This is a genomic window from Rhizobium sp. BE258, assembly GCF_031457345.1.
Lineage (GTDB): Bacteria > Pseudomonadota > Alphaproteobacteria > Rhizobiales > Rhizobiaceae > Rhizobium.
The window spans coordinates 56405-112496 of sequence record NZ_JAVDWL010000012.1; the positions used below are offsets into that span (position 1 = coordinate 56405).

The window sequence follows — 56092 nt, forward strand, 5'->3', positions numbered from 1 at the left end:
CGGAGAAATTCGGCTCAGGCATCCAGCATCTGGCCTTCTCGACAGCCGATATCTTCGCCACCGCCAAAGCCCTGCGTGAAAAGGGCTTCAAAGCCTTGCACATCTCGCCCAACTACTACGATGACGTCGAGGCCCGCTTCGGGCTCGATCCCGATCTCAGCGAACGGCTGAAGGCAGAAAACATCCTTTATGATCGCGACGACGAGGGTGAGTATTTCCAGCTCTACAGCGGGACCTACGGGGAGGGGTTCTTCTTCGAGATCGTCGAGCGCCGTGGCTATCGCGGCTACGGCGCGCCGAACGCGATCTTCCGGATTGCGGCGCTGAAGAAGCAGATGCGGCCGGACGGCATCCCGAAGGACGCCTTCTGACTGCCATCGCTAGGCGATGCGGCCGCTTTTCACCACATGTTCAACGCCGCTCAATATGTGGCGGCGGATAACGGCGCGGGCGCCCTCGACGTCCCGCTTCAGCGCGAGTTCGAAGAGGAGCCTGTGATCGTCGACAACCGCTTTGCCGCGAAAACTCTGAGCCAGCATATGATAGCGCAGGAAACGGTCGAAGACGGAGGACAGCGTCTCCATCAGCGTCGCCGAATTACAGGCGGAGACGATCGCCTGATGAAACTCCCAATCGTAGCGGACCCAGTCGATCGTGCGCGAGGCGTCGCCGGCAAGCAGCCTCTTTTCGGCGGCCGCAAGCTTGTGGTGCGCGGCGACGATGCGCCCTTCCCATTCGAGATTCCCCGCGGCAAATGACAGGCCGATGGCATGGGTCTCCAGCACAGTGCGAAGATCGGCGAGTTCCTCCAACTCCTTGAGCGAAGCGGGGCTGACTTCGAAGCCGCGCTGGCCTTCGGCGAGCACCAGGTTTTCGGTGGTCAGGCGGCTCAGGATCTCGCGCAGCGACGACACACTGATCGAATAGTGCTCCTTGGCCTGCTCCAGCTTGATCTTCGCACCCGGCGCCAATGTCCCGGAGATGATATCCTGACGAATTTGCCGGGAGACGACGTCGCTGACAGTCTCGGAATGTTCACCGGTCACTTTGAGCATTGATTCCTCTACGTCCCGCACCATCGTGCGTGGAATACATTATCCTGCCGATAGGCGAATGGTCGCCAGTGAACCCTTGCTCAGCGCATGCTCGACGCCCTGCTGAATATGCCGCTGCAATATTCTCTTCGCCGTCGTGATGTCGCGCTGAAGAGCGGCCTCCAGCAGTTGCTTGTGCTCTTCTTCCGCAACGCCGCCGCGATAGGACAATGCCACCATCTGATATCGCAGATATTTGTCGAACACCGCCGAATGTGTTTCCATCAGCAGGCGCGATCCGCAGGCCGAGATCAGAGCCTGGTGAAACTCCCAGTCGTAGCGCTTCCAGTCTTCCGCCCTACTGGTATCGCCCGAGGCCATCACCTCTTCCATGCGCGCCAGCTTGTAATGGGCCGAGACCAGCCGCGCTTCCCATTCGACATCGCCCTGTTCGAAGGCCTGCTCCAGCGCGTGCTCCTCGAGAAGCAGACGCAGCGCTGCGGTCTCTCTCAGGTCGGCGACCGAAACACGCGCGACTTCGAAGCCGCGCTGCCCCTCGGCAACGACGAGGCCTTCCGATGTCAGGCGGTTGAGAATCTCTCTCAGTGTGCTGACGCTGGTTTGGTAGGCGATTCTCAGATTTTCAAGCTTGAGCTTCTGCCCCGGAGAAAGCCGCCCGAAAATGATATCCGCCCTTATTTGCCGATAGCCGCTCTCTGCGACGGTCTCGTTTGAGATTTCGTTCAACGGCCATTACCTCTGATATTCCCATTTTCTTCATATATAACGGAATAAGTATGCCGTATTCAACAAGCGAAAACGCGATTGGCGGCCGTTCTGCGGGTACTGAACCCTGATTGCCGAACCAGGGTGGCGCGCTGCGCGTCTTGACGGCCGGGATATTAGCGTCGTAACTGCATCCGACGGTTCCCGGAGGAAGTCTCCGACGGGATTAATAGGGAACACGGTGCGGACGACCCAAAAGGGACCAAGACCGTGGCTGCCCCCGCAACTGTAAGCGGATTGCCGATCATCACGGGAGACCAGCCTGCTGGATGTCTCCCTTGGGCCGCAAGGCCATGCCACTGCGATGTTATCGCGGGAAGGCAGATGAGAGGCGAATATTCGCGAGCCAGGAGACCTGCCGTCAAACACGATCCAATCAGCCGGGCGGGGATGCCTGGAAAGGAACAGACATGTTTGACCTGACCCTTCGCCGATACATGGCCTCCATCCGCCTCGATTGGGCTTTCCGCGTCCGCGCTGCGTGAGCAGTCACGCCGTGTTCCGCGGCGTCGTGCTGCCCGCTTCTCCTAAATCGAGGTCCCATGCGCCAGATTATCGCCACGCTCACATTTGCCCTCGGCCTGACCGGCTTCGCCGGTACAAGCCTTGCCGCCACGCAGTATCCTCTGACCCTCAACAACTGCGGGCAGCAGGTCACGTTCAAGAAGGCGCCTGAGAAGATCGTCTCGATCGGCCAGGGGATGACCGAAGTCCTGTTCTCGCTTGGTCTTGCCGGCAAGGTCGCCGGTACCGCCGTCTGGGTCGGGCCGGTCCTGCCGCAATATGCCGATGCAAATAGCAAGATCAAAAGGCTCGCCGACAACGATCCAAGCTTCGAGGCCGTCGTCGGTCAGGAACCCGATCTGGTCGCCGCCGAATTCGAATGGCATGTCGGTGCGCAAGGCTCTGTCGGCAAGCGCGAGCAATTCGCCGATCTCGGCATCAATACCTACATCGCGCCTGCCGACTGCGTCGCCAAGATCAATGCCGATGGCGGTGATGGCGTTCGCAAGGAGCTGTTCACGATGGACCTGATCTATCAGGAGATCGCGGAGCTCTCCGAAATTTTCGACGTCAAGGATCGCGGCGATGCCCTGATCGCCGATCTGAAGAAGCGTGAGGCTGCAGCCGTTGCCTCGATCTCGGGTGCCTCGGGCAAGAACCTGCCCGTTGTCTTCTGGTTCTCCAGCAAAGAGGTCAAGGGCGACGCCTTCATCGCCGGCAAGAACAGCGCTCCGGCCTATATTCTCAAGACGGTCGGCGCGAAGAATGTCGTCACGACCGAAGAGGAATGGCCGTTGGTCGGCTGGGAAACGATTGCCCAGGCAAATCCTGCCGTCATCGTCCTCGCGACCATGGACCGCCGCCGCTATGCCGCCGATGATCCGAAGGTAAAGATCGATTTCCTGGAGAGTGATCCGGTTACCAAGGAACTCGAGGCCGTCAAGAACAAGCATTTCGTGATGATGGACGCCCAGTCGATGAACCCGACGATCCGCACGATCGACGGCATCGAAACGCTGGCAAACGGCATCAAGACCTTCGGCCTTACGCAGTGAAAGTTGCCGCTTCCTGGCAACGCCGGTGGTGGGCGCTCGTTGCGCTCACCGCCGCCGCCGTTCTCCTCCTTGGCGTCATGATCAGCCTTGCCGTCTCGATCGGCGAGATTGCGATCCCAGTTGCGACAACCGCCAAGGCGGTTTCGAACCGGCTGTTTGGAACGGCGTTCGAACTCAGCCGCATCCACGAAGGCGTCATCTGGGACTACCGGCTCAGCCGCGCTTTGGCGGCGGCCAGTGCGGGCGCTTCTCTCGCCCTCTGCGGTGCCATCCTCCAGGCGCTTCTTCGCAACCCGCTCGCCGAACCTTACGTGCTCGGCATTTCCGCCGGCGCCTCGACCGGGGCCGTCTGTGTCATGATCCTCGGACTCGGCTATGGCGTTCTTTCGTTGTCGGGTGGTGCCTTTATCGGTGCGGTGGTGGCCTTCCTGCTTGTCGGCATTCTTGCGACAGGCACCGGGGGCTCCAGCGAACGGATCATTCTCTGCGGGGTTGCCGGCTCGCAGCTCTTCAATGCGCTCACCTCCTATATCGTCACGACATCCGCAAATGCGGAACAGGCGCGCGGCGTGCTGTTCTGGCTCCTGGGGTCGATGAGCGGCGTCCGCTGGCCCGATGTCTATCTGTCGGTGCCGATCGCGATCGCCGGCTTCGCCGCCTGCCAGTTCCACGCCCGCGCGCTCGATGCATTTGCCTTCGGTTCGGATGCCGCCGCATCGCTCGGCGTTGCCGTGCGGCGGGTGCAGATCGTTCTTTTCGGCATCACCGCGATCATGACTGCGGCCGTCGTCAGCATGGTCGGTTCTATCGGGTTTGTCGGCCTCGTCATCCCGCATGCCGCCCGCTTCATCGTTGGCCCGTCCCACAGCCGTCTCCTACCGGCCACGGCGCTCGGCGGTGCGATCTTCATGGTCGGGGCCGATATCGTTTCCCGGATCATCATCACGCAACAGATCTTGCCGATCGGTGTGGTCACCGCGCTTTTCGGCGCCCCAGCTTTCGCGATCATCCTCTATCGCGTCGGGAGAAGTGCATGAGCATCTCCATCGATACCGTGTCCTATTCGGCCGGCGACACCTTAATCATCGATGGCATCACGCTATCGGTGACCCCAGGTAAGGTGCTTGGTCTGCTGGGCCCGAACGGCTCGGGAAAGTCCAGCCTGCTGCGGCTAATCTGCCGCCTGCGCCGCGTCGATAGCGGCGTTATCCGTCTCGGCGAGGACGACGTCGCCATCCTCTCTAGAGCCAGTCTCGCCCGGCGCGTTGCTCTCGTCGAGCAGCAATCGGCAACCGATACGCCGCTGACCGTGCGTGACGTCGTCCAGCTCGGGCGCACGCCGCATCGCGGCCTGCTTTCTGCCTGGGATGCGGGAGATGATGCGGCCGTCGACATGGCCCTGGAGCGGGTCGACATGAAACACCGCGCCGGACAGATATGGCAGACACTTTCCGGCGGGGAGCGTCAGCGCGTCCATATCGCGAGAGCTCTGGCTCAGACGCCGACCGAGCTCCTGCTCGACGAACCGACAAACCACCTCGATATCCAGCACCAGCTCGAAATTCTATCCCTCGTGTCGAAACTCGGGACGACCTGCATCATTGCCATGCATGATCTCAATCTCGCAGCGATGTTCTGCGACAGCCTCGCCGTGCTGCAGAAGGGTAAAGTGGTTGCATTAGGAACCACATGGGAGGTTTTGAACGAAGATCTGATTGCCCGCGTCTTTGGCGTCCGGGCGTATGTCGAGCAATCGGCGGTGCACGGCCGCTACAACATTCAATATGCGATAGACTGAAGATGGCCTTGAGCCGCTGCCTGAGGTTCATGGAGAATTGCCGGCGCGCGCAATTGGGAGTGTTGCGCCAGTTTGCCGGGATGGCATTTCACTGGAAGTTCGCTACAGTAGATCCCGATGAACTGGAGCATGGTCATGACCGAACGTCGTCAGCTTCCTCTGCATCCCGTCTCAACGGGTGCCGCGGCAGCCTGGATTGCCATGACAGCGGGCTCCAGCGTCGTCCTTAGTCTCTATTTCGCATGCGTCACGCCCTTCGTTGCGCTGTCGGCGGTTTCCGCCATGGCGCTTCCGCGGCAAATGGCGATCTATGCGGTTCTGCTCGCATGGCTGGGCAACCAGGTGGTGGGTTATCTCATTCTCGGCTACCCGCAGGCCTGGGACAGCTAAGCCTGGGGTCTCGCCATCGGCGTGGCTGCTGCTACCTCTCTCCTGGCGGCATTTGTTGTTATCAGGCTTCAGACCGGCATCTTTGCTATGGCTGCCGGCACGTTTCTGGCTGCCTTCGTGGTGTATGAAGGCGTCCTCTTCGCAGCGACGTCCGTCCTGCCATCGGGCCAAGGCGCGTTTTCTATTGCCGTCATTTCGCAGGTGCTGGTGATCAACGCTGCCGCTGCTGCCGCTCTTGCGCTCGCCCATTTTCTCGCCGCGGCCTTGCGGCTGCTGTTTGTCACGGCAGACGCACCGATGCTGCGATAGAGCGCTTTCATCGGCAACGGGCATATGTGGTGTCGGCGTGTCTCTTCCGGTGATTTGTTCTTCCGTCCGGTCGTGGCGGGCAACGGTTTTTCAATCTGAACCGCGACCTTGAACGGATCTGTGTTTCAGTCCGTTCGATCGTCTCTATGCTGGGCTCTTCGACGCGCCCCAGAATACGAGGACTTTCATGACGGCCCTGAACGACGCCAACCCATCCGGCAGTGCGCTGCCTGTGCTTGATATCTCGCGGTTTCACGGCCGGGAACGCGAGGCTTTCGTCGCAGAGCTTCGCCATGTGCTTCATGATCACGGCTTCTTCTATCTCACCGGGCACGGGGTCGAGCAGGCTTTCATCGACGATGTCATTGCCGCGTCCAAAAGGTTCTTTGCGCTTCCGATGGACGAGAAGCTGAAGATCGAGATGATCAAGTCACCGCATTTTAGAGGATACAATCGCGCCGGGCAGGAACGCACGCGCGGCGAACAGGATTGGCGCGAGCAGCTCGACATCAACACCGAAGGTACGGCTGCGAAGATCGGTCCCGCCACGCCGCCATGGAAATGGCTTCAGGGCCCGAACCAGTGGCCGGAAGCCCTTCCTGAACTGAAACCGCTTCTTCTCGCCTATCAAGCGGAAGTGACAAGGATCGGCATCGATATTTTGAAGGCCATCGCTGTTGCGCTCGACCAGCCGGAAGATGTCTTCGCCGGTATCTACGATCCGCAGCCGTCGCAGCTTCTGAAGATCATCCGGTATCCGGGCCGGGATGTCGCCGAGACCGATCAGGGCGTCGGGGCACACAAGGATGGCGGCTTCGTCACCGTTCTTCTCCAGGACAAGACGCCCGGCCTGCGCGTCCGCACAGAGGCCGGTGATTGGATCAGCGCCCCGCCGGTTCCCGGCACCTTCGTCATCAACACGGGCGAACTCCTTGAACTGGCGACAAACGGTTTCGTCCGTGCAGACGTTCACGACGTCGTCGCACCACCCCGTGGCGTCGAGCGGTTCTCCGTGGCGTTCTTCCTGGGCTCGCGTCCCGATGCGACGATACCGGTGATCGAGCTTCCCGAAGCGCTTCGCAGCAATGAGCGTGGCGTGACCGCGGATCCGCTGAACCCGATCTTTCGCGAAGTCGGGATCAATCAGCTGAAGAGCCGCCTGCGATCTCATCCTGATGTCGCTCAGACCCACCATGCCGATCTGGCGAAATCAATTCTCGGATCGTAGCCCGCCCGAAGCCGGGCTGGCAACACTTCCAGTTTCCTAGATGCCGGAACCATCGAGGTTCTGATGGTCGTCGCCCGCCCAGGGCGCCGGCATCGAGCTGCGTCCGAGATTTGCGGAAGGCATCGGCATCCAGCACTTCAATTCCGGTTCGGCATATTCGATGATCTGCCCGGGCGAGGAATCCGACGCGCGCCAGCCTTCGCCGCCAAACTGATCGCCATTCGACCAATAGGCGAGATCGACTTCCGCCGATCCCTGTTCGGACGGACGGATCGTCACCAGAATCCGGCTGCCGTCTCTCGGCGCACTTGCCATCTGGCGCCAGCGGTCCAACTCTTCCACCGTTTTCTCCTCCTGCCTTGATACGCTTGTAAATGTCGTCCTGACATCGGGAACGGTCAACTTAAACTTTCAGCAAAACCGGCGAACCGATGCCAACTTCCAGGGATAGGCCGCGCGCCCCAGAAGATGCTGGCCTTTTCGTATTTCAGGCGCTAGCGCTGTGGCTCAGACGAGATCGAGCATGAAAGGGCATTTGAATGGTCGAGAGAATTGGCTTGGCGGCGCGCTGGAGCGACGCAGTGGTCGTCGGAAACCTGATCTTCCTCGCCGGCCATACGGCTGAAACCACCCGTGGCCAGCCGGTGCGGCTGCAGACCGAAGATGTTCTGGCCAGCCTCGACGATACGCTGGCGCAGGCGGGCGTCAGCAAGGAAAATCTCGTCAGCGTCACCATCTACCTCTCCGACATTTCGGGGTTTGACGAGATGAATGCGGCTTGGGATGCGTGGGTGCCGGTGGGACATGCGCCGGCTCGTGCAACGGTCGAGGCCAGGCTGGCTTCGCCTGACCTCTTCGTTGAAATGACGGCGATCGCGGCGAAGTAATCGCCCCGTCAGTCTTGCAAATCAGATGCGCGATCAGCGGGCACTGAAGGCGACCTTGGCGATCTCATTGGCCAGCTGGTCCTGTGTGTAGGGCTTTCCAAGCCTTGCGACGTCCAGATCGACCCCTGGGGGAAGTTCCGCGTAGCCGGACGCGATGAGGATCGGCAGGGCCGGCGCGATGGCGCGCACAGCTCTCGCCAGATCGCCGCCGGTCATGCCGGGCATGGAATAGTCGGTGATGACAAGATCGAAGGCCGATCCGTCACCGAAAAATTCCAGCGCCTCCGTTCCGGAATGGGCTTCGACGACGTCATGTCCGAGATCCATCAGCATGTCGGCAGAGCTCATCGCGATGAGAAGGTCGTCATCGACAAGCAATATCCGCTTCGGCCCTGACGCATTGCTGGCGGCCTGTGGCGGGATGACGATCAATTCGGGCTGTGCAGCGCTGGAGATCGATACAGGTATCCACAACTCGGCCGTCGTGCCCTTGCGAACTTCGCTGGTCAGTTTGAGGTCGCCCTTCAGCTGGGATGCAAGGCCATGGATCATCGACAGGCCGAGACCGGTTCCCTTGCCGAGCTCCTTGGTAGAGAAGAACGGCTCGATTGCCTTTTTCAGGGTCTCCTCGTCCATTCCGTGGCCCTGGTCGGCGACGGAAAGGATGACATAGCTGCCAGCCGCGAGCTCTGCCGTCCCGGATATCTGCTCGGATTGTCTAAGTTCGATACGAATGGTGCCGCCGTCCGGCATAGCGTCACGGGCATTGACGGCGAGATTGAGCAGCGCCAGTTCGACCTGGTTTGCGTCTGCGGAGACGAGGGGAAGATCATCCGGCACCACGGTTTCGACAACGATAGTCGAGCCGACGGAGCGCTTGAGAAGGTCTTCCATGCCAAACACCAGCGCCCGCATATCGACCGGGTCGATGCGAAGATCCTGCCGCCTGGAAAAGGCCAGCAGACGCTGAGTCAGCGACGCGCCTCTCCTGGCGCCCTGCTGGGCGCCATCGATCAGGCGCAGCGCCTTGGCGTCGTCTCCCGCATGTTTGCGCAGAAGTTCAAGATTGCCGAGAACTGCCATGAGAAGATTGTTGAAATCATGCGCGACCCCGCCGGTCAGCTGGCCGATCGCCTCCATCTTTTGAGCCTGCCGCAACTGTTCTTCGGCGCGCTCGCGCTGGCTCACCTCTGCCATGACGACCGCGTGCGCCTGTTCCAGCTCGCGGGTGCGCTCGGCGACACGCTCTTCTAGCAGCTCGTTCAGCTGCCGCTGGTGTTCCTCCGCCTTGAGGCGGTCGGTAATGTCAGCCGAAACGCCGACAAGTTTGATCGCCTTGCCCCACCGGTCCTTGTAGAGCTGCGCCCGGATTTCGGCCCAATGCACCGAGCCGTCTTTCCAGATTGTCCGGTACTCGATCGAATAATCCGCTCCGCTTTCGATCGTCGCCCGGACGGCGGTCTGCATCCGGCCGACATCCTCTGGGTGAATGATAGCGAGCAGATCGGTATACGAAAACGCATCGTCCGGGCTGCGTCCGAAAATCGCTTTGCAGGTCGCCGATGTGGTCAGCTCGTTGGTGGTGAGATCGAGCTCCCAGGCGCCGAGCCGGCCGGCGCCAAGAGCGGTCTGCAGTCGGCGTTCACCCTCATCAAGAGCCTCGATCCGCGATCGTGCCTCATATTGCCGCCGGCGCCCGCGCATGGCGGAACGCGCCACGCTGATGAAAGTGGTCGCATGGAACGGGCGCTCAACGAAGCTGACATTTCCGAGCACTTCCGAGAGCCGGGCGGCAGCCGGATTGCGTTCGGGGCCGCCACCGCGATTGGTGAGGATGATGAAGGGAAGGTCGGACCAGCTCGGCTGCACTTCGATCCAGGCGGAAACGGCGCGCAGATCGGCGGAACGAAATGCTTCCTCGGTGATAACGGCAAAGGCGACAGCGTCGCCAAGGTTGGCGGCAAAGGACGGCAGATCGAACACGATCCTTGCCTTGATGCCTGCCTCCTGCAGGAGCGACGCTGCAATTTTCGAATCCCGGCCGACTGGAGCGTAGATCAGGCCGATGGTATCGCTGTTAGGAATCGGTGCCGTCCTCATCTGACAATGGAAGGAGCGGCTGTCTTTCTCCAACAAAATTCGGGACGCCGCGTAGTACGCCCTGGAACCCCGAAAGTGGTTCGCCAAGCGACAGTCCGGCATTGGAAATTCGAAATTCGCGGATGGTATCCTCGTGCGGTCCGGTTCGCTTCTTGATCACGGAGACCGCGCGGCGCACCTTGCCCAAGGCCTCGAAATACCGGAGCAGGATGACGCTGTCGGCGAGATAGGTGACATCGACGGGCGACTTCATGTCGCCGACAAGACCATGCTGGGCGACGGTCAGGAACGTATTGGCGCCTTGCCGGTTCAGATATTGAAGCAGCTCATGCATGTGCAGAATGAGGGCGTTTTCCTCCGGCATCGCGGCCTGATAGCCGTTGATGCTGTCGATAATGACCGTTTTTGCGTCATAGCTCGCAACCCTGTCTCTGACACGCTGCGTAAACTCTCCCGGTGAAAGTTCGGCCGCATCCAGCTGCTCGATATGGATAGACCCATCGTCGCGCATCTTTTCAAGATCGATGCCCATCGACTTTGTTCGTGCGAAGAGGAGTCCCAGCTCTTCATCGAAAATGAAGATCGCGGCCCTCTCGCCCCGCTGCACCGCCGCATTGACGAATTGCAGGGTAAACAGGCTTTTGCCGGTACCAGCCGGGCCGATCAGCAAGGTGCTGGATCCTCGCTCGATGCCGCCGCCCAGAAGACGATCGAATTCGCGCAGCCCGCTGGAGAGAGTGGTCCGCTCGAACCCGGTCTTGTGCTCGACAGCGCGCAGGCGCGGGAAGACTGCGACCCCACCGGTTTTGATGACGAAGTCGTGGTAGCCGCCGCGGAACGACTGGCCGCGGTACTTGATGACCCTGAGGCGGCGGCGCTCCGACCCATAGTTGGGCGCCAGCTGCTCAAGATGGATGACGCCGTGGACGACGCTGTGCACGGTCTTGTCGAGGCTATCGGACGTCATGTCGTCGAGCAGCAGGACGGTCGCATCCGATCGCGAGAAAAAGTGCTTCAGCGCCAGAATCTGCCGGCGGTAGCGGAGCGAACTCTGCGCCAGCAGGCGGATTTCCGACAGGCTGTCGATGACGACACGCTGAGGCTTGATCCGCTCGAAGGCCTCGAAGATCAGCTTGGTCGTTTCTCCAAGTTCCAGGTCCGACGAATAGAGCAGGCTTTGCTGCTGGTCGGCGTCGAGCAGACTTTCCGGCGGCACGAGTTCGAAAATCTCGACCCGCGAGTCGATCTCCATACCGTGCGACCTGGCGCAATCACGAAGCTCCTCATCGGTTTCGGAGAGGCTGATGTAGAGACAACGCTCGCCGAGTGCGGCACCCTCGAGAAGGAACTGCAGCGCGATCGTCGTTTTCCCCGTGCCGGGAGATCCTTCGAGCAGAAATACATGTTTGCGGGTAAACCCGCCGGCAAGCACATCGTCGAGGCCCTGGACGCCAGTCTCTGCCTTGCTCATCAATACCTTATCCATGCTTCCTCCGAATTCGCTAAAATAGTTAGGGCGGATAGCACATGGAAACAAGGCGGTAGCCGCGCACGAAACCGGGTGTCATCGAGGCGCAGGCGCTACTGATTTCGGGCAGCACTAGCGGGTGCCGCGAGCGTCGAGACGTTTGGCCGGCCGCCGCATGCCCGTTTCAGGGCTGCGGCGGCTAGCGTCCGTTTACTTGGCGATCTTGTCCTGGGTCTTGGTCTCGAAGTCCGAGGCATCGTGCCGCTCGTGCAGCTGTTCGGACGGGTCGCCATGGACGCGGTTGACCATCCGGCCGCGCTTGACGGCGGGGCGTTCGGCGATCTCCTGCGTCCAGCGCTGCAGATGCTTGTAGCTTGCGACGTCGAGGAACTCGCCGGCCTCGCCATAGGCCTTGCCCTGCGCAAGATTGCCGTACCACGGCCAGATCGCGATGTCGGCGATCGAATATTCGTCGCCAGCCATGTATTTGTTTTCGGCGAGCTGGCGGTCGAGCACATCAAGCTGGCGTTTGACCTCCATCGAGAAGCGGTCGATGGCATATTTGATGTGGATCGGTGCATAGGCATAGAAGTGACCGAAGCCGCCGCCGAGATAGGGCGCGGAGGCCATCTGCCAGAAGAGCCAGTTCATGGTCTCCGTCTGGGCCTTGTGATCTGCCGGAAGGAAGGCGCCGAACTTCTTCGCCAGATAGAGCAGGATCGATCCGCTTTCGAATACCCGGGTCGGCTCGGGGGTCGAATGGTCGAAAAGAGCAGGGATTTTCGAGTTCGGATTGACGTCGACAAAGCCGGAGCCGAACTGGTCGCCGTCACCGATCCTGATCAGCCAGGCATCGTATTCCGCGCCTTGGTGGCCGAGCGCCAGCAATTCCTCAAGCATGATGGTGACTTTGACGCCGTTCGGCGTGGCGAGCGAATAGAGCTGCAGCGGATGCTTGCCGACCGGTAGAACCTTGTCATGGGTTGGCCCGGCAATCGGCCGGTTGATATTGGCGAACTGGCCTCCATTGCCCTTGTCCCAGGTCCACACCTTGGGGACTTCGTATCCTGCCGGAAAATTGTCGGCGGGGTTCTTCTCTGCCATTTTATCGGTCCTTTTCAATCGGCGCATTCTGGTTCGGCTTAAGAACCTAACGACAAATGTCACGCTTTCAACTGCTTAACGACGGATATTGCTGCAAAGCGGCAAATGGGCGCTGGCGAAGAGAACAGGAGAGGGAAGGGCGTCCGTGCAGCCCTGCCTGGGAGACCATGCAGCGGCACCATTCGCGCGACGGAAGATGTGCCCGCAGGGCGGGCACATCGGTTTTCATCTGAAACTCAGGCCTTGAAGAAAGCCAGGAGGTCGGCGTTGATAACGTCGGCATGGGTGGTTGCCATGCCGTGCGGCAATCCCTTGTAGACCTTCAGCTCGCCCTTCTTCAGAAGCTTCGCCGAAAGCAAGGCGGAATCGGCGATCGGTACGATCTGATCGTCGTCGCCATGCATGACAAGGACGGGTACGTCGATCGTCTTGAGGTCGTCGGTGAAGTCGGTCTCGGAGAATGCCTTAATGCAATCGTAATGGGCCTTGGCGCCGCCCATCATGCCCTGGCGCCACCAATTGTCGATGACCCCTTCGGAAACCTTCGCGCCCGGCCGGTTGAAGCCATAGAAGGGACCGGCAGGAATATCGTGGAAGAACTGCGCGCGGTTGGCGACCAGCGCGGCGCGGAAGCCGTCGAACACCTCGATCGGCAGGCCGCCCGGGTTCTTGTCCGATTTCAGCATGATCGGAGGAACGGCGCCGAGCAGCGCCGCCTTGGCAACGCGGCCGCCACCGCCATGCTTGGCGACATAGCGCGCAACCTCACCGCCACCCGTCGAATGGCCGACATGGATGGCATCCTTCAGATCGAGATGCTTGGCGAGTTCGGCGACGTCGGATGCATAGGTGTCCATATCGTTGCCGGTTGCCGTCTGGCTGGAGCGGCCGTGACCCCGGCGGTCATGGGCGATGACACGGTAGCCCTTGTCGAGGAAGAACAGCATCTGGGCATCCCAGTCGTCTGCACTCAGCGGCCATCCATGGTGGAAGACGACCGGCTGGCCCTTGCCCCAGTCCTTGTAGAAGATCTGCGTGCCGTCCTTGGTGATGAAGGTATTGCTGCTCATCGTACTGTTCTCCTTTGGCGATTGCTTGGTCTTGGCTTCTGCGTTTTGGGCAAGCGGAATGGCGGCCGCGGCGGCGAGGCCCAGTCCGGCGGCCATCACGCCGCGGCGGGTTGCTTGAATGTCAAACTGGCTCATCTCGGATCTCCGTATTATATGTTTCGCAATATTTATTATCGCGATAAACAAAAGCTAACGCCTCACTCCGCGCTTGTCCAGAGAAATAATTATCGCGATAATATTTTTTGCGGTATATGGAGCGAGGACGACTGGAGATTGCCTATGCCACTGCCTCTCGATAACCAGCTTTGCTTTTCGCTCTATGCCACCAGCATCGCCATCAACCGCACCTACAAGCCGATGCTCGACGCGATGGGCATCACCTATCCCCAGTACCTGGTGCTGAATGCACTGGGCGAGGATGACGGCATGACGATCGGCGCCATCGCCGAGCGGCTGTCGCTGGAATCGAGCACCGTCACGCCACCGGTCAAGCGGATGGAGCAGGCTGGCCTTGTCGCGCGGCGGCGCAGCAAGGAAGACGAACGGCAAGTCCATGTCTGGTTGACGGATGCCGGAAAGGCTCTGCTGCAGCAGAGCAATTGTCTCGGCGAGACGCTGCTGGCCCGTTCAGGCCTATCGATGGAAGGCATTGGAGCGCTGAACGAGGACGTCAAGCGGCTTCGCGCCGCGCTGACGAGCGAAGAATAGCGGCATCGAGAACAGCTGGGGCTTGAGCCGCCTACGCAATGCGAGGCAGCCCAAGCGAGTCTCGACAATTGTTTGTCGTCACGGTAGCCGGCGCTACTCCGCCGCCAGCCGCGCGCCGGTCCGCCGGTAGGTTGCGCCCGGATGCGGGGCCACGAGCGTCGGCCCCTGGCCCCCCAGCTTTTCGCGAAGCGTGCCCTTGCGGTAATCGGTCTTGTAGACGCCGCGCCGCTGAAGCTCGGGGACGAGAAGATCGACGGCATCCTCGAAGCTCTCGGGGGTCACCGCGTAGGCGAGGTTGAAACCGTCGACGTCGGTATCCTCGACCCATTCCTGCATCAGGTCGGCGACCGTCGATGGCGAGCCGACGAAGACCGGACCGAACCCGCCGATGCCGACCCAGTCGGCCATCTCGCGCACTGTCCACTCCTTGTTCGGATCGATGGTGGTGAAGGTCTCGACTGCTGACTGCACCGCGTTCGTATGGCGATGGCGCAGAACTTCGTCCGGGCCGAACTGGCCGAAATCGATGCCGGTCCATCCCGAGATCAGGGTAAGGGCGCCTTCGAGCGAGGCATACTTCCGGTATTCGTTGAACTTGCGTTGTGCCTCCGCGTCTGTCTCGCCGAGGATCACGGTCTGCAGGTTGAAGGCGAGAATCTCGCGCGGATTGCGTCCGGCGCGTTCGGCCGCCTCGCGGACATTCGCGACATAGCGCTTCAGGACAGGCTTGGAGGGGGCAGCAACGAAGATGCATTCCGCGTGTGCACCGGCAAAGTCCTTGCCGCGGCTGGAGGCACCCGCCTGGTAGAGAACCGGCGTGCGCTGCGGCGATGGTTCGCTAAGATGGATTCCGGGCACCGTGAAATGCTTGCCGGCATGATTGATCGGATGGACCTTTTCAGGATGGGTGAAAATGCCGGCATCCCGGTCGCGCACCACGGCGTCATCTTCCCAGCTCCCCTCCCAAAGCTTGTAGCAGACGTCGAGATATTCATCGGCGAGATCATAACGGTCGTCGTGGTTCGTCTGCGCCGGCTGGCCGATATTCAGCGCGCCGCTGTTAAGATAGGAGGTGACGATGTTCCATCCGACCCGGCCCTTCGTCAGGTGGTCCAGTGTCGAGATCCGGCGGGCGAACGTATAGGGGTGCTCGAACGACAGCGAGGCCGTCAGGCCGAAACCCAGATGCTCGGTGGCGTAGGCCATGGTTGGAATGATCTGCAGCGGATCGTTGACCGGAACCTGTGCGGAATGGCGAAGGGCTGCATCGACATTGCCGTTCAGCACGTCGTAGACGCCGAGCACATCAGCAATGAACAACCCGTCGAATTTGCCGCGCTCCAGGGTCTTTGCCAGATGCACCCAGTAATCGAGATCCTTGTAGTTGGCGGATTTGTCGCGTGGATGCCGCCAGAGACCTGGCGACTGATGTCCGACGCAATTCATATCGAAGGCGTTCAGCCTGATTTCACGTGTCATACGATTGTTCCTGAAGCGGCGGCCGATCGATGTCAGGCCGCGGCGGTTTTCCGGTTGATGAAGCTGAAGGCCAGCACCGCAAAGATCAGCGTTCCTGTCGCGACCTGCTGCCAGTAGAAATTGAGGCCGGTCAGGAGCAGGCCGTTGGCGACGACGCTGAGAAGCAAGACGCCAAGGACGGTGCCGGGAATGTTGGGGCGGCCGAGCGGCGAAAGTGTCGTGCCGATGAAGGTTGCGCCGATGGCATTCAGAAGAAAGGCATTGCCCGAGGAGGGGATGTAGACGGTGACCGTCGCCGTCAGCACAAGGCCGGCGATCGCGGCGATCACGCCTGCCAGGATGAAGGTCGCACCGACGGGTATGCCAAGGTTGATCCCGGAATAGCGAACCACGCTTGGCTGGATGCCGATCGACAGCACTACGCGTCCGAAACGCGTCCAGGCCAGGATCGCGGCCGATGCGGCGATGACAGCTGCGGCGATCACCAGCGGCACCGGTACGCTGGCGATCGTCCCGTGCCCGAGAAACCGGAACGCATCAGGGATCCCTGATGGCGGAAGATAGACCGGATTGCCGCCGTTGGTCAGCAGCTGCTGGATGCTGCGGCCGATGAACAGAGTGCCGAGTGTGGCGAGGAAAGGTGCCACGCCGATGACGGAAACCAGTACCGCATTCACAGCGCCGACGAGTGCGCCCGCGGCGAGCCCGGCAAGGGCGGCCAGCGACACAGGCTCGCCAGCGAGCACGAGGGAGACGAAGGCGAAGCTTGCGAAATCGACCGCCGTGCCGACCGAAAGATCTATACCTCCGGCCGTGACGGCGAATGTCATGGCGATCGAGACGATCGCCAGCAGCGTGAAGTTATTGACCAGGATGCTCTGCAAGTTGCCGACGGTCAGAAATGCCGGCGCGAGGATCGAGAACAGCGCGAAGACCCCAACCAGAGCCGCGATCAGTCCATAGCGGGCAAGGTTAGCGATCGACCCTTCGGCGAGTTTCAAGCCGGACATATCAAGCCTCCCGTTTGCGCAGCAGGGTTGTGGCCGAGACCACGATGAGGATGAGAAGACCCTGGACGCCGCTGACCAGTGTGCTCGGGAGGTTGAGAAGCTGGAAGCCGTTAGTCAGGAAGCCAACGAACAGCGCCGAGATCAATGTGCCCGGAATTGTTGGAACCAGACGGCGCGAGAACACCGAGCCGAGAAGTGCGATGACGACGACGGGGAGCAGCGCTTCGCCGGAACCGGTAGTGCTGCCGCTGAGATAGGAGACCGAGAGAATGCCTGCCACCCCGCCGCACAACCCGCTGGCAATGAAGGCGCCTGCGAGCAGGCGCTTGACCGGCAAGCCGGCGGCCCGCGCAGCATCCGGAAACTCGCCGACTGCATAGAGCCGCAGGCCAGCCGGCGTGTATTGGATGATCGCCCCGGCAAGGGCGGCAAACCCGAGCAAGATATAGGCAAGGAACGGGATGCCGAAGCTGTCTGACGAGGAGATCGCCGTCAGGAAATCGGTCGATGCCGGAACGACGGTATTTTGCGTCAGCACGAGCTCCAGACCGGCGGCTATATTCATCACGGCGAGTGTCGCGAGCAGCGGCACGATGCCTGCGAGCACCACCGCGGCTGCGTTGACCGCACCAATCGAAAGGCCGGTCAACAGTGCTGCGCCGGCAGCAGCCGGGTCGCTGAAACCCAGCTGGATCAATGTCGCGTAGACTGCGGCGCTGAGGCCCATATTGGCGGCAAGAGAAAGGTCGATGCCGCCGGTGACGACATTGGAGCCGCCGGCGATCAGCACCACCGTCAGGCCGATTGCCAATATCCCCGAAATTGCCGATTGGCCGAGCACATTGCCAATATTGCCGACAGAGAGGAAATAAGGTGCGGTGAGTGCAAATGCGGCCAGTATGACTGCGAAGACGAGCAGCGAGCCGAAACGGAGGATCGCCGCCGCCGAGGTGCCGCCGGTGCGCGGTACATCGGCGAGATAATCCGGGGAGGGAGCGAGCTGGATATCAGCCGACATGATGCAATCCTTCCGAAGCGCCCGTCGAGATCGCGAGCACTTCATCGGTTGTGGTTTCTGCTGAGGCGAGTTCACGGATCAGCCGTCCGCGGAAGAACACCAGAATGCGATCGGTGATGCCGACGAGCTCGGGCAGGTCGGAAGACAGCACGATGACGCCCGCGCCGCGCGCCGCAAGCTCGCCGATCAGCGTGTAGATCTCGACCTTCGAGCCGATGTCCACACCGACTGTCGGCTCGTCGAGCAGATAGACTTCGGAATGGCGGCTCAGCCATTTTGCGATCGCTACCTTCTGTTGGTTTCCGCCCGACAGGGTGCGTACCAGCGCATTCCCGCCGACCGTCTTGATCTGCAGGCGCCGGATCAGGTCATCCGTGTCGCGCCGCTCGCCGGCCAGCTTGAGGAAACCGAAGCGGCTGTAGCGCGACAGGCTCGGAAGCGTGATGTTTTCTGTGACGCTGAGGTCGAGGCTGACGCCGTTTCCGCGCCGGTCCTCGGGAACGAGCGCGATATGGCTCTCGACCGCTGCCGAAGGGCTCTTCGGGTCGATGGTCCGTCTGCCCGTCTTGATCGTGCCGTCTGCGGCGCGCTGGAGGCCGAAGAGCGACCGGATGAGATCCTTGGCGCCGGAGCCGAGAAGCCCGGTGATGCCGAGCACCTCGCCGCGGCGCAGGGTGAAGCTGACATTGTCGAAGCGGCCGGGCGCCGACAGGCCTCGAACGTCCAGAATTGCGTCTCCGACTTCGACCTTGCGCTTGGGGAACATCTCGCCGATATCGCGTTCGATCATCAAGCCTGCGATCGTCGTGGCAGGTGCCTCACTAATCGGTAGGGAGGCGACGCTGAGCCCGTTGCGCAGCACCGTCACATGATCGCAGAGGTCTTCGATCTCGTTCAGATAGTGGGAGATGTAGATGACGGTCACACCTTCGTCGCGAAGGCGGCGGATCAGCCGGAAGAGGATATCAGCTTCGCGCCGGATGAGGGCAGCAGTCGGCTCATCGAAGACGAGAACCTTCGGCTTGTGGAGCAGCGCCCGCGTGATCTGCACGATCTGCCGTTCGGCCGTCGATAACTGGCTGATCAGCGCATTTCTTGGCAGATTGATGCCGAAATAATTCGCAAGCAGTTCCTCGGCGCGCTTCTGCATCGCCCGGCGATTGAGAAACGGAGTTCGCGCGATGCGCCTCTCGTGACCGAGAAACAACGCCTCGCCGACCGTGAAGGTTGGAACCAGCAGCCGGTCCTGGTGGATGAAATGGATGCCGAGTTCGTCGCAGAGATGCGGCGTCAGCCTCTCGTATGGCTTGCCATCGACCTCGATCGAACCGCCGTCCGGCACGTGGAAGCCGGCAAGGAGCTTGATCAGCGTCGATTTTCCGGCCCCGTTCTGGCCGACAAGGCCGTGTACCGTGCCGCGCCGGACGGCGAGCGATGTTCCGGCCAGCGCCTGCGCACCGCCGAAGCGTTTCACGACCCGGTCGAAGCGAATGATGATATCGCCGGTTTCAGCTGTGGGCGCCACTGCGGATGCACTCATGTTGGATTGTTCCAGAATTCGGAGCGCGGACCCTCCCGCAATCGAAAGGGTCCGCCTCAAGATCAGCCGATGCCGAGCTTCTTGATGATGTCGGAGACATTCTCCTTGTTGGCGAGCAGCGCCGGGACATAGCTTTCGCGCGGCAGCGTCTGGCCCGACAACAGCTTGGCGACGTTGCGAATGGCGACGCGGCCGATCTCGGCCGGTTGCTGCGCCGCGTCGGCGCCGGCGGGCGACTTCGGATCGGCAACGAGCTGCAGAACCTCGGGGCTGCCATCGACACCGTAGGTGCGGATTTCATTGCGTCCGGCGGCTGCGATCGCCTGGGTGGCGCCAAGCTGCGGGATATCCCAGGCAGACCAGACGGCCTTGATCGAGCCCTTCTCCGGATACTTGTTCAGAATCGCGGTGATCTGCGTGAAGGCGTCCTGCACGGTGTTGGGGATGACGTCCCGCAGTTCGGGCTGGATGATCTTTACCTTCGGGAAATACTTGACGACGTTGACGAGCTGGTCGTAGCGGATGGCGCAGGGCGTCACGCCGTAGAAGCCGTTGAAGACGACGATATTGCCTTCGCCGCCGATATCAGAAACCAGCTGCAGCGCCAGGTCTTTGCCGATACCCCAGTTATCCGAAGTCGTGTTGTTCAGCGAATTCGTCGAGCCGACATCGACGGTCAGGACGGGGATCCCGGCATCGCGCGCCTTCTTAAGCCACGGATCGATGACGCTCAACGTCCCCAGGATCTGCACGAGCGCGTCTGGCTTCTGAGCAACAAGCGTCTGCAGCTGGGCGATCAGCTTGCCGTCGTTGCGGCCGGCGTCGACGGCGATCGGCTCGCCGCCGAGACGCTTCACCTTTTCGATCTGGGCATTGTAGACCTGCAGATCGAAGTAGTGGTCGGTGCCCGTCGCGCTGATGGCGACCCGCTTGCCCTTCAGCGAGAGCGCTGCATCATCGGCGCGCGCTACCGGCGCCGTCAGCAGGCTGGTACCTGCAAAGGTCGCTCCTGCGACCGCTGCAAACTTCAAGATTTCACGGCGTCCAAGGCCGTCCCCAATTTCCTTAGTCATGCTCATATCCCTCAATTTCAATAGTCTATAAAATATATGGAAAGAAACGACAAAGGAGGTACGTTATTCCAAAAGTTCAGAGTGTTGGCGAAAATTTGGCGGGCCGGGCAGGGCCGTTAGCGATCAGCATTGCGGCCCAAGCCGAAGGTCAAAGCCAGTGCGCCGACCAGCACGGCGCCCTTGACGAAGTCCTGCGTATAGTAGGGCGCATTGAGCATCGTCAGCCCGTTGAGCAGGACGCCGACGAAGACGGCACCCGCAATGGTTCCAAGCACATTCGGCCGGCGCAGGTTAAGAACGGCAAAGCCGATCAGCGACGCGGCAACGGCATCCATCAGCAATGAACCGCCTGATGAAACATCGCCGCGCCCGACACGTGCGGCAATGACGATGCCGCCCAATGCGGCGAGTGCTCCCGATATGACGTAGGCAAGCGTCTTCAGCCGTATCGTTGAAGCACCGGCAAGCCGCGTCGCCAGTTCATTGCCACCGGTGGCAAAAAGCAGGCGGCCTATGCGCGTGTGTTCGGTCAGCACGTATAATGTGACGGCTACGGCTGCCATCAGCACGACCGAGACAGGCAATGTGGCGAAAAGGCTGTATCGGCCGATCATCAGGAATGCCGGATCGAAGGCGCCCGATGCCTTCGATCCGTCGGGCAGGATGAGCCCGGGAGAAATCGAGCGGCCAGCAGTCGGAATAAGCTGCAGGCCAGACAGCAGAAACATCATGGCGAGCGTCGCCAGGAGATCAGGCACCCGCAATCTGACGATCAGCAAGGCGTTGATCAGCCCGACCGTTGCCCCAAATGCCAGCACCAGCGGCACGGTGATGAAGGCATCGAGCTGCCAGACGATCATCGCGTAGCTTGCCGCCATGACGCTGGAGGCGGCGATGGCGCCGATCGAGAGGTCGAAGCCGCCGACGGCCAGCGTCACCGTAACGCCCGCGCCGAGAATCGCGACGACCGAGACGGCTTGGAGGATGCTCATCAGATTGGCGACGTTCACAAAGGCCGGTTCGGCGATGCCGAAGCCGATCACCATCAGGCCAAGCAAGATGAAGACGGCACCGGCTCGCAGCGAGCGGCCAAGCGCCGTGGCACGGCCGGCAATACTTTGCCGCGCACGCTCCTTGCTCTGCGTTGCAAAGGCGTCATCGTCGATGCTGGTCATATCATTGGTCCATGCGTGGTGAGGGTTTCACTGACCGGAAGGAGTGTATGGCTGTCGATCGTCACAATGCGATCGGCCACCTCGAGAGCTTCTTCCGGATCCGATGTGGCAATCAAAGTGGCGCGGTCCCTGCGCGAGCGGATCGCCTTGATGATGTCGTGCCGTGCGCCGACATCGACGCCCTGGAAGGGCTCGTCGAGCAGCAGCAGCCGGCTCGGCTCGGCCTCCCAGCGGGCAAGAACCGCCTTTTGCTGGTTGCCGCCGGAAAGGGTCCAGACCGAGGCAAAGGGACCGGCAGCCTTGATGCCGATCCGGGAAATGGCGAGCGTCGCTTCCCGCGCTTCGCGCCCGCCCGCGATCAGGCCGAACGGATACCATTTCTTCAGATGGGGAAGACTGATGGTGGCGGCCAGCGAGTTTCCCGGCCAGGCGGCAGGCATGAGAGACGCGCGATGCCGGTCTTCACCCGCCATCGCAACGCCTGCCGCAATCCCATCCGCCGGTGACCTCGGGTGATAGGCTTTGCCATCGAGCTCCATTGTGCCGCCTGCAAAGGAGGCCGCGCCGAAGATCGCCGACAGAAGCCGGCTCTTGCCGGCGCCGAGCACGCCGGTAAGAGCCACGACCTCGCCTTCGGCGATCTCGAGATCGAACGGTACGCTCGACGGCAGCAGCCTGATATCGCGCATCGCCAGAACGGCTGGGCCAACAGCGTCTCGCGCCGCGGGCCGTGCCAGTTCGAGCTTGCGGCCGATCATGGTCTCAAGCGCACGGGAGAAGTCGATCGGCTGCGAGAAACCCTCGACGACCCGCCCGCCGCGCATGATGACGGCGCGGTCGGCAATCGCCCTCAGGTCGGCGGTTCTATGAGAGATATAGAGGATCGCCAGACCCTTTGCGCGCAAGCCGCGCAGGACATCGAACAGGCGCTGGCTTTCGTCTCCCGAAAGACTTGCGGTCGGCTCGTCGAGGATCAGCAGTTCGGCATTGTTTGCAAGCGCGCGTGCGATAGCGGCAAGCTGACGGTCGGCGGTGCTGAGATCGGCGAAGTCCCGGTCGAGCGGGAGGTCGAAGCCGGCAGTATCGAGAATGGCGCGCGCCTGCCTGCGCACGCTCCGCCGCGAGATGAAGAACGGCGCCGAGCCCTCGGCGAAACGGTTCAGAAGCAGGGTATCTGCGACCGTCAGCCCGGCCGCTCCGGCGAGATCGGTCGATTGATGCACGGTCACCACCCCGGCTCGCGCCGCTTCCGATGGCGTCTTCGGGGCGAACGGCCGGCCGTTCAGTTCAATCAGGCCGCTGTCTGCAGGAAATACGCCGGAGAGGATTTTCACCAGGGTCGATTTGCCCGCGCCATTGGCGCCCATCAGCGCAATGATCTCGCCGCGCTCGATCGACAGGCTCGCGTCGGCGAGCGCGACTGTGGATCCAAATCTGTGGGTGATGTTTTCGACGTGAAGAAGCGGCATCAATCATATCCGGGCTTTCGGGCCGGCATATTGGACCGCCGGGGGCGTCCCGTTCCAGGCAAGCGATTGCCCGTGCGGGCTGTGTTGCGAAACAAAGAATCTCCCGGGGCTCCGAAAATCGGATGATTTAATCTACTAAAAACATAGAGTTTATATCTAATAATTTCATGCGCCGCCGGGATCGTTCTGCCCGTCAGACGGTGCCTGCCATCGATCACAAGGACCGCGACGATGAAATCTCTTGCACGGCTTGCTTTTTCTGCAGCCGCCCTCTCCGCATCTCTCTCCTCCGCAGCCTTTGCCGGTGGCCTGAGCGGCGCCCCGGCTCCCTTCGACAAGGGCGGGGTCAAGGTGGCGCTGATCAGCTACATCTCCGCTGGCGATTTCTTCCAGGCCTATCAGGCCGGTGCCGAGGCGCAGGCGAAGGCACTCGATATCGATCTTCGCGTCTTCCCGGGGAGGCAGGACGCAGCCCAGCAGCGCGAGCAGATTCTGCAGGCGATCAATCTCGGCGTGGCCGGTATCGTCGTCGATCACGGCTTGCCGGAATCGCTGAGCGACGTCGTCCAGCAGGCAGTGGACAAGGGCATCAAGGTCGTTGCCTTCGACGTCAATCTCAACAACCCAAAGATCCCGCAGGTCGAACAAAGCGACCATGAGCTTGCCCAACTTGCCCTGAAACAGGCAGTCAAGGACAACGGCACCAGCTTCAAGGCGGGCTATGTCTACGTCGCGGGCTTCGCGCCGCTCGACCGCCGCAACGAGGTTTGGGACAAGTTCAAGGCCGAGAATTCAGGCGTCACCGAGAAGGCCCGGTTCGGCAATGTCAGCGACACAACGGCGACCTCGACGGCCGACCAGGCAAAGGCGGCGCTGACCGCCAATCCCGACATCAATGTCGTCTTCGCACCCTATGATGAGTTCGCCCGCGGCGTGAAGCTTGCGGCCGGTGACCTCGGCATCTCCGGCAAGCTGAAGATCTATTCGGCCGACGTTTCGACCGCCGACATCCAGGAAATCACCGAAGAGGGCAGCCCGTGGGTCGCAACGGTTGCGACCAATCCGGCCGTCGTCGGTGCCGTATCGGTTCGCGCTGCAGCCCTGCAGATCGCCGGGCAGGACGTTCCCCACCAGATCACCGTCAAGCCTGTGCTCCTGACGCAGGAGGGCCTGCGCGCCGCCGGTGTCAAGACGATCGAGGACCTCGCCCAGAAGATCCCGGAATTCAGCGCCAGCGATGCGGTGACCGCGAACTGGATCCCGGCCAAGCTTTTCTAGGCTGACATTCTCGATCTCCCGGCGGGGACTACGAGGCCCCGCCGGCTCCAATTTCATAGAACCGGAGTTTTCATCATGAGCCAGTCCAATGTCGTCTTTGCGGCCAACCGCAGCACGACGCGCGAGGACCTTTTTACCCGTGCGGAGGAGATCTCGGCCGATCTTTCCGCCCGCGCAGGCGAACTTGACCGCGACGGCCGTCCGCCGATCGGCGAGATCGTCAAGCTGAAGAACGCCGGCCTCCTGAACGCACTCCACGATGTCAAGACCGGCGGAGGCGGGCTCGATTGGGTGGACGGTTTGCGGCTGGTGCGTATTCTTGCACGCGGCGAAAGCTCCGTCGGCCAGCTGCTCGGCTATCACTACGTCAATAGCCAATATATCAACTGGGCATTCGATGAGGCCCGGGCGCAGGCACTGAGTTCCGAGACAGTGGCAAAGAGCCTCTATTGGGGTGCAGCGGTCAATCCGCGCGACCCAGGCCTCGTGCTGACGCGGCGCGGCAACGGCTATGTGCTGAACGGTCGCAAGTCCTTCTCCACGGCAGCGCACGTGTCCGACTATATCAATGCCAATGCCGCGCTTGACGACAAGATCGCCGGTTTTGCGGTGCCGACGAACCGGCCGGGATACAAGGCGAATGACGACTGGGACAATTTCGGCCAGCGTCTTTCCGACAGCGGCAGCGTCGAGTTTCATGATTTCCCCGTCTATGAAGACGATTTCGTCGCCGCACCCGCGCCGGCAGATGAGGCTCCGCCGGTGCTCTCGACCTTCAACACGCCGCTGATCCAGCTGGTCTTCGTCAATTTCTATCTGGGAACGGCAGAGGGCGCGCTGAACGCTGCCGTCGACTATGTCCGCACGACGACCCGCCCCTGGGTGACGTCGAATGCGGCCCGCGCTGCCGACGATCCCTATATTCTTGAAAGGGTCGGCGAGCTCACAGCGGCGGTCAAGGCATCGGCAGCACTTGCCGATGTCGCAGCCGCGGTGGTGCAGGAGGGGCTGGCGAAGGGGCATGCGGTGACGGCGCGCGAGCGCGGCGAGGCTGCCGCCGAAGCCTATGCCGCCAAGGTGCATGCGACCCATGTGTCGCTGGATGTCACCTCGCGGGTCTTCGAGCTGATGGGCGCCCGCGCGACGGCGGAAAAATACCGTTTCGACCGCTTCTGGCGCAATGTGCGAACGCACACGTTGCACGACCCGGTGTTCTATAAGGCCAAGGAAGTCGGAGAGTTCGTGCTGAACGGCCGAATACCCGACGTCAGCCTCTATAGCTGAGGTCATTGTTGTGAAAACAAGAAACCCCTTCGCGGCCGCGCGGAGGGGTTTCGTTTTATTCGTCAGAGCGCGCCGTTCTTCGGTGGAATGACGCCGTTCAGATGGTAATTGCCGACGACGTGATATTTCCAGCGGACGGGGTCATGAAGCGTGTGGGTGCGGGCGTTGCGCCAGTGCCGGTCGAGATTCAGCCCGGTCTTCACCGAACCCGTTCCTGCCAGTTCGAACAGCGTCGTGCTTGCTTCAAGCGCGATCTCCGTGGTCAGCACTTTTGCCGCTGCGACAGCGAGGCTCGCCTCGACGACCTTCTCTTCGCTTGTGTCGGCCTGCGCGGCATCGACCTTGCGCCCGGCACGTTCGAGAAGCGCGCTGGCGGCTTCCAGCCTGATAGCGATCTGGCCGGCCTTGGCGATCGTCAGCGGATCGTCGCTGGCGCGCTCGGCGCCGCTGTTCATCCAGGGCCGCGCCTTGTGCGTGACGAAATCGACCATCTCCCTGAACGCCGCCCGGGCGATGCCGAGATCGACGCCGGCGTGAATGATCTGCCCGACGGAGCCGATGGTCGAGGGCCGCTCGAAGCCCCGGTGATGCGATACGACCGCGCCGCGCTCGACGAAGACGTTGTTCAGGATTGTGGTGCCGCTGCCCGTGGTGCGCTGGCCGAACCCATCCCAGTCATCGACGATTTCGATACCCTCGGTTCCCTTGGGCAGAAAGGCCATCACCAGATGATCCTCCTCATCCAGTGCGAACACGGTGATCCAGTCCGCAAAGATCACGCCGGTCGAATAGTATTTCGTGCCATTGATCCGGTAGCCGCTGCCATCACCGGTTATGCGGGTCTCATAATGTCCAACCGTCTTGGTGCCGCGTTCGGACAGCGCGTTGCCGAACCGGCGCCCGGCCAGGGCTTCGGCGAAGAAGGTTTTCTTCTGGTCTTCGCTGCCGTCGGTCCGCAGCGCCTCCAGAATGTAGAAATGGTTCTGGGGGATCTGGCCGAGCGAACCGTCTGCTTCCGAAATGATGGCGGTGATCTCGGCAAGCGCCGCGTTGGAAATGCCAAGACCGCCGAAGTCTTTCGGCACGGTAATTGTCAAAAGACCGGAAGAAGAAAGCCGGTCGAGCTCTTCGAAGGGCAATATCCTTTCGGCATCCCGCTGCGACGCAGTTTGCGCGAAGCGCTCTGCAAGCTCACGGGCGGTCCGGATGGCCTCGTCTTCCGTCGCAATGCGGTGCGCGGCAGGTCTGGCTGCGGGAGGTGAAAAGGGCGCGTTCATGGTCGCTTCCTGTGGAATAAGCCGTAGCACCGAGCGTGGTGGCCGGGGTTGATTGTCCCGCGCATCTAGGCACCAAAGCACACGGCCTCACAACAATATAAATTCCATAAAAATTATGGAGAATAGAACTCCATTTCTCCACGCCAGCTTGGTTGCAGCATAGTCTCTATCGATTGCAGGCTGGCGCCGGTCGAGACAAGACGGGACCGGTGGTGTTCTAGCCGGGCGCTTTGGAGGCCATGACGGATATGATGGGCGCAAAGACGGAAAAGACGATCGTCCTGCTGCTCTGCGCCGGAACCGTGGCCTCGCTGTTTCTGGCCTTTGGCTAACGAAGCGCCGTCAGATCACGTAATCCGGTTCGGAAAGGCTCTGGTCCATCGTGACGCCGGGCAGGCCGGAATGGGGCTTGCCGACCACGCGTGCGGGGACACCGGCAACGGATGTATAGGGAGCGACGGATGCGATGACGACGCTGCCTGCGCCGACCTTTGCACCCATCCCGATCTCGATATTGCCGAGAATCTTGGCACCCGCGCCGATCAAGGCACCCCTTCGGACTTTCGGATGCCGATCGCCATCCTGCTTGCCGGTTCCGCCGAGCGTGACGTTCTGGAGAATGGAAACCTCATCTTCCACCACGGCGGTCTCGCCGATAACCAGCCCACTGCCGTGGTCGAGCATGATGCTCTTGCCCATCTGTGCTGCCGGGTGGATATCGACGCCGAAAATTTCCGAAACCCGGCTCTGCAGATGCCTTGCCATATGCAACCGCTTCTCGTGCCAAAGCCAGTGGGCGACGCGATGCGCCTGCAGGGCGGCGAAACCCTTGAAATACAGAAATGGTGTCAGGATCTCGGCATTTGATGGATCGCGCTCGCGCACGGCGATCAGGTCGGCAACAGCTTGCTCGATGATATCCGGCTTCGAGACGAAGGCTTGCGCGACCGCGGCCAGAAGTTCGTGCTGATCCAGATCGTGATCGGCAAGTTTGTGAGCGATGCGGTTTGCAAGCGCCTCGGCAAAACTGGAATGATAGAGGATCGCCGCATTCATCGGGCGTACGAGCGCCCGGTCCTTCGCCGCCGCGTCGGTTGCCTCCCGGCACAGCGCGCTCCAGATCTCGGCTCTTGCGAGCGACAAGGGCGCAAAATTCGAAAGCTCGTTCAACATGGCATGCGGACCTGCCATGCCTTTTCCTCCAGCCGGCCACTCAGGACTTCAGATTAGGGCCGCCGCGCCGGGGACAGAACGCATAGAGTTCGCTCATTGCAGACCAGAGGATAATTTTCCTCCCGGATTGGTGCGAAGCGCGCAAAAAACAATCCCGATATCGCCGCCTTGTCGACAGCGGGCGGTAGCGTCTTCACGCTTAACGCGGTGAACGGCACTCCGCCTGCCCACCCTTGCCAGTGGCGTAGGTGTTGTCGGTCGGATTGTAGGACGGGAATTTCTTGGCGCACCACTTGATGTGGGCAATCTCCGCGGGAGACAAAAGCCAGTTTTCAGCTGCCGCCGCCTTACCGGCTTCGGCGGAATAGGCGGCAACGGATGCGTTGGTTTCGGAATTGCCGGCGACGGCCGGGGGATCAATGCGGAAGGCAAAGGCGGATGATGCGCCGGACATCACAATCGCGGCGGTTACCGCGTATGCTGCCAGAGATTTCGCCACCGTAGACATTTGCCAACTCCAATCGTCGATCTGCATATCAACGGAGAGACAGCGTTTTTGTTCCGGAAGTGCTGCTGGGCAGGCAAACGGGGCCGGGCAGGGATGTTACTTTTCGACGACCGAGATCTTGCCGTCTTCGGAAATCAGCGGGAACACGCCGGTATAGTCCCCGATCGAGGGATGATCTGGAAACAGCGCCTTGTGGCCGGCGGCGGTGATCACCATGACTTCGGCTCCGGCAGCCTCTCCAGCCTTCACCCCGGCTTCGACATCTTCGAACACGAGGCAGCTTTCCGGCGGCACGCCGAGCTTCCTGGCGCCAAGAAGATAGCATTGCGGATCGGGTTTTCCGGAGGTCACGTCATCGCCGGTCACGATCTGCTGCGGGACAGGCAGCCCGGCGGCTTCCAGCCTGCGGATCGCCAGCGCCTTCGTGGACGAGGTAACGATCGCCCAGCGTTGCGGCGGCAGCGCCGCCAGAAATTCAGCAGCGCCCGGAATGGCGACGATACCATCGACATCCTCGATTTCGGCCTGAGTGATCTTTGCGGCCTCAACCTCGGGATCGACCCCCGGAAGATTCAATTGCCGGATCGTGTCGACGCCCCGCTTGCCGTGCATGGTCGGCAAGAATTCGACGGGATCCAGCCCGTGACGTTCGGCCCAGGCACCCCAGACCCTTTCGGCGGCAGCCGTCGAGCTGAGGATGGTTCCGTCCATATCGAAGAGAAAACCGGAAAAGCATCTTTTGCTGTCGAGAGGCACGTGCAGACCCTCCAGGATCGGTTTCGGGCGTTCCACCTTATCGCCCGCCGAAGGTGTATTGAACAGCGCAGGATCGGAGAATCTTCCGCTGCACCAGAGTGAACCAGCCGCGTTGCGTATTTACGGCTGGTTCACCATGACCGCCGCATCTGCCTTCGCAGACCCCGAATGCCGGTTAAGTGTTTCCTGAAACTCGATCCCGAGTCGCCTCAAGAATAGGAACGTGATGAGCTATCTGACATTCGACGTTCAATCGCTTCTGCGCGAGCTCGACCAGTTCGCGTCGGAGCTTTCCGGCCTTGCGAAATCGGTCGAAGTGACGGCCCTCGAACTCCGGTTCGCCATGCTGCGCGCGATGATCGAAGACTGCATGGGCATCAGTTCGTCAAACGACAATCTCGCCCGCGAAAGCCTGGATGGAGCCGGACATGCGAGCTGACGCCGCGGTGCTCCGCACCTCGCTTGCGCGCATTCGGGCCGAAGCGCAGCAGATACAAGCAGCCGAACTGCCGGCGAAGACCACGGCTTTCATTACCCAGCTGGAGCGCCTTGCCGTGTCATTGCCTGAGATGACCGATATCGCCAAGCGCAACGAGCTGGTCAGGATCGGGGAATTGGCGACGGTGCTTTCCAGCTGGATAGACGATCGCGATCCGGGCGCCTCTGCCGCCTTCGAAGAGGCGGCCCTTTCGCTGGGCATGATCCAGTCGAGCGAAAGCGAGTTGCTGGAAGCCATCGTGGGCGTGGCGCGATCGGCGCTCGCGCTTCTTCGCAGATAAGGGATCCACCGCTACGGCAGCGGGCTCAATGCCCGCCGCGGGATTCAGGATTGATGGTCAGGACGGTCGCTGCCAGTGCATCCCTGACATTGTAGCCGATATCACCTTCGGCCTTGATGAGAACGTAAAACACCCGCACCGCCTTCAATTTGGCATCGACGGCATCCGTTTCGGCATCGCTGACGAGCGTGACGATATGGGCCCTGTCGGTCTCGGCTGTGCCGAGGGCCTTGAGCTGGGGCAACACTTTCACCCAGTCCTGAAGTTCGGGAAGATAGACTAAAAAGCGATTCACAGTGTGCTCCTTCAATAAGGAGCAACGTCCTATCACTATGGCCCGTGACGCCAGCGTGACACCACCAAAGGTCTTCGCTGAGCGGCCGGACGGAGCCTGGCGGCTACCGGGGATATGCAAGCCGGGATGCAGGGGCGATCAGCGCTGCCGTTCGGGCGAATCGATCAGCTATGTCCGTCCGTCTTCCCGATACGCTGGCGTTAGGCGGCCAGCGCATCCTCATCATCTGCCAGATAGTCCAGCAGATCGTAGAGTACCTCCATCTCGTCCTCGGTCTCAGGACGTTTCGTCGGCGGAACGTTCTTGACGGGCGCCTTGGCCCGTTGCCGGAAGGTCGCCCGGGGAACCCGGACTGTATTTGCGCGTCTGTTTGCCATCTGCTGCCTCACGCGGAACAAGGAGGATCAAAAGCTTGAGGGCTAACTTAATCACCAAACGCTTGAATAGTCGCGTGACGCCGGCGTGACATGGTGGCGGGAGCCTGAGGGCCTCCCCCCACCGTCAGTTCACGTTGCCTTCGCACATCGGCACCGGCCGCGCCGGCTGAGGGGGATGGTCCGCCTTGTACTGGGCGATGACCGGCTCGAGTTTTTCCTTTGGCCAGAACGCCGGCGTGCCGATCGCCTTGAGGCAGGAGGCGTTCCAGTAGGGGCCATTCGGCGCCAGCGCGCGTCCACCGGCGACGGACTGCGCGACCGCTTTGATATCCTTGGATTCCGGGTAGATATAGAGCGTCGTCGGATTGCCATCGATCATCGAAAGCACCTTCGGCGCGTCCGATGGCGACCAGCTGGTGCATCCGTCGCTCCGCCCGCCTGCATAGGTGACGAGCTTTCCGAGCGGAACATAGCCGGTGCTGTTCGCATAGGTGCTCTCAGGCTTCTTCTGCATGCAGATCCCCGAGACGAGGGCCGCCGCATGGCCGCCGATGGCGCGTTGCCTTGCATTGGCCGTCTCTCCGATGCCGTCGAACTGCACGAAGGAGCGGATGAAGGCGGCTTCGCGATCGGCACTCGTGCGGTAATAGCCCTTAAAGGAAGTCTTGATCTCGCTGGTCAGATAGGCGCCGCCGGCGGTCAGATTGGAATCGAGGGCGTTGCCAAAGTTTTTGGCGCATTCCCGGCCGTTGGAAAAGTTTGCCACGCCCTGGAGGTTGCGGCCACCGCCATGTCCTGCGGAAATGACGCGAAACGATCTGTCGGCCTCGCAGATCACATAAAACCGGCCATCCGACAGGTCACCCGGGTCATTCGGCCGGGTCGCGTCCATGGCGAAATAGCACTCGTTTCGAACCTTGCCTTCGGCGACTTTTGAGAGATAGAGGCGGCGTGCCCGTTCCAGCACCGGCAGGGCGATCTGGCCATTGGCCTCGCCGACATAGGTCATGAGCCAGTCCGGGATCGGCAGACGCCCGTCGGCCCCGGATGCCTGTACTGCCGTCGTGGCCGACATGAGCAGGCTCGCAAAGCCAAGGAGCAGGGATCTTTTAGGCACGGCGCATTCTCCCGGATAGTCTCTCGGCGCATTCGGCCGCCGAACGGTTTGATAGATCTGACCCACGCTCATCCATCAGCGTTGAAGAAGTCTTAACACCGCACTTCCAGTCTTGTCGCGACGATCTGAGAGTAGTCGCTGCCCATCGGATCGTTGAAGAACAGCGTGGTCAGCATTGCCTGGTTTTCGGCCAGAATCTGCTTTGAATCCGGCCGGACGACCTTTCGCGTGCAGCGGTTGAAACCGTCGCCGGATGTTTTCAGATCCGCATCGCTTCCGAAATCGAGCGCCGTGTAGAGCGACGGATCGTAAACGCCGAATACCATCAGTCCCTTCAGCGGTGTCCGCTCCACGGGCTTCTGCGTGAACGACAGGATCAGCGATCCGTCCTCATAGGCCGCGTGCATCACATCGGGCTCGGCAAGCTTGATGGCTTTGCCGTTGATGGTAATCTTGGTGTAATAGTCGTATTGCGCCAGTGACTTGCGCACCGTCTTTGCGACAGCCGTCAGTTCGGCAGGTTCAAGCTTCGAATTGCCGTTCTTGTCGAAATCCAGCAACACCGAGGACGAGAAGACCTCGTCGAAGCGCCAGGTATCGCGCAATTCGCCGAGGCTGCCATCGGCGCCCGCTACTGCTTCGAACTTGGCATCGACGAAGATGTGTGGATGGGCAAGCGCGCCCGTCGGCACCCCGCCCATGAAAAGCAGGGTTGCAGCAGCAATTCGGCGTCGAAACGATCGGGAGCTCATAGGACGTGACTGCGCGGAGATTGTGCCCGATTTAAGTTGAACCGATCCCGATAACGGTCCGTTTTTTCTCGCCACGCTAACGGATTGCGGACGCGCTTCAGGAAACACTGTTCCATTGCCATGAGTCTTGGTAATGAGGCGCCCTATATCATTCAGCCGGCTCAATCAGGTGCTATCATGGACGAAAACAAATTCCTTTCACTGTGCAAGGGCGGAAAGTTCAAGGAAGCGCTGGCGCTGGCGATCGAAGGCGGCGAGAAGCAGAAATACACCCCCAGCCGCTTTTCCATGGACAAGAAGACCGGGAGGCCGATTTTCTATCGCGGCAACAAGCGCGTCGAGATGGATGAAAACGGCGAGTGGCTGATCTCCAAGAACACGCAGGTTTGATGAGGGCGGCTGTACGGCCGGTCACATCGCAAAGACGACTGCCCCGCCAGCCAGACCCGCGCCTGCCGCGGTCATCAGAAGGTTCTCTCCTGGCGCGAACGGCCGTCTGCTGTTCTCGACCGAGAGTGAAAGCGGTATGGTTGCAGCGGAAGAATTGCCATATTCGGCGATCGTGCTGACGGCCTTGCTTTCCTCGATCGCCAGATTGCGGCGGATGGCATCGGAAAGACGTGCATTCGCCTGATGCGGAATGAAACGGTCTATGGCCGAAATGGTCCCGGTGGACTGGGCGACGGCCTGAAGCGACGTCCTTGTCATCAGTTCGACGGCACGGGAGAAGACCTCGCGCCCGTCGCGCATCGACATCAGCATTTCATCGCCCGGCGTCTGCCGCGTGAACGGTTTGGAGCTCCCGCCCGCCGGAATGCCGATCAGATCATAGCCGCTACCATCGGACGCCAGCGCGGCGGCCTTGAGGCCGCTTCTCCCATCGCTGCAGGGCGCGAGCACGACGGCTCCCGCGCCGTCGGCGAAAAGCACGGCGCTGGCGCGTTCGGCAGGATTGATCCGGCGGCTGAGAATGTTGGCAGCGACGACCAGCACCGGCCGCCCCTGGGCGCGCACGAAACCATCCGCCAGCGTCAGCGCATAGAGAAAGCCGGAACAGGCCCCGGCAAGGTCGATCGCGCCGGAATTCCTGAGCCCGAGCTTGTGGGCCAGAAGCGGCGCAGACGGCGGCAACAGATGATCGGGCGTCGAGGTCGCAAGAAGGGTGAGGGCCACATCGTCAGCTGCAAGACCGGAATTACTGATCGCCATCCGGCCGGCTGCCGTGGCAAGGCCAGTCAGCGTGTCACCCTCGCTTGCCCAGTAGCGCGATCGGATGCCGGTGCGCCGTTCGATCCAGCCATCCTCCAGGCACAGCCGGTTTTCAATCTCCGCATTGTGGACAATACGCGACGGGACGGCGTGGCCGAAGCCTGCGAGCCTGGAGGAAAGAAGCGCCGTCACGACCCCACCTTTGCCAGGGCGAGCGAAGCCACCTCGTCGATGGCGTCATAGGCGGCGGCAAGGTCCGCCCCAGTCGTGCAATAGGGCGGCATCAGGTAGATGACATTGCCAAGCGGTCGCACGAGCAACCCGCGCTCGCGGAACAGCCGCCGTAGATGCGGGCCGGCCTCGGCGAGATAGCCGCCCGCAGGGACCACGAGATCCAGGGCAGCGATCGTTCCGCATTGCCTGACGCCCGTAAATCGCGGGTCGTTTTCGAAGCGTTTCAGGTGGGCCGAATGCTGCGCGGCCAGCGCATCGATCCTTGCGTCGACAGGCTCGTCGCGCCAGATCTTCAGGTTGGCCACAGCCGCGGCACAGGCGATGGGGTTCGCCGTGTAGGAGCTCGAGTGAAAAAAGGTCTTGCGCCGATCTGAGGACAGATGCGCCTCGAAAATATCCGGCGTGCAGAGCGTTGCCGCCAGCGGCAGGGCGCCACCGGTCAGGCCCTTCGAGGTGCAGAGGATATCGGGGTTGACGCCCGCCTGCTCGCAGGCGAAGCGGGTTCCAGTCCGGCCCCAGCCGGTCATCACCTCGTCGGCGATAAACAGCACGCCATACCGCCCGGCGATTTCCTTCAGAGAGGCGAGAACGCCGCTTGCATAGAATTTCATGCCGCCTGCGCCAAGCACCAGCGGCTCGATGAGAATGGCGGCGGTCCTTTCGGCGCGGCAGAAGCGTTCGAAAGCATCAAGCGTTTCCTGCTCGCGGCCGGCTTCGGGAAAAGGCAGGCGATCGACGCCGAAGAGCAGGGGTTCGAACGGCGCGTTGAAGACGCCGCGTTCTCCCGCCGACATCGTGCCGATCGTGTCGCCGTGATAGGCGTGTTCCATCACCACGATGCGGTCGCGCGCGATACCGCGATTGTGAAAGGTGCCGAGCGCCATCTTGATCGCGACTTCCACGGCGGTCGAGCCGCTGTCGGAATAGAAGACGTGCTGCAAACCGGGTGGAGCGAAGGCGAGCAAGCCTTCCGCCAGCGCTTCGGCTGGCTCATGCGTGAATTCAGCAAAGATCACCTGGTCGTAGACCTCTGTCGCCTCGCGGATCGCGGCCATGATGGCCGGGTGGCGATGGCCATGGGTGATGACCCACCAGGAAGAGATCGCATCCAGAATACGATTGCCATCCTCGTCGAAAAGAGAACTGCCTTCTGTCTTTACGATGCGCCTCATCGCCGGTTCGAGGGCGTGCTGGGTGAACGGGTGCCAGACGGGAGAGCGGCTCATGCGCAGTTCTCCAGCATCAGCCGCGTATCGAAATTCTCGCGAAATGCCTGGGCGAGGCTTTCACGCGTCAGATTGTCCAGCATCGGCAGTCGCCCCAGAATATCGACCTGTCCGATGGTGGCGATCGTCGCCTGTGTGTCCGCGTTCTCGGGCCCGATGAAGGCAACGCCGCAAATCGGGATGGCGCGATGGCGCAGCGCCTCGAGGGAGAGCAGCGTGTGATTGATCGTGCCAAGTGCCGTTCGTGCGCAGAGAATGACGGGAATGCGCCACGGCGCGAAGACATCGGCAAAGACGGTGGTAGCCGTCAGCGGCACCAGCAGACCGCCCGCGCCCTCGATGACCAGCGGCCCTTTGCATTCGGGTGGCAGAAGCTTGCCTATATCGATCTCGATCCCATCAATCCGCGCGGAAAGATGCGGCGATAAGGGCGCTGTGAGACGATAGGCTTCAGGCACGATATGGCCTGATGGCAATCCGCTGAGCCGGGCGACGGTCTGGCTATCAGTCTCATCCTCGAGGCCGGATTGCACCGGCTTCCAGTAATGGGCGCCGAGCGCACCGGCTAGGCCCGCCGCAAAGACGGTCTTGCCGATGCCGGTATCCGTGCCGGAGACCACGAAACGCGGTGTCATCTATTGTTTTCCTCCATGACGGCGGCGAGGCAATCGATCATGCTGGCGATCCGGTCGCGGTCTGTATTGAGTGTGATCGACAGGCGCAGCCGCGCGGTGCCATCGGGTACCGTGGGCGGGCGAATGGCGCGGATGTCGAAACCATGATCCTGCAGACGGTCCGCAATTCGGACCGCCTGCGCATTGCCACCGATGATCACCGGCTGGATCTGCGATCCGCTCGGCTGGACGCCAAGCCGACTCTTCAGTTCGTCGCCGGCGAACGAAACCAGTTGCTGAAGGCTGATGCGCCGCTCCGGTTCATCCTCGACCATCCGCAGCGCCTCGCGCACGCCGGCCGCCATGAGCGGCGAGGGCGCCGTCGAATAAATGAAGGCGCGGGCGCGGTTGACGAGGTAGTCGGCAAGCGCCCGGGGAGCGGCAAGCAAAGCGCCGGAAACGCCGAGCGCCTTGCCGCAAGTATGAAGCGCCAGCACATTCTCCCGGCCCTCAAGCCCGGCCGCCAGCCCCCGTCCGCCTGGGCCGAGCACGCCGGTCGCGTGCGCCTCGTCGATGACCAGAAAGCCGTCGTGACGTTCGGCAATGTCAGCAAATGCCGCGAGCGGTGCGCGGTCGCCATCCATGGAGTAGAGGCTTTCGACGGCAACCCAGGGATGGCCCCGGCCACCCTGCTTGCGCCATTTCCCGATCGCGTCGTCGAAAGCATCGGCATCGTTGTGAGCGACGGCGGTCGAGGCCGCCTTGCTGGCTTCGATGCCTTCATGCGCGCTCGCATGGATCAGCGCATCATGGACGATCAGATCCTCACGCTTCGGAAGCGTCGAGAAAAGCGCGGAATTGGCGGCATAGCCGCTGCCAAAATAGAGCACGCGCTCCGCCCCGAAGAAGGCTGCTGCTTCGGTCTCCAGCGCCTCGTGTTCGGGATGATTGCCGCGTAGCAGCCGAGATCCCCCTGCGCCAACGGGAATGCCCCGCTCCATGGCCGCAGCGATCGCCGCCTTGAGACGTGGCGCACCGGCCAGAGCGAGAAAGTCGTTGGAGGTGAAATCGGCGCCGCGCTGCGGGGCCAGATGGCGCAGGCGTGTCTTTCGCTGCAGGCCATCCAGTGTCACAATATAGCCGGCGAGTATCGCTGCGGTCACAGCGCCGGCTCCAGTTGCATTGGCGACAGGCCGAGGCGTCGGAAGAGCGACGTGTCGTGGTCTTCGCCGGGATTATCCGTCGTCAGCAGCGTATCGCCGACGAAGATCGAATTGGCGCCGGCGAAGAAACAGAGTGCCTGCATTTCGTCGCTCATCTCCGTTCGTCCGGCCGAGAGCCGCAGGTGGGATGTCGGCATCAGAATGCGCGCGAGTGCTATCGTGCGGATGAAATCGATCGGGTCGACAGGGGCGGCATGTTCCAGCTTCGAGCCGGGGATCGCGATCAGCTGATTGATCGGAACGCTCTCCGGCGCCACCGGCAGGTTTGCGAGCGTCAGCAGCATGGAGATCCGGTCATCGACCGTTTCGCCCATCCCCAGGATGCCTCCAGCACAGACCTTGATGCCGGCAGCCCGCACAGTCTCCAGCGTATCGAGCCGGTCTTCGAAGCTCCGTGTGGTGATGATTTCGGAGTAGAAGCGCTCGGACGTATCGATGTTGTGATTGTAGTAGTCGAGGCCCGCTTCTGCGAGCCTGTCTGCCTGCGTGGCCGAGAGCATGCCGAGCGTCATGCAGCTTTCCATGCCAAGCGCCTTCACGCCCTCGACCATGGCGGTCAGCGTGTCCAGATCGCGATCCTTCGGGCTGCGCCAGGCGGCCCCCATGCAATAGCGAGTCGCCCCGGCATCCCTTGCCTTGCGCGCCTCCGCGAGAACGCGCTCGACCTCCATCAGCTTCGACGCCTTTAGCCCGGTCGGATTGTGCGCCGACTGGCTGCAGTATCCGCAATCTTCCGCACATCCCCCCGTCTTGATCGAGAGGAGCCGGCTCATCTGCACGGCATTGGGATCGAAATTGGCGCGATGAACGGTTTGCGCCCGGAAGAGTAGATCATTAAACGGTAAATTATAGATAAGTTTTGCGTTGTCTAAAGTTTTGGTCGGTTTGTGCGGAGCGTGACGTGCTTCAAACTCGGTATTCCGAACGATTTCTGGCATTCTTGTCGCCTCAAGATTAAAATTATGGATAGAAAATATATTTTATCGATAATTTGGCAAGCCGTAATTCCGGAGTGCGATTTCTGGCCGGTTGAGGCGGAAGCTCGCCCGCTGGCTTTACTGTCTTTAGTGCGGCTGCAGCCCGCGGAACCCGAGTTGCGGCGGCCGGTGGCACGCGTTAGTGATGTCGTCATGCTGGATAAAATCGATGAGCGCCTCGGCGCGCGGGTGCGTATTGAACGGGAAATTCGCGGCTGGTCGCTGACCGAGCTCGCGAAACGCTCAGGTGTTTCCCGCGCGATGATCCACAAGGTCGAGCGCGGCGAGGCAAGCCCGACGGCAATGCTTTTGGCCCGTTTGTCAGGCGCTTTCGAGATCAGCATGTCGACACTGATGGTGCGTGCCGAGATGCAGGAAGGGATGTTGCTGCGCAAGGACGACCAGCCGGTCTGGATCGATCCCGTTACCGGTTATGCGCGCCGCCATGTCTCGCCGCGATCGGTGACGCCGATCGATGTGATCGATGTCGATTTCCCGCCGGGCAAGGAATCGGGCTTTCCCGCCTCGTCCTATGCCAATCGCAAGCACCTCGTCTGGGTGCTGGCGGGCGAACTTGTCTTCATCGAAGGCGGCGTCCGCCATGAGATGCGGGAAGGGGATTGCCTCGAACTCGGCCCTCCCAACGATTGCATCTTCCGGAATGAAACGGCCGAACCCTGCCGTTATGCGGTGATCGTTCTTCGTGAGGCCTGACGGAGTCGATCATGCTACTATAGTGGTATGATCAGCATGGCGGAAACTGAAGCCTGCTGCGCTGGACCGCTTGCCGCGCCGGCTTCCTGCAGTCCCGTATGGACGGAAATGCCGCCTTGACACAGATCGAATGTCCATCATATTGGCATAGATAATCCACGATGGTGGACGACTGTGAGCCTTGGCCAAGATAGGGGAATCGATGATGCCTCGCCAGATCCATCTGAATGCCTTCGATATGGTCTGCCCGGGCCACATCCAGCAGGGCATGTGGACGCATCCGCGGGACCAGTCTGACCGCGTCAACGATCTGCAATATTGGATGGAATACGCGAAGAAGCTCGAATCCGGTCTGTTCGACGGCATCTTCTTTGCCGATGTCCTTGGTGTGTATGACGTCTATGGCGGCAGTCCGGATGCGGCGGTGCGCGGCGGGGTGCAGATCCCCGCCAATGATCCGACGATCGTCATCCCAGCGATGGCGGCGGTCACCAAGCATCTCGGTTTCGGCGTTACCTGCAATCTCACCTATGAGCAGCCGTTTCTGTTTGCCCGGCGGATGTCGACGCTCGATCACATTACCGGCGGCCGCATCGGCTGGAATATCGTCACCGGTTATCTCGACAGCGCCGCCCGCGCCATCGGCCTCAAGGGTCAGACCGCGCATGACGACCGTTACGATCTCGCCGACGAATATATGTCGCTGGTCTACAAGCTTTGGGAAGGATCCTGGGACGACGACGCCGTTATTGCCGATCGCCGGAATGCGATGTTTGCCGATCCGTCAAAGGTTCGCGTGATCCACCACGAAGGACCGCAATACAAGGTCGATGCGATGCATCTCTGCTCGCCGTCGCCACAGCGCACGCCGGTGCTTTATCAGGCGGGTTCTTCGCCGCGCGGGCGCGAATTTGCAGCGACCCATGCGGAATGCGTCTTCGTCAACGGCCAGAAGAAGGAGGATGTCCGCAGTATCACCGCCGACATCAAGGCGCGGGCGCAAGCGAAAGGCCGCTCGGCTGAGGACGTCAAGGTGTTCCTTGGCGCCAGCCTCGTTCTCGGCAAAACCAATGCCGAAGCGCAGGAAAAGTTCGAGGAATACAAGCGCTACGTCAGTTCCGAAGCGGCGCTGGTGCATGCGGCCGCATCGCTTGGTATCGATTTTTCGAAATACGATATCGATGAGCCGATTGAGACGGGCAAGAGCCAGGCGATCGTCTCCAATGTCGAGATCATCAATAAGGCGGCGGGTCCGCAATGGACGCGCCGCAAACTTCTCGAGCAGATGGTGCTGGGCAGCCGCCAGACCCCATGGGTGGGCTCGGCCGAAGAGATTGCCGATATGCTGATCGGCTGGAGCGGCGAGACCGGCGTGGCGGGCTTCAATCTGTCGCGTACCATTGCGCCTGAGAGCATCGAGGATGTCATCGATCTGCTGATCCCTGTTCTTCAGGAGAAGGGGGTCTACAAGACGTCATACGCAGAAGGAACCTACCGCGAGAAGCTGTTCGGCACGGCACGCCTGCCATCGACCCATTCGGCCGCGCAATATCGCGGCGGAGCCGGCTCCCGGTAGCAGCTCTCAGCATCATCAGGAAGGATTGAACGTGGTCGATAAAACTGCGTATCGCGATGCCATGGCCGGGCTTGCGGCTGCGGTGAATATCATCACCTCGGATGGAGCCGCAGGCCCTGCCGGCTGCACGGTTTCGGCGGTCTGTTCGGTGACAGACGAGCCGCCGACGCTGCTGGTCTGCATCAATCGCTCCAGCGCCAATAACGAGATCATCCGCCGGAACGGCAATCTCTGCGTCAATATTGTCTGCGCCGAGCAGAAAGAGATCGCGATGCAATTCGCGACGAAGGGATTATCGGTCAGCGAGCGCCTTGCCAGTGCCAACTGGAGCACACTTGAAACCGGAGCGCTGGTGCTTGATGGCGCAGTCTCCGCCATCGATTGCGAGGTCGATTCCGTGTCAGAGGTCGGCACGCATACGGTTTTCTATTGCCGTGTGAAGGCGGTCCGCAATCAGCCGGGCCGCGATGGATTGATCTATTTCGGACGCGATTTTCATCGGGTGGCGACCAGGCCGGTCAATGCGGCCGGACCTGCGGCCTGACACGATGCGCGGCCTAGCGACATCTGCCGCGGGCGATCCGCCGGCCAAGCCAGCCGGCCGAAAGGCCGTTTCGCTGGCGATCATCCTCGCGGCGCAGGTGGCGGCGATGAGCGTGTGGTTCTCGTCGAGCGCGGCAATCGCCAGCATCAAGCAGCAATATGCAATCGGCGCTTCGCAGGAGGCGATGCTGACCACGGCCGTGCAGATCGGCTTCGTGGCCGGAGCGGTCGTCTCGGCGCATCTGTCGCTGGCGGACCGTTTCGATCCGCGGCGGCTGTTTGCGCTGTGCGCCGCGATTGCCGCCATTGCCACGGGATGTCTCGTCTTCATGGCGCCTGTCGGCCCCGGTGCGATCGCGCTGCGTTTCCTGACCGGCATCTGCATGGCGGGCGTCTATCCGGTCGGCATGCGCATGGCCGCGACCTGGGCAAGCCGCGATCTCGGCCTTCTGATCGGTCTTCTGGTCGGCGCCCTGACGCTCGGCTCGGCCAGCCCGCATCTTCTGGCGGCGGTCGGCGATGTCGAATGGCGTGCAATCTACGGCGTGGCTTCGGGATCGGCGGCGGCCGCTGCCGTGCTCATCACCTTCGCCAAGCTTGGCCCCAACATCCGCCGTGCGCCATCGGTCGATCTATCGAAGATTGCCGAAAGCTGGCGCCGGACGTCGTTGCGGCGCGTGAATCTCGGCTATCTCGGACATATGTGGGAGCTCTACGCCATGTGGGCCTGGCTGCCGGTCTTCCTGCATCAGTCGTTTGCGGCGCGCGGTCTTCAGAACGCCGACACCAAGGCGGCCTGGCTGACCTTTGCCACCATCGCTGCCGGGGCGGCCGGCTCCTGGCTCGGCGGGATCGTCGCCGACAGGCGAGGCCGGACCTTTGTGACCACAACTGCGATGAGTGCCAGCGGCATATGCGCGCTGCTGATCGGCTGGCTCTATTCCGCGCCGCTGTGCTTGCTGGTGCCCGTGGCCATCATCTGGGGCATCACCGTGATTGCCGACTCCGCCCAGTTTTCGGCCTCGGTCGCGGAGCTTGCGGAGCCCGGCTCAGTCGGGACATTGCTGACGGCGCAGACATGCGCGGGCTTTCTGCTCACGATGGTCAGCATTCACCTCGTTCCCGAGGTCCGGGCGCTGCTCGGCTGGCCGGGCGCCTTCACGATGCTTGCGCTGGGTCCCTTCGCGGGATGTGCCGCGATGTTGAGGTTGCGGCGCGACCCGGAAGCACGGCTTCTGGCCGGCGGCAGGCGTTAGCCGGGCTGCAAGCCGCAGCCGTTTTCGATTGGAAACATCCGCAGAGACGATCCGCCCGGTTGCCAAAAAGCCATAATTGTTCCACCTACATCGGTCATTGATACGCGGCACCAAGAATTGGAACAGAGCTGAATGCGCATACAATACGGTTTATTCGGATTATTCCTTGCAATCGCGCCGTCCGCATATGCCCTGGAAGCTGCATCGCCGCCTGTATTGGAGCCGCTGAAGCAGCAGGCCCAGGCTGCGCAAATGAGCGCGCAATTTCTGACCCGTTACAGCTACAGGCCCGTCGCACTCGATGATGCGCTGTCGGCCAAGATCATGGATCACTTCATCAAGTCGCTGGATCCGGACCGGATGATCTTCCTGAAGGCAGACATCGACAAGTTCATGGCCGACAAGAGCAAGATCGACGACGCCATCGAGAAGCAGAACCTGCAGATCCCGTTCACGATCTTCAACGTCTATGAGCAGCGCGTCGTCGATCGCATGAATTATTCGCGCGGCCTGCTGAAGCAGGGATTCGATTTCAGCGTAAAGGAAGACTATTCCGTGCTGCGCGACAACGCCCCGTGGCCGCAGTCCGAAGCCGAGTCCGACGATCTCTGGCGCAAGCGCGTCAAGAGCGACTGGCTGCGGCTGAAGCTTGGCGGCAAGGCGGACGATGCCATTCGCGATACGCTCGAGAAGCGCTACGAAAACGCTCTGGAGCGCGCCTACAAGTACAAGAGCGACGACGTCTTCCAGTCGTTCATGGACGCCTATACCAATTCCGTCGATCCGCACACGGACTATTTCGGCGCCTCGGCCTCTGCCGATTTCGACATTTCGATGAAGCTGTCGCTGGTCGGCATCGGCGCGGTCCTGCAGGAACGCGACGACTACACGACGATCCGCGAACTCGTGCCCGGTGGCCCGGCGCAGCTCTCCGGCAAGCTTGCCGTCGGCGACCGCATCATCGGCGTCGGCCAGGGCGAGAATGGCGCGATCAAGGAAGTGCTCGGCACCCGTCTCGACGAAGTCGTGCAGATGATCCGCGGTGAGAAGGACTCCGTCGTGCGTCTCGACATTCTGCCCGCAGAAGCCAGTGCCGACGGCAGCCATCACATCATCAGCCTGGTGCGCGACAAGATCAGCCTCGAAAAACAGGCCGCCCGCAAGGATATCCTGTCGGTCAAGGACGGCGATGCCACGCGCAAGATCGGCGTGATTACGCTGCCGGCATTCTACGAGGATTTCGAGGCGCGTCGGAAGGGCGACCAGGACTACAAGAGCGCCAGCCGCGATGTCGCCAAGCTGCTCGAGGAACTGAAGCAGGACAATGTCGACAGCGTTCTGATCGATATCCGCAACAATGGCGGCGGCTCGCTCTCCGAGGCGATTGACCTGACCGGCCTGTTCATCGGCAATGGTCCGGTCGTTCAGCAGCGCGGCACGGATGGCAAGGTCGTGGTCCAGAGCGCTGACTTCCAGGAGCCCCTGTGGACTGGTCCGGTGGGTGTGCTCATCAACCGCGGCTCGGCTTCGGCATCGGAGATTTTCGCTGCGGCGATCCAGGATTACGGACGTGGCGTGATCATCGGAGAGCCGAGCTTCGGCAAGGGCACCGTGCAGACCGTCGTCGATCTCGACGAGATGGCGCATAACAGCAAGCCCAAATTCGGCGAGCTCAAGGTGACGATCGCCCAGTTCTTCCGCGTCAACGGCGGGACGACGCAGCTGCGCGGCGTGACCCCGGATATCGCCTTCCCGGGTCTTTCCGACCCGAAAACCTTCGGCGAGACGAGCTATGATAACGCCCTGCCATGGACGGAAATCAAGCCTGCAAAATATAAGCCTTTCGGCGACATCAAGAGCGTGCTGCCACAGTTGCAGAGCCGCCATGATGCGCGCGTCAAGACCGATCCGGGCTATCAGAGCCTGATTGAGGACATTGCCGACCTGAAGGCGCAGCGCGACAAGGGGCTTATCTCCCTCAATGAGGCCGAGCGCCGCAAGGAACAGGCCGCCCGCGAGGCGCGCCTGAAGGCGCGCGCCGATGTCAGCGGCGAAGACACGGGTCCGGATGACGGCCTGCAGTCAAACGAGCGCAGCCTCAGTGCGGATATTGCGATCGAGAATGCCCGCAAGAAGGCGAAGGACGTGCTGCTCGACGAAGCCGGCGCTATTCTTGCCGACGAGACGACCCTGAAATAGGCCTTTCAGGAGCAGAAGAAACAATCGCGGGCGCGGTGAAAGCCGCTGCCCGCGTCTGTTATTTCCACTCCCACAGCTTCTTCGAAACGTGCGGGCGCGTCGAAACGATCGCGGCAGGATTGCCGACGGCCGTGACATAGCGGGCAGCGTCTTCGGCATCGTTGACGCCGGCAAAGATCATCTTCATCGATTTATTGGAGGCAGCACCTTTCGCCCGGTGCTCGAAGCTGATCACCGCATGCGGATATTCCTCGTTGAGGCTGATCATCGGATCGCCCGTCAGCGCGATGTGTTCCTGCATCGCCAGGAATGACAGGACACGATCCCTGGCCATGTCAGGCGCAATCGGCTTGTTGCCTGTCGGCGCTCGGGCATAGGCCATGGTGTCGATCTGGCCCTTGCGCTTGCGCGTCTCGTAAACCAGAAGGTTCGCCCCCATCGCCAGTTCGGCGTGGAGATCGAAGGTCTGGTACCGGTCGCTATTGCCGTGCAGATCGTCCAGGGCTGCCTTCAGATCCTGGATGTAATCGGTGTATCGCGATGCTGTCATGGGTCGTCCGCCTTCGATATCTGACCGCGCAATCGCATAGCGCCATCAGGCATGCAATAGGCGATGTCGATCAGGCAGGTGACAGACCGCTTCTCCCGACGCCAGCCTATTGCGGGAACAGGAACGTTATCCCGGCGCGGAAGCCCCAGCCGTTCGGTCCGTTCTCGGGCGCTTCGGCCCAGTAGCGGGCACCGACCTGGAAGCTCACCGGTTGTTCGCCGAACTTCAGGAGCTTTGCCACCGAAAAATTGATCGGCACGGCCCACTGGTCGTTCTTCCAGTCATAGGTGCTTTCGGTGTTAAGCGAGAAAGTCCAGGCATCAGGGGTGGTGTAGGATATGAAGGGTTGCAGGAAGGTGGAGCTGATATCAGGCCGATCGCTGTTGCCTGTGACGGACCAGATGTGATTGGCGAGCGCGCCGTAGGTCCAGGGGCCATCCTGCTTCAGGACGACGGCGGTCGGGCCGAGCCCCCACTTGCCGCTGCCGAGCATCTTGTCCGTTGCGGTCGGCAGCAGGAAGACCGGGCCGGCGCCCCAGACGATGCCGCCCGGTCCCGGTTCCTTCGGCGAAAAGAAGAAGCTTTGGGTGATGTCGCCAAGGCCGAACTGGCTACCGGAATTGCCGGCGATGTCGTTCTGCCAGATGAACGGCAGGATGGTTCGGGAAATGACGTTCCAGTCGTCGTTGATCGAAATGGGAATGACCGGCTGGATGTTCAGCACGGCCCTGTCGCCGTCGAGCGGGCCGTAACCGCTGTCATAGTTGAATTGAAACGGCACGCTGATCAGCGAGGCGACCGGATTGGAAAGCTTCTTGGCGAGATCGGCATCCTGCGCCACAGCCGGTAGCGGGAGGGCCGCCGCAGCGGCCGCTGCGGCAAAGAGAATTCCTGGCTTCATGCGTTGGTCTCCGATTGGGATCTGCACTTCGCCGCAAGTTTCAGAACCGGATCGTCATGCCGATGATCGGGCCGTGCTGGATCATGTCGTAGGTGAAGCCGTCACTGCTGTAATCGACGCCCTGGGCACGGTATCCGAGCACGGCTGACATGGTGTCGTTGAACTTGTAGCCGAGGCCGGCCAGCACATCCCAGTCGAGGTCGGCGCCGCCCGCACCAATCATCGCCCAGCCGGTCATGTAGACATTGTCGGTGAAGGAATAGCTGCCCTTGAAACCAACAAGACCATCGACCCAGTTGGCGCTGTCGGTTCCCTCGAGATTACCGATCAGGCCGCCACTCAGGCGGATAGTGGTTTCGGCATGCCAGAAACGGGCACCCGCGAGAATGTCGAGGCGCGCCTGCGGGTCCTCGTAGATCGTGTAGGCGGCACCCAACAGCGCCGTGAAGGTCACAGTCTTCAGGTCAACGTCGTCGGCAATGATGCCGCGCGGCGTGGCGGAGTCGGTGGTTACCCTCGCATAGCTGATATCGGTGAAGATGCTGAAACGGTCGTAGCGGGCATCGCCCGCTCCCATGAACGCGAAATCCAGGGTCGAGATGATGGCGCCGAAATCCTGGCTGACATCCACGGTCGGCAAGCCGAACACTTGGCTCTCGCCATCGAGACCGGCAATCCAGAAATAGGGAGAGAACGAGAAACTCCAGCCGTCGGGCCGCTCGGGTGATGGTTGCGGCGCTGTTACCGGCAGCAGATCGGCAGCACCCGCAGGCGCGGCGAAGGCGGCCAGTGCCGCAACACCAATGACAAATCGAATCTTGCTGTGCATGTGTCGTCCCCTCGGCCTTGGCCCTTGTCACACTTCTGCTGCCGCAGCTGCTTTCGCCTGCTGCGCCTTGATGGTGGCGGCGGCTGCGGCCGCTCCACCCTCCCGCTCGTCGCCACCGACATTGACGGTCGGCTGCGCGAATTCGATGCCATTTGCCCTGAAGGCTTCCCGGATCCGCAGCTGTGCCTTGCGGCGTATGTAGGTCTGCATGCCGGGTACCGTGGTCATGCCGAAGCCCAGCACGATGCCGTAGTCGCCGAATTCCTCGACGCCCTTCATCTTCAGGGGTTCGATGAAGAGAGGCCCGAGTTCGGGATCTTCGAGCAGTTCGGCGCCGATCTTCTTGGTCAGCTTGCGGGCCTTTTCGACATCGGTGTCGAAGCCGACGGAAATCCGGAACTTGTCGATCACCCAGTCCCGGCTCATGTTTTCGACCGCGCCGAGCTCGCCGAACGGGACGGTGAACACGGGGCCACGATGGTGCCTGAGCCGGACCGATCGCAGGCTGAAGCCCTCGACCGTTCCCTTGTAATTCTTGGCCTGGATATACTCGCCGACACGGAAAGCATCGTCGAGCATGTAGAAGACGCCGCTGATGATGTCCTTGACCAGCGTCTGCGATCCGAAGCCGAGTGCCACGCCGAAGATGCCGGCACCGGCGATCAGCGGCCCGATCTCCACGCCAAGCTGGGCGAGGATGATCAACGCCGCCATGACGGCAATCATGACGGCAAGCGCATTGCGCAGGATCGGCAGCAGCGTCCGGAAGCGGGCGCGCCGCGCTGTGTCGGCTGGCGTGGATGTAGCGGGCGCGGATGCCACAAGGTTTCCGTCGATCCAGCTCTTGGCCAGATGCCAGATCAGATCGGCGGCAAGCAGAACGACGACGCTGCGCAGCAGGCCATAGAAGATCGCCGATACGATCGGATCGCGGTGGCCAATGGTTTCCGGGTTCATCTGCCAGACGATTGCCAGCCAGCCGGCGGCGATTGCGATGACGATCGCCCGGGCTCCGCGGACGACCAGCACATTTCGCAGACCAGCCCCGGCCGAGGTGAAGTGTTCGGCGACATTTCCTGCACCCCGCAGGATGCCGGGCAGGATGAGAGCGTAGAGGCCGAGCCAGAACAGGCCTTTCAGATCGAGGCACCAGAGGATCCACATCGCCACCATCACACCGGTGACGATCGCCTTTGCGGGTTTCGGCCGGCTCCATGTGGACCAGACGGCCTCAATTCCGAGCGCGAGAACGATGATCGAAAACACATAGGAGATCGCGTCCGTGACGGCGGGATCCGTGCCGAGCGGCGGGCCGAGCGCTGCCGTGGCGATGGCGAGCACGGTGATGCCGAGAAGGATCCTGGCGCGCTGCCGCAGCCCTTCCGGCGCCGCGAGCGTGATCAGCACCGATCCGGTGCGATAGACGACGAACGCGCTGAGATAGACAAGCAGGGTGATGCGGGCAAGCGGCGGCCACTCGATTGCAAAGAAGATCACGGCCATGGCGCCGGCAAAGACTGCGATCGGGATCAGCGCGGCAGCCGCTCCCTCCCGCTGTCCGCGCATCCTGCGATAGAGCCATTCGGCGGCAAGGCCAATGGCGATGAGACCACCGAAAATAACGAAGACGGGGGCGTATCCGTGCGAGATCGCATCGGCACGCGTCCTGGCAGCCGTTGCGGCAATTTCAGACGGAATACGCGGGACGGCGGCGATGACCGTATCGATCCGCGCCCGCGTCTCGGATTCCCAGCTTGTGATGGGGGAGGCTGCAGTTGCGGATGGCGCCGGCGGGGCTGCGGCCGTCTTGCGGCTTTCGAGCCAGGCCTGGATATCGGGATCCTGGAGAAGTGCGACCAGATCGTTGATCTTCTTTTCGCTCGCCGGAATGGGCGTTTGTGCCTGCGCGGTCACGGAAAGGATCAGGAATACAAGCAACCCTGCCAGGCATTTGATCATGCTGCCGACGTCCCAAAGCAGACGCGGAAAATGTAGCCGGTAGGCGGCCGGGAAAGTCTGCCGCACTCTGGTCGAATCAGGGAAGCTGAGCTGGCATCCGTGAACCGCATCTGCACTCTCCTTGAACAAGACGTGCATCTAGCCAGCCGGTTCTCCGGCGCGGAAGTACGTTACTGTAAATGCGGGCGTAAATTCCGCGATCCGGGCGTAAACGCGGATCGGTTTACGGTAACGTACTTCCCCGGCTTCTCAGACGGCGCATAATCCTCCCGTCAAGGTTGGCCCGGAGGCTGGATGGTGTGATGGACAAGAGCAGCGGCACCGGCGTCAACGGTTCCGGAACCGCCCAGAGGGGTCTGTGGCGGCTGATGCTGAAGCTGCCTGCGATGCGCGGAAGGCTCCAGATTCTCGCTGCGACGTCACCGTCCATCACCGACCTGTTCGAGGCCTACGAAGAGGCCAGCCTCACCCTGGAACGGATGTCGAAAGACCGGCCCCGATCGCAATGTCCCCTCCGGGAAGAATACGAAACCGTGTGCGCTGAGATCGAATCCGATGTGATCCATTATGTTCTCGGGCACCCTTCCGGCGTGTCGGACTGACACAGGGTTCGCGTCAAAATCGATCAAGTTTCGGTTTCATTAGCGTTCGGCCTTGCAACTTCTTGCCATCTCGGCGATAAATTACTCTGTTCTACTTTAGCTTTGACAAGGTGTGCGAGGGGCTGCCATGAATGCTGAAGTACACGACTTGAAGGCTTGCGAGGTTTCCAAGGACGAAGCAAAGGTCGAACTCGAGCGTCTGCTCGCCGACCAGCGCTTCCGGGTCACCGAGCGTCAGAAAGACATTCTCAGATATCTGGCGGAGCGCCGCTTCAACGATTGCGACGAAGGGGTCAAGGCCTATTCGGTGGCGCTTGACGTTCTAGGGCGGCCGAGCGGTTTCGACGCCTCGACCGATCCGATTGTGCGCATCGAGATCAGCCGTCTGAGATCGGCGCTCGACGCCTATTATCAGGCCTTCGGCACCGCCAGTGGCGCCACGATCCATATTCCAAAGGGCATGTATATTGCCCTTTTCCCGGCGACACTCGTGCCGCACGAGCCGGATGACGAGCTGCATCCGGGGTTCGAGCCAGCCGGCGAAAGTGAACCGGCGGCGACGATTTCCGAGGCTATGGTGCAGGCAGTACGCTCCCGCAGGTCGGTGCGTCTCGGAGGAGCCGCAGCTGTCGCGGTAATTGTCGCGGCGCTTGGTGGTGCGGCGAGCTTCGAGCTGCTGGCCGGGCAGCCTGCGATGACGGCAAAGCCGACCGTCTATATCCTGATGGAGGCCGCCGAAGGCCGCATGCAGGGCGAGGCCAGCCAGACGCGCGACACGCTGATGACCGCGCTGACCCAGTTTACGACGCTGACCGTCGCCAAAGCCAGCTATTCCGACGTGCGGTCGGCGGGCCGCGCCGGCCGGAATTACGAGATCGACATCAAGTATTACGGCGATGCGGATGATCGCAGCGTCTGGTGGCAGATCGCCGACAGCGCCACGGGCGACCTGCTCCGCTCCGGCCTCGAACGGGTGGATATCAGCGGCAAGAGCCCGGCTGCCGTCCGAGAGGAGATGGCGGGCGCGCTGGCGCAGCGTTTTGCGGCAACGCGCGGCGTGATCAACAATATCGAAATCCATGAAACGCCCGATGATGCCCTTGGCAATGCCTGCGTGCTGCGGGCGGAATATGCGCTTGATGAAGGCGGCGCAGACCGCGTGTTGCGCAGCCGTGACTGCCTGGAAAGCAGCCTGTCTGCAGCTCCCGCCGACCCGGATGCGACAGCGCTGCTGGCGCGGATTCTGCTTGCAGGCAGGGGTGCCGCGTCCGACCCGTCCGTCCGATTGCGCGCGCTGGAGCTGGCGAAGGGTGCAGTCTCCTCGGCGCCGCTATCGGACAGGGCGCAGGTGGCTCTGATGACGGCGCAGTTCGCCGCGGGCCGGACCGAGGCGGCCGTCCGGGCCGGAAACCGTGCGGTGGAGCTCAACCCGAACAATGGCGATGCGGCGGCAAAGCTGGCGCTTGTCCTCTATCTCTCGGGTTTCAAGGACGCAGGTGTGGCGATGGCGCATGATGCCAGCCACGGCGTCGATGCAGCCCCGCGCGACGCCACCCTGGTGCTGGCGCTCGATGCCTACAAGACCGGGCGCTATTCGGAGGCGTCGCTTTTGTCCGAGCAGATCAACTGCACCGACTTCCTGGTCTCAGCGCTCCGGACCGCTGCCCTCGGCCAGCTTCAGTCACCGGAGGCTCGCGAGCGCATGGCGGAGATCAGGGGGAAGGATCCTGATTTCGAGCGGAACTTCGCTGACAGGGTTGCCGTCTGGCGCCTTCCACCGGACATTGCAGCGGAACTTGAGGCCGGTCTCGTGAAGGCGGGCGCCGATGTCGATCCGAATGCCGTGGCGAGTGTCGCCAAGCCCTAAGCAGGGCCATCGGCATTGCCGTTCGCTAGCTGGACACACGTTCATGAACGAAAAGATCGGCTGCATGCGCTGCGCGTAGAAACGCATCTCGCGCCTTCTCCGGCTCCTCGCCATTTTCGTAGACTTCCAGACAGAGGCGCAAGGCTTCGTCGCGCTCCGGCCCGAAATCCGGTTCCGGCCATTTGTCGATCAGGCAGTCGGCGGCTTCTTGCGTGGTCCGCACGACCTGCAGGCCATGTGGCCGCGGCATCTCGATCGCGATCGGCTGTTTCCAGGGAGCGTTGTACATGGGCTCGTCCTCTCCGGCTGAGCAAGCTTTACGAGAGGATGCAGCACTCGGATTAGTCGCCGGATCAAAATTCGGCGATTGGCCACACAGCAAAGGCATGGCCAATCGGATTGTTAAGGTGCGGATCTAAAGACTGTCTTCCAATCGGCTTTCATATCGACGACGAGCCAGTTGCGCCGCTCTGCCTCATCGAGCGCCTTGTCCAGCTTGCCGAAGGGTGATTGCCGGTCATAGGCATATTCGCGGTCGGCGTCGGTGTGGTGGACGATCATCGCGAAGCCCGGGCCTTTGGCAGCGGTCGTCCAGCGCATCATCTCGTAGTCGCCATCCGAATTGCCTGCAACGAAGATTGGCTTGCGGCCGATGAACTTGTTGATGCCGGCCGGCTTGCCCGCGCCGTCATCGACAAAATCGATCTTCGGAAGCCGCTTGAGGACAGGCACGTCGCCGACGATCGCATATTCCGTGGAGATGGTGCTGCCGACCACCTGCTGTGGCGGTATGCCATAGAGCTTCTCCGTGACCGGCCGCATGAATTCGACCCCGCCGCCCGAGACGATGTAGGTCGTAAAACCATTGCTGCGCAGGTAGTCCAAAAGTTCGCGCATCGGCAGGAAGGTCATATCGGTATAGAGCTTGCCGGTTTTCGGGTGCTTCGCGGTCGCAAACCAGTCGGTAACGATCTTGTTGAACTGATCTGTCGCCATGCCGGCATGCGTTGCCATCACAAGCTCGACGAGGCCGAGTTCGCCGCCTTTAGCGATGCCTTTCAAATCGCCATCGAGCACGCTCTTGAAGGGTTCCTTGGTTTTCCATTCGGGGTGCTGCGGCGCGAGGGTCTTCACGCGGTCGAGCGCAAAGCCGAGCTGGATATAATAGGGCTGCTCAGACCATAGCGTGCCGTCATTGTCGAACACCGCGATGCGGTCATCCGGCGCGACGTAGCCATCGCCGCCTTCCGTCACCGTTGCCTTCACGAAACTCATGATGCGGTTCTTGGCTGCCGTATCATTCCATGAGGCAAGTGGCTCCTGCGCGAAAACAGGCAGAACGCCGGCGATCGTCAGAATGAATGCGGCTAGCAGGGAAAAGAGGGTGGTATCGGCGTGACGCGTGCGGCTCATGCGGCTTCTCCTCACATGTGAACTCTCTTGATGCAGCGAAAGCCGACATGGCTGGTGGACGTATCCTCGGGTTCGGCATGGCGGGCCGCGGGCCGGTAGCGCCGGCAGTAGTTTGGCGCGCAGAGATGCGACCCGCCCTTGAGGACTCGCCGGGCTATGCGGATTGCCGGAAGCCGCGGGTCATAGCTTGCCTCGGCCTCGCCGCCCCTCGGGTTCTTCGGAATGCAGCAGGTCTTGGCAGCGGGCTCCGGATGCCGTGTGCTCCAGTAATCTGCAGTCCATTCCCAGACATTGCCGATCATGTCGTAAACGCCGTAGCCGTTTGCCGGAAAGGACCGCACGCGCGAGGTCCGCTCCTCGCCCTTCCGCTTGTTCGATTGCGTCGGAAACGTTCCCTGCCAGGTGTTGGCCATTGGTTTTCCGCCGGGCATCAGCTCGTCGCCCCAGGCAAATTCCACGTCGTCGAGGCCGCCGCGCGCGGCAAATTCCCATTCTGCCTCTGTCGGCAGGTCGAGCCCGGCCCAGTCCGCATAGGCCTTGGCATCAGACCAGGAGACGTGGACAACGGGGTGATCTAGCTTGCCGCGCAGATCGCTGAGCCCGCCGAGCGGACGCCGCCAGTCGGCGCCGAACTTGAACGTCCACCACTGCGAGATATCGGGACCACTAACGCCTTTCGGCTGAACAAAAAGCAGCGAGCCGGGCCGCAGCATCTCCGGAAGGGCGCCCGGATAATCCTTTGGATCAGGTGCTTTCTCGGCCATCGTCACATGGCCCGTCGCCCTGACGAATGCCATGAACTTCCGGTTCGTCACCGGTGTGTCGTCGATCCAGAAACCATCGACCCTGACCGGGTGCGCGGGTGCCTCCTCGGGATAGTGGTCGTTGGAACCCATGGTGAAGGTTCCGCCGGGAATCCAGGTCATGCCCTCTGGTGCCGCAAGGCCGTCGAATGCCAAAGCCATCATCGCCTCCGCTTTCATTGGCTGCATGTTTGCGCGCGGCTTGGCCCGGCGTAAGTACGCAACGGTAAATGCCGCCGCATTTACGTCCGGTGCAGCGTAAATGCTGACCTTTGCGGTGCTGCCAGGGTGTCCGCGCCCGGGTTGAGCGCGGGCAATGCCATCCGTGGGTGTGTGCCCGCCCGGTGATCGCCGGCCGATGTCACGAGCCGCGCCAGCCGCTGCCGGTCGAACGCGCTGCTGCGGCCTCCATAAAGCGTGCTCTCAAGACCGGTGACCTCATCTGCCAGATCGGGATGACCGCTTGCCGCCCAATCATGCAACGTGCGAAAGCCTTCCTCACGGCTCCATGCCTGAAGGGCGGCATAGACCCCGGCGGGGTCTGCGGACAGGATGGATTTTTGCAGACCGCGCAGCAGGTAGCGGCGCGATGTCTTGAACCGCAGTTCGGCAGCCGACAGATATCGCACGAGCGCGCGCGGCAGGCGTCGCATTGCCCATGCTGCGGCTCCAGCGGCCAGCCCAAGCAGGATAACAAGCATCAGATGCTGCCGCTGTTCGAAGGGAGCAGCCATCCTCGGTGCCTGCACGTCGGGCGCAATCCCGGTCCTCGCAGGCGCTGCTGCGACAAGGACTGTAGTCGAAGGCAGACGAGCGACCGTTATCCCGCCACTGTCCAGATCGAACCAGGAATAGTCGATCGGAGGTATCGCGAACCGGCCCTCGGCCGTAGTCGTGTAGACGAGGGTTTCGGTCCTCCGGCTTGCGGTATCGCGGCCGATCGCAATGCCGTCTTCCGTCTTCGCCGGTTTCGCATATTGAGTCAGCCCAGGAGCGGCACCGGCCTCGACCGGCGGGATCATGATGGCCTGGGTATCCCCGGCGGTAATGGTGATCGTGCGCGTCAGGGCATCACCCGCCTTCAGCGCCGCAGGATCCCGGTCAAAGGCCTGCGCGATCGTCAGGCCCCGGGCGGCAAAACCTGCTCCCGCGGTCGCGTTCCCGTGGGTCTCGAAACTCAGCGGATTGGTTTGCACCGTTACGCGAAGCGGTTTCCCATCGACCGCGTAGCCGAGCTCGATATCGATTGCGGGCACTGCATAAGTGCCCGGCACCTCCGGAACGATGGCATAGCGCGTGCGAATGCCAGCATACTGAATTCCGTCGGCCGTCTCGGTCAGGTGTTGAGACCGCTCGCCGGGCAATGTGACAAGGGCATCCGGAATGCCGAACAGCGGGAATTGCGGTGGCGAGGTGAAGAAATCGGGCACGAAGACATCCACCGTCACATAGACCTGCTGCCCGGGTACGATCTTGCCGTCATCCTCCACGGAGGCCCTGGCATAAGGCCCGGCTGCGAATGCCTGCAGCGGGCAGAGCATCAGCATGATGAGCCAAAGGTATCTCACGGCTTCTTCTCCTGAAGCTCCATTGCAAATTTCCGGGCCATCAGGTCTGCAGGGCTGACCTCGATGTTCTTCATCCACATTTCCGAAGTCTGTTCGGCTACAGCGACGGTCCCGGCCTTGCCCTGTTTGCCCTTGTCGTCGAACTGGACGCTATCCGGCTTCTCGCTGGGATCCTGCGGCTGGTCAGCCTGTTCGTCCTGCTTCAGCTTGAGCAGCCGTCGAGCGATGGCCAGATCGGCATCCGCTTCCGGCCAATTGGGCCGCTTTTCAAGCGCCTTGCCGTAGGCGGCGACCGCCTCCTCCAGCTTGCCGAGATGCAGCAGCGCATTTCCCTGATTGAACCAGCTAGCGGCGCTGCCGTCAGAAGCAAAGGCATCGACCGCATCCTGGAACCGTCCGGCGCGGTAGAGGGCCGTACCCTTCCACATGGGGTCCTGGAAATGTGCCGATGCCGACGCGAAGTCGCCGCGTTCGAACGCGAGCTGGCCCTGCTGATCAGACGTCAGCCACATATCTGCAAGACCTGCCGCTTCCGCGCTCGCGGGCGCTGCAAGCTTCAGCAAGGCGAGCATCACGGCGACCTTCACGACCCATCCGCGCCGGAAGGAGAGGGCGAGCAGCAGGGCTGCAGGCGGCAACAGCCACCAGCCCATATCATGCCAGCGATCACCCTCACTGGCGGACTGCTGCGCAAAGCTGGTGCGAATATGCTGGCCAACCCACCGGACATCGGCATCGTCGTCGGTGAGAGTGGCGACAGATGCGCCAGATGCACTTCCAAACGCCTTGAGCGCCTCGAGGTCGAGCTTGGCGACGACCCGGCTTCCGCTCACTGCGGTGAGGAAGCTGCCGTCCGCCTGCTTGACCAGACCGCCTTCGGCGGTGCCGATGCCAAGGGCGATCAGGGCGCTGCCGGTCTTCCCGGCAGCGCCGGCAGCCGTCTCTTCTATGCCGTCGGTCATCAGCAGGATCGTGCCGGGACTGCCATCCGCGCGAAGCAGGCTGCCAGACAGCGTCAGAGCGGCGGC

The 56092-nt window shown here is 61.7% G+C and carries 55 protein-coding genes, 1 pseudogene and 1 riboswitch (2 of these 57 cut by a window edge); of the genes and pseudogenes, 20 read left to right on the forward strand and 36 right to left on the reverse strand.

Annotation, left to right across the window (positions count from 1 at the left end; all coding sequences use genetic code 11):
- Positions 1-371: the 3' portion of a bifunctional sugar phosphate isomerase/epimerase/4-hydroxyphenylpyruvate dioxygenase family protein gene (locus tag J2X43_RS30170; protein WP_112390030.1), read on the forward strand. Its footprint begins 1516 nt before the window's first position; the window shows 371 of its 1887 coding nt (coding positions 1517-1887); the start codon falls outside the window, past its left edge; it ends in the stop codon at positions 369-371.
- A gap of 9 nt (positions 372-380) precedes the next feature.
- Here the strand turns inward: J2X43_RS30170 and J2X43_RS30175 are convergent, their stop codons facing one another.
- Together J2X43_RS30175 and J2X43_RS30180 are read right to left on the reverse strand one after the other, a co-directional pair.
- Entirely contained in the window at positions 381-1055 is a 675-nt protein-coding gene (locus tag J2X43_RS30175; RefSeq protein WP_112390029.1) for a GntR family transcriptional regulator, read from the reverse strand.
- A gap of 39 nt (positions 1056-1094) precedes the next feature.
- Positions 1095-1781 carry a GntR family transcriptional regulator gene (locus J2X43_RS30180; protein ID WP_112390028.1) on the reverse strand — a complete coding sequence of 229 codons (687 nt, stop codon included), beginning with the start codon at positions 1779-1781 and terminating at the stop codon, positions 1095-1097.
- A gap of 160 nt (positions 1782-1941) precedes the next feature.
- Positions 1942-2198, forward strand: a riboswitch (cobalamin riboswitch).
- Between the two features lie 164 nt (positions 2199-2362).
- On the opposite strand from J2X43_RS30180, the gene J2X43_RS30185 reads away from it, so the two are divergent.
- The 5 genes and pseudogenes from J2X43_RS30185 to J2X43_RS30205 all read left to right on the forward strand — a co-directional run bounded on the left by J2X43_RS30185 (position 2363) and on the right by J2X43_RS30205 (position 7104).
- On the forward strand, positions 2363-3379 hold the full coding sequence (locus tag J2X43_RS30185) for an ABC transporter substrate-binding protein (protein ID WP_112390027.1): 1017 nt from the start codon (positions 2363-2365) through the stop codon (positions 3377-3379).
- Positions 3376-4416, forward strand: a complete 1041-nt coding sequence (locus J2X43_RS30190) for an iron ABC transporter permease (protein ID WP_310301273.1) — start codon at positions 3376-3378, stop codon at positions 4414-4416. The genes J2X43_RS30185 and J2X43_RS30190 overlap by 4 nt, the downstream gene beginning before the upstream one ends.
- Positions 4413-5177: an ABC transporter ATP-binding protein gene (locus J2X43_RS30195; RefSeq protein WP_112390026.1), complete on the forward strand. Its 765-nt coding sequence runs from the start codon at positions 4413-4415 to the stop codon at positions 5175-5177. The genes J2X43_RS30190 and J2X43_RS30195 overlap by 4 nt, the downstream gene beginning before the upstream one ends.
- Positions 5178-5312: 135 nt before the next feature.
- A pseudogene (locus J2X43_RS30200) lies at positions 5313-5876 on the forward strand (hypothetical protein).
- Between the two features lie 187 nt (positions 5877-6063).
- Positions 6064-7104, forward strand: coding sequence for an isopenicillin N synthase family oxygenase (locus J2X43_RS30205; RefSeq protein ID WP_112390023.1), 1041 nt, complete (start codon positions 6064-6066; stop codon positions 7102-7104).
- A 36-nt stretch (positions 7105-7140) separates the two neighbouring features.
- On the opposite strand, the gene J2X43_RS30210 is transcribed toward J2X43_RS30205, so the two are convergent.
- A complete protein-coding gene (locus J2X43_RS30210; RefSeq protein WP_112390022.1) occupies positions 7141-7446 on the reverse strand; it encodes a hypothetical protein in 306 nt (101 codons plus the stop codon).
- 197 nt (positions 7447-7643) lie between these two features.
- Here J2X43_RS30210 and J2X43_RS30215 point away from each other — a divergent pair, with 197 nt between their 5' ends.
- Entirely contained in the window at positions 7644-7991 is a 348-nt protein-coding gene (locus tag J2X43_RS30215) for a RidA family protein (RefSeq protein WP_112390021.1), read from the forward strand.
- A gap of 33 nt (positions 7992-8024) precedes the next feature.
- Here the strand turns inward: J2X43_RS30215 and J2X43_RS30220 are convergent, their stop codons facing one another.
- The 4 genes from J2X43_RS30220 to J2X43_RS30235 all read right to left on the reverse strand — a co-directional run bounded on the left by J2X43_RS30220 (position 8025) and on the right by J2X43_RS30235 (position 13733).
- Complete coding sequence (locus tag J2X43_RS30220) at positions 8025-10091, reverse strand: hybrid sensor histidine kinase/response regulator (protein WP_112390020.1); 2067 nt, start codon at positions 10089-10091, stop codon at positions 8025-8027.
- The gene (locus J2X43_RS30225) at positions 10069-11577 is read right to left on the reverse strand and encodes an ATPase domain-containing protein (protein WP_112390019.1); all 1509 of its coding nucleotides are present in this window, start codon (positions 11575-11577) and stop codon (positions 10069-10071) included. The genes J2X43_RS30220 and J2X43_RS30225 overlap by 23 nt, the downstream gene beginning before the upstream one ends.
- Positions 11578-11769: 192 nt before the next feature.
- A complete protein-coding gene (yghU, locus tag J2X43_RS30230) occupies positions 11770-12663 on the reverse strand; it encodes a glutathione-dependent disulfide-bond oxidoreductase (protein ID WP_112390018.1) in 894 nt (297 codons plus the stop codon).
- 236 nt (positions 12664-12899) lie between these two features.
- Positions 12900-13733, reverse strand: coding sequence for an alpha/beta hydrolase (locus J2X43_RS30235; protein WP_310301395.1), 834 nt, complete (start codon positions 13731-13733; stop codon positions 12900-12902).
- Between the two features lie 279 nt (positions 13734-14012).
- Between J2X43_RS30235 and J2X43_RS30240 the strand changes: the two genes are divergently transcribed.
- Positions 14013-14441: a MarR family winged helix-turn-helix transcriptional regulator gene (locus J2X43_RS30240; protein ID WP_112390017.1), complete on the forward strand. Its 429-nt coding sequence runs from the start codon at positions 14013-14015 to the stop codon at positions 14439-14441.
- Positions 14442-14534: 93 nt separating this feature from the next.
- Here J2X43_RS30240 and J2X43_RS30245 read toward each other — a convergent pair whose 3' ends face one another.
- The 7 genes from J2X43_RS30245 to J2X43_RS30275 all read right to left on the reverse strand — a co-directional run bounded on the left by J2X43_RS30245 (position 14535) and on the right by J2X43_RS30275 (position 23205).
- Positions 14535-15920: an LLM class flavin-dependent oxidoreductase gene (locus J2X43_RS30245; protein ID WP_112446062.1), complete on the reverse strand. Its 1386-nt coding sequence runs from the start codon at positions 15918-15920 to the stop codon at positions 14535-14537.
- Between the two features lie 32 nt (positions 15921-15952).
- Positions 15953-16930, reverse strand: a complete 978-nt coding sequence (locus J2X43_RS30250; RefSeq protein WP_112390015.1) for an ABC transporter permease — start codon at positions 16928-16930, stop codon at positions 15953-15955.
- A 1-nt stretch (position 16931) separates the two neighbouring features.
- Complete coding sequence (locus J2X43_RS30255) at positions 16932-17948, reverse strand: ABC transporter permease (protein ID WP_112390014.1); 1017 nt, start codon at positions 17946-17948, stop codon at positions 16932-16934.
- Positions 17938-19488, reverse strand: coding sequence for a sugar ABC transporter ATP-binding protein (locus tag J2X43_RS30260; RefSeq protein ID WP_112390013.1), 1551 nt, complete (start codon positions 19486-19488; stop codon positions 17938-17940). The genes J2X43_RS30255 and J2X43_RS30260 overlap by 11 nt, the downstream gene beginning before the upstream one ends.
- 62 nt (positions 19489-19550) lie before the next feature.
- On the reverse strand, positions 19551-20561 hold the full coding sequence (locus J2X43_RS30265) for a sugar ABC transporter substrate-binding protein (RefSeq protein ID WP_405049667.1): 1011 nt from the start codon (positions 20559-20561) through the stop codon (positions 19551-19553).
- Between the two features lie 116 nt (positions 20562-20677).
- Positions 20678-21736 carry an ABC transporter permease gene (locus tag J2X43_RS30270; protein ID WP_112390011.1) on the reverse strand — a complete coding sequence of 353 codons (1059 nt, stop codon included), beginning with the start codon at positions 21734-21736 and terminating at the stop codon, positions 20678-20680.
- Positions 21733-23205 (reverse strand): sugar ABC transporter ATP-binding protein, encoded by a 1473-nt coding sequence (locus J2X43_RS30275; RefSeq protein ID WP_112390010.1) that lies wholly within the window; start codon positions 23203-23205, stop codon positions 21733-21735. The genes J2X43_RS30270 and J2X43_RS30275 overlap by 4 nt, the downstream gene beginning before the upstream one ends.
- Positions 23206-23436: 231 nt before the next feature.
- On the opposite strand from J2X43_RS30275, the gene J2X43_RS30280 reads away from it, so the two are divergent.
- Entirely contained in the window at positions 23437-24483 is a 1047-nt protein-coding gene (locus J2X43_RS30280) for a substrate-binding domain-containing protein (RefSeq protein WP_112539101.1), read from the forward strand.
- Between the two features lie 75 nt (positions 24484-24558).
- Positions 24559-25767: an acyl-CoA dehydrogenase family protein gene (locus J2X43_RS30285; protein WP_112390008.1), complete on the forward strand. Its 1209-nt coding sequence runs from the start codon at positions 24559-24561 to the stop codon at positions 25765-25767.
- Positions 25768-25829: 62 nt separating this feature from the next.
- On the opposite strand, the gene J2X43_RS30290 is transcribed toward J2X43_RS30285, so the two are convergent.
- The 4 genes from J2X43_RS30290 to J2X43_RS30305 form a co-directional block, all read right to left on the reverse strand.
- On the reverse strand, positions 25830-27044 hold the full coding sequence (locus J2X43_RS30290; protein WP_112390007.1) for an SfnB family sulfur acquisition oxidoreductase: 1215 nt from the start codon (positions 27042-27044) through the stop codon (positions 25830-25832).
- A gap of 342 nt (positions 27045-27386) precedes the next feature.
- Positions 27387-28217 carry a serine O-acetyltransferase gene (gene cysE / locus J2X43_RS30295; RefSeq protein WP_310301397.1) on the reverse strand — a complete coding sequence of 277 codons (831 nt, stop codon included), beginning with the start codon at positions 28215-28217 and terminating at the stop codon, positions 27387-27389.
- Positions 28218-28416: 199 nt separating this feature from the next.
- Positions 28417-28725: a BA14K family protein gene (locus J2X43_RS30300; RefSeq protein ID WP_162698767.1), complete on the reverse strand. Its 309-nt coding sequence runs from the start codon at positions 28723-28725 to the stop codon at positions 28417-28419.
- Positions 28726-28821: 96 nt separating this feature from the next.
- Positions 28822-29436, reverse strand: coding sequence for an HAD-IA family hydrolase (locus tag J2X43_RS30305; protein ID WP_112390087.1), 615 nt, complete (start codon positions 29434-29436; stop codon positions 28822-28824).
- A gap of 271 nt (positions 29437-29707) precedes the next feature.
- Here J2X43_RS30305 and J2X43_RS30310 point away from each other — a divergent pair, with 271 nt between their 5' ends.
- Positions 29708-29920: a hypothetical protein gene (locus J2X43_RS30310; RefSeq protein ID WP_112390004.1), complete on the forward strand. Its 213-nt coding sequence runs from the start codon at positions 29708-29710 to the stop codon at positions 29918-29920.
- Positions 29910-30260 (forward strand): hypothetical protein, encoded by a 351-nt coding sequence (locus J2X43_RS30315; protein WP_112539102.1) that lies wholly within the window; start codon positions 29910-29912, stop codon positions 30258-30260. The genes J2X43_RS30310 and J2X43_RS30315 overlap by 11 nt, the downstream gene beginning before the upstream one ends.
- A gap of 25 nt (positions 30261-30285) precedes the next feature.
- On the opposite strand, the gene J2X43_RS30320 is transcribed toward J2X43_RS30315, so the two are convergent.
- The 4 genes from J2X43_RS30320 to J2X43_RS30335 all read right to left on the reverse strand — a co-directional run bounded on the left by J2X43_RS30320 (position 30286) and on the right by J2X43_RS30335 (position 32801).
- Positions 30286-30555: a hypothetical protein gene (locus J2X43_RS30320; protein WP_112390002.1), complete on the reverse strand. Its 270-nt coding sequence runs from the start codon at positions 30553-30555 to the stop codon at positions 30286-30288.
- 200 nt (positions 30556-30755) lie between these two features.
- Positions 30756-30932, reverse strand: a complete 177-nt coding sequence (locus J2X43_RS30325; protein ID WP_162706067.1) for a hypothetical protein — start codon at positions 30930-30932, stop codon at positions 30756-30758.
- 124 nt (positions 30933-31056) lie between these two features.
- Positions 31057-32007 (reverse strand): hypothetical protein, encoded by a 951-nt coding sequence (locus J2X43_RS30330; RefSeq protein ID WP_112390001.1) that lies wholly within the window; start codon positions 32005-32007, stop codon positions 31057-31059.
- Between the two features lie 134 nt (positions 32008-32141).
- The gene (locus J2X43_RS30335) at positions 32142-32801 is read right to left on the reverse strand and encodes a DUF1007 family protein (RefSeq protein WP_112390000.1); all 660 of its coding nucleotides are present in this window, start codon (positions 32799-32801) and stop codon (positions 32142-32144) included.
- A 177-nt stretch (positions 32802-32978) separates the two neighbouring features.
- On the opposite strand from J2X43_RS30335, the gene J2X43_RS30340 reads away from it, so the two are divergent.
- A complete protein-coding gene (locus J2X43_RS30340; RefSeq protein ID WP_112389999.1) occupies positions 32979-33191 on the forward strand; it encodes a hypothetical protein in 213 nt (70 codons plus the stop codon).
- Positions 33192-33212: 21 nt separating this feature from the next.
- On the opposite strand, the gene J2X43_RS30345 is transcribed toward J2X43_RS30340, so the two are convergent.
- The 5 genes from J2X43_RS30345 to bioB are packed head-to-tail and all read right to left on the reverse strand — an operon-like array spanning position 33213 to position 38245.
- A complete protein-coding gene (locus tag J2X43_RS30345; protein ID WP_112389998.1) occupies positions 33213-34202 on the reverse strand; it encodes a beta-ketoacyl-ACP synthase III in 990 nt (329 codons plus the stop codon).
- A complete protein-coding gene (locus J2X43_RS30350) occupies positions 34199-35470 on the reverse strand; it encodes an adenosylmethionine--8-amino-7-oxononanoate transaminase (protein ID WP_112389997.1) in 1272 nt (423 codons plus the stop codon). The genes J2X43_RS30345 and J2X43_RS30350 overlap by 4 nt, the downstream gene beginning before the upstream one ends.
- The gene (gene bioD, locus J2X43_RS30355) at positions 35467-36105 is read right to left on the reverse strand and encodes a dethiobiotin synthase (protein ID WP_112389996.1); all 639 of its coding nucleotides are present in this window, start codon (positions 36103-36105) and stop codon (positions 35467-35469) included. The genes J2X43_RS30350 and bioD overlap by 4 nt, the downstream gene beginning before the upstream one ends.
- Positions 36102-37247, reverse strand: coding sequence for an 8-amino-7-oxononanoate synthase (locus J2X43_RS30360; RefSeq protein ID WP_112389995.1), 1146 nt, complete (start codon positions 37245-37247; stop codon positions 36102-36104). The genes bioD and J2X43_RS30360 overlap by 4 nt, the downstream gene beginning before the upstream one ends.
- Complete coding sequence (gene bioB / locus J2X43_RS30365) at positions 37244-38245, reverse strand: biotin synthase BioB (RefSeq protein ID WP_112389994.1); 1002 nt, start codon at positions 38243-38245, stop codon at positions 37244-37246. Before bioB ends, J2X43_RS30360 begins: the two co-directional genes overlap by 4 nt.
- Between bioB and J2X43_RS30370 the strand changes: the two genes are divergently transcribed.
- The 5 genes from J2X43_RS30370 to J2X43_RS30390 all read left to right on the forward strand — a co-directional run bounded on the left by J2X43_RS30370 (position 38195) and on the right by J2X43_RS30390 (position 44572).
- Complete coding sequence (locus J2X43_RS30370; protein WP_310301306.1) at positions 38195-38998, forward strand: XRE family transcriptional regulator; 804 nt, start codon at positions 38195-38197, stop codon at positions 38996-38998. The two genes, bioB and J2X43_RS30370, sit on opposite strands and share 51 nt — an antisense overlap.
- Positions 38999-39203: 205 nt before the next feature.
- Entirely contained in the window at positions 39204-40574 is a 1371-nt protein-coding gene (locus J2X43_RS30375; protein ID WP_112389992.1) for an LLM class flavin-dependent oxidoreductase, read from the forward strand.
- Positions 40575-40605: 31 nt separating this feature from the next.
- Entirely contained in the window at positions 40606-41118 is a 513-nt protein-coding gene (locus J2X43_RS30380) for a flavin reductase (RefSeq protein ID WP_112389991.1), read from the forward strand.
- A complete protein-coding gene (locus J2X43_RS30385) occupies positions 41096-42373 on the forward strand; it encodes an MFS transporter (RefSeq protein ID WP_310301312.1) in 1278 nt (425 codons plus the stop codon). The genes J2X43_RS30380 and J2X43_RS30385 overlap by 23 nt, the downstream gene beginning before the upstream one ends.
- 132 nt (positions 42374-42505) lie before the next feature.
- A complete protein-coding gene (locus J2X43_RS30390; protein ID WP_112389990.1) occupies positions 42506-44572 on the forward strand; it encodes a carboxy terminal-processing peptidase in 2067 nt (688 codons plus the stop codon).
- Positions 44573-44630: 58 nt separating this feature from the next.
- On the opposite strand, the gene J2X43_RS30395 is transcribed toward J2X43_RS30390, so the two are convergent.
- The 4 genes from J2X43_RS30395 to J2X43_RS30410 all read right to left on the reverse strand — a co-directional run bounded on the left by J2X43_RS30395 (position 44631) and on the right by J2X43_RS30410 (position 48808).
- Positions 44631-45122, reverse strand: coding sequence for a hypothetical protein (locus tag J2X43_RS30395; protein WP_112389989.1), 492 nt, complete (start codon positions 45120-45122; stop codon positions 44631-44633).
- Between the two features lie 106 nt (positions 45123-45228).
- On the reverse strand, positions 45229-46023 hold the full coding sequence (locus tag J2X43_RS30400) for a transporter (protein WP_112389988.1): 795 nt from the start codon (positions 46021-46023) through the stop codon (positions 45229-45231).
- Positions 46024-46063: 40 nt separating this feature from the next.
- A complete protein-coding gene (locus tag J2X43_RS30405; protein ID WP_112389987.1) occupies positions 46064-46852 on the reverse strand; it encodes a hypothetical protein in 789 nt (262 codons plus the stop codon).
- 27 nt (positions 46853-46879) lie between these two features.
- Positions 46880-48808, reverse strand: a complete 1929-nt coding sequence (locus J2X43_RS30410; RefSeq protein WP_405049672.1) for a mechanosensitive ion channel family protein — start codon at positions 48806-48808, stop codon at positions 46880-46882.
- Positions 48809-49113: 305 nt separating this feature from the next.
- Between J2X43_RS30410 and J2X43_RS30415 the strand changes: the two genes are divergently transcribed.
- Positions 49114-49413: a hypothetical protein gene (locus J2X43_RS30415; RefSeq protein ID WP_112389986.1), complete on the forward strand. Its 300-nt coding sequence runs from the start codon at positions 49114-49116 to the stop codon at positions 49411-49413.
- 127 nt (positions 49414-49540) lie between these two features.
- Positions 49541-51280 carry a hypothetical protein gene (locus tag J2X43_RS30420; protein WP_112389985.1) on the forward strand — a complete coding sequence of 580 codons (1740 nt, stop codon included), beginning with the start codon at positions 49541-49543 and terminating at the stop codon, positions 51278-51280.
- 25 nt (positions 51281-51305) lie between these two features.
- Here J2X43_RS30420 and J2X43_RS30425 read toward each other — a convergent pair whose 3' ends face one another.
- From J2X43_RS30425 to J2X43_RS30445, 5 genes are all read right to left on the reverse strand, one after another.
- Positions 51306-51569, reverse strand: coding sequence for a DUF982 domain-containing protein (locus J2X43_RS30425; protein ID WP_162698768.1), 264 nt, complete (start codon positions 51567-51569; stop codon positions 51306-51308).
- Positions 51570-51682: 113 nt separating this feature from the next.
- Positions 51683-52693 carry an HAD family hydrolase gene (locus J2X43_RS30430; protein WP_310301320.1) on the reverse strand — a complete coding sequence of 337 codons (1011 nt, stop codon included), beginning with the start codon at positions 52691-52693 and terminating at the stop codon, positions 51683-51685.
- Positions 52694-52704: 11 nt separating this feature from the next.
- Positions 52705-53658 (reverse strand): formylglycine-generating enzyme family protein, encoded by a 954-nt coding sequence (locus tag J2X43_RS30435; RefSeq protein WP_112390084.1) that lies wholly within the window; start codon positions 53656-53658, stop codon positions 52705-52707.
- Between the two features lie 80 nt (positions 53659-53738).
- Positions 53739-55064: a BatD family protein gene (locus J2X43_RS30440; RefSeq protein WP_112389982.1), complete on the reverse strand. Its 1326-nt coding sequence runs from the start codon at positions 55062-55064 to the stop codon at positions 53739-53741.
- A protein-coding gene (locus tag J2X43_RS30445) for a VWA domain-containing protein (protein ID WP_310301327.1) crosses the window boundary here: on the reverse strand, positions 55061-56092 show its 3' portion. It continues 522 nt past the right edge of the window; the window shows 1032 of its 1554 coding nt (coding positions 523-1554); the start codon falls outside the window, past its right edge — the gene reads right to left on this strand; it ends in the stop codon at positions 55061-55063. Before J2X43_RS30445 ends, J2X43_RS30440 begins: the two co-directional genes overlap by 4 nt.

Bases quoted from the DNA above. Each gene is read 5' to 3' on its own strand.
- J2X43_RS30175 (WP_112390029.1), bottom strand. From the start codon at position 1,055: ATGCTCAAAGTGACCGGTGAACATTCCGAGACTGTCAGCGACGTCGTC.
- J2X43_RS30185 (WP_112390027.1), top strand. From the start codon at position 2,363: ATGCGCCAGATTATCGCCACGCTCACATTTGCCCTCGGCCTGACCGGC.
- J2X43_RS30195 (WP_112390026.1), top strand. From the start codon at position 4,413: ATGAGCATCTCCATCGATACCGTGTCCTATTCGGCCGGCGACACCTTA.
- J2X43_RS30205 (WP_112390023.1), top strand. From the start codon at position 6,064: ATGACGGCCCTGAACGACGCCAACCCATCCGGCAGTGCGCTGCCTGTG.
- J2X43_RS30215 (WP_112390021.1), top strand. From the start codon at position 7,644: ATGGTCGAGAGAATTGGCTTGGCGGCGCGCTGGAGCGACGCAGTGGTC.
- J2X43_RS30220 (WP_112390020.1), bottom strand. From the start codon at position 10,091: ATGAGGACGGCACCGATTCCTAACAGCGATACCATCGGCCTGATCTAC.
- J2X43_RS30225 (WP_112390019.1), bottom strand. From the start codon at position 11,577: ATGGATAAGGTATTGATGAGCAAGGCAGAGACTGGCGTCCAGGGCCTC.
- yghU (WP_112390018.1), bottom strand. From the start codon at position 12,663: ATGGCAGAGAAGAACCCCGCCGACAATTTTCCGGCAGGATACGAAGTC.
- J2X43_RS30235 (WP_310301395.1), bottom strand. From the start codon at position 13,733: ATGAGCAGCAATACCTTCATCACCAAGGACGGCACGCAGATCTTCTAC.
- J2X43_RS30240 (WP_112390017.1), top strand. From the start codon at position 14,013: ATGCCACTGCCTCTCGATAACCAGCTTTGCTTTTCGCTCTATGCCACC.
- J2X43_RS30245 (WP_112446062.1), bottom strand. From the start codon at position 15,920: ATGACACGTGAAATCAGGCTGAACGCCTTCGATATGAATTGCGTCGGA.
- J2X43_RS30250 (WP_112390015.1), bottom strand. From the start codon at position 16,930: ATGTCCGGCTTGAAACTCGCCGAAGGGTCGATCGCTAACCTTGCCCGC.
- J2X43_RS30255 (WP_112390014.1), bottom strand. From the start codon at position 17,948: ATGTCGGCTGATATCCAGCTCGCTCCCTCCCCGGATTATCTCGCCGAT.
- J2X43_RS30260 (WP_112390013.1), bottom strand. From the start codon at position 19,488: ATGAGTGCATCCGCAGTGGCGCCCACAGCTGAAACCGGCGATATCATC.
- J2X43_RS30265 (WP_405049667.1), bottom strand. From the start codon at position 20,561: ATGACTAAGGAAATTGGGGACGGCCTTGGACGCCGTGAAATCTTGAAG.
- J2X43_RS30270 (WP_112390011.1), bottom strand. From the start codon at position 21,736: ATGACCAGCATCGACGATGACGCCTTTGCAACGCAGAGCAAGGAGCGT.
- J2X43_RS30275 (WP_112390010.1), bottom strand. From the start codon at position 23,205: ATGCCGCTTCTTCACGTCGAAAACATCACCCACAGATTTGGATCCACA.
- J2X43_RS30280 (WP_112539101.1), top strand. From the start codon at position 23,437: ATGAAATCTCTTGCACGGCTTGCTTTTTCTGCAGCCGCCCTCTCCGCA.
- J2X43_RS30285 (WP_112390008.1), top strand. From the start codon at position 24,559: ATGAGCCAGTCCAATGTCGTCTTTGCGGCCAACCGCAGCACGACGCGC.
- J2X43_RS30290 (WP_112390007.1), bottom strand. From the start codon at position 27,044: ATGAACGCGCCCTTTTCACCTCCCGCAGCCAGACCTGCCGCGCACCGC.
- cysE (WP_310301397.1), bottom strand. From the start codon at position 28,217: ATGTTGAACGAGCTTTCGAATTTTGCGCCCTTGTCGCTCGCAAGAGCC.
- J2X43_RS30300 (WP_162698767.1), bottom strand. From the start codon at position 28,725: ATGTCTACGGTGGCGAAATCTCTGGCAGCATACGCGGTAACCGCCGCG.
- J2X43_RS30305 (WP_112390087.1), bottom strand. From the start codon at position 29,436: ATGGACGGAACCATCCTCAGCTCGACGGCTGCCGCCGAAAGGGTCTGG.
- J2X43_RS30310 (WP_112390004.1), top strand. From the start codon at position 29,708: ATGAGCTATCTGACATTCGACGTTCAATCGCTTCTGCGCGAGCTCGAC.
- J2X43_RS30315 (WP_112539102.1), top strand. From the start codon at position 29,910: ATGCGAGCTGACGCCGCGGTGCTCCGCACCTCGCTTGCGCGCATTCGG.
- J2X43_RS30325 (WP_162706067.1), bottom strand. From the start codon at position 30,932: ATGGCAAACAGACGCGCAAATACAGTCCGGGTTCCCCGGGCGACCTTC.
- J2X43_RS30330 (WP_112390001.1), bottom strand. From the start codon at position 32,007: ATGTCGGCCACGACGGCAGTACAGGCATCCGGGGCCGACGGGCGTCTG.
- J2X43_RS30335 (WP_112390000.1), bottom strand. From the start codon at position 32,801: ATGAGCTCCCGATCGTTTCGACGCCGAATTGCTGCTGCAACCCTGCTT.
- J2X43_RS30340 (WP_112389999.1), top strand. From the start codon at position 32,979: ATGGACGAAAACAAATTCCTTTCACTGTGCAAGGGCGGAAAGTTCAAG.
- J2X43_RS30350 (WP_112389997.1), bottom strand. From the start codon at position 35,470: ATGAGCCGCTCTCCCGTCTGGCACCCGTTCACCCAGCACGCCCTCGAA.
- bioD (WP_112389996.1), bottom strand. From the start codon at position 36,105: ATGACACCGCGTTTCGTGGTCTCCGGCACGGATACCGGCATCGGCAAG.
- bioB (WP_112389994.1), bottom strand. From the start codon at position 38,245: ATGCCAGAAATCGTTCGGAATACCGAGTTTGAAGCACGTCACGCTCCG.
- J2X43_RS30375 (WP_112389992.1), top strand. From the start codon at position 39,204: ATGCCTCGCCAGATCCATCTGAATGCCTTCGATATGGTCTGCCCGGGC.
- J2X43_RS30385 (WP_310301312.1), top strand. From the start codon at position 41,096: ATGCGGCCGGACCTGCGGCCTGACACGATGCGCGGCCTAGCGACATCT.
- J2X43_RS30390 (WP_112389990.1), top strand. From the start codon at position 42,506: ATGCGCATACAATACGGTTTATTCGGATTATTCCTTGCAATCGCGCCG.
- J2X43_RS30395 (WP_112389989.1), bottom strand. From the start codon at position 45,122: ATGACAGCATCGCGATACACCGATTACATCCAGGATCTGAAGGCAGCC.
- J2X43_RS30400 (WP_112389988.1), bottom strand. From the start codon at position 46,023: ATGAAGCCAGGAATTCTCTTTGCCGCAGCGGCCGCTGCGGCGGCCCTC.
- J2X43_RS30405 (WP_112389987.1), bottom strand. From the start codon at position 46,852: ATGCACAGCAAGATTCGATTTGTCATTGGTGTTGCGGCACTGGCCGCC.
- J2X43_RS30415 (WP_112389986.1), top strand. From the start codon at position 49,114: ATGGACAAGAGCAGCGGCACCGGCGTCAACGGTTCCGGAACCGCCCAG.
- J2X43_RS30420 (WP_112389985.1), top strand. From the start codon at position 49,541: ATGAATGCTGAAGTACACGACTTGAAGGCTTGCGAGGTTTCCAAGGAC.
- J2X43_RS30425 (WP_162698768.1), bottom strand. From the start codon at position 51,569: ATGTACAACGCTCCCTGGAAACAGCCGATCGCGATCGAGATGCCGCGG.
- J2X43_RS30430 (WP_310301320.1), bottom strand. From the start codon at position 52,693: ATGAGCCGCACGCGTCACGCCGATACCACCCTCTTTTCCCTGCTAGCC.
- J2X43_RS30435 (WP_112390084.1), bottom strand. From the start codon at position 53,658: ATGGCTTTGGCATTCGACGGCCTTGCGGCACCAGAGGGCATGACCTGG.